We start from the raw sequence: 48,135 nt of genomic DNA, 5'->3' as shown, positions 1-48,135 counted from the left end.
TCCCCGCCGGCTGGATCCTCGTGACGGCCGGAACCCTGCTCGCGGTACACACCTGGGCCGCGGTGGCGGGAATGCTGGTGATCGGGTTCCTGCTCCCGTTCGCGGCGGTGGCCGGCCCACGGCTGGCCGGGGCCGCACCCGGCCTGCAACTGCTGTACATCCTGCCGTGCTTCCCCCCGTACACACCCCAAACACTCGGAGAACGGACGGAGGCGGGGACGGAGGCGCTCAGCCCCGAATGACACGCAGGCAACAGACCCCGCGGCCGGACACAGCGGGCAAGCGCAGCGGGCAGGGGCGGGCACAGCGGGCGAGCGGACGCGCATGCGGCGGGCGGGCGCGGTCTGTGGAGCCGGGTGCCCGGGCCGTCAAGGACGGTCCGGGCCCGCACAGGCACATCGCCGCATTTGCGGGTGCCTTCGGCCACCAGAAGAGACCAGACCGCTTCCCGGCACGACGATGACCCCGGCCCCGGAGCGAGCCCGGCACGCTCACCAAAACAGTCGACACCCGGTACCGCACCGCCCGTGCCGGATGCCCAGGAACAGACCACCAGGGCCGGTGACGCAGGTTTCGCCCCACCGCCAAAGCGCCGCAGGAAAGGGACCGCAGGTCCAGGCCCTTTGCCGCCGGGGCAATCCCCTGCGCCGGGCCCGGCTGCCCTGCTCCCGATACGCAAGGGACTGCGCGGTCTTGGCCGTAAGCGCGTCCCCTGCGGCCGCCCGGCCGCCGCCGGAACGACCCGGCCACAACAACCCGGCGCCTCGGCCCGCGGGCCCTGGAACAAAGTTCGCGGGACCGTGGCCGACCGGGCCCGCCCAGCGCGACACGCGGGGGACACGGCAAACACTTAGTATGGCGTAGCAGGTGTTATGGGGCACCGGGCGTGGGCCTCACACGTGGTGCGGCCGCCCGGGACCGGGCACCCGCCGCGATGTGCCCCCCTATGCCGGAAACCCCGGCCCGATTCCGACGGGCCGGGATTTCCATGCGACAGGCGGCCCTATTACCACCTGTCCCGGTAGTTGTCGACGACCCGGAAGCTACCCACGACACCGTGCTTGACCCACACGCCCCCGCGGACGAAGCGGGTGAAGACACCGTTACTGGTGCTCCAGGGACCGACCGTCGCGACCGGGGACCCGTCGTCGCAGGTGACCCCGCTGAAGACCTCCACGGTCTTCCGGCTGTCGTTACGGACGTTGAAACTCCGCGAGCCCAGACCGCTCACCACCGTGATACAGCCATCCGTGTGAGCGGAGTACGTCCGCTCGTTGAACTGGATCCGCCCCTCCCTGTCGCCATAGTCATCGTCGTAGCCACCATCACGACCATCGCCACGACCGAAGCCACCGCCGTCACCGCGACCATTGCCACCGCCGTAGCCACCGCCGTCACCGCGACCGTTGTCACCGCCGTTGCCACGACCGTTGCCACGGCCCTCGTTCCCCCTGTCATTCCCACCGCCCACATCACCAAAGACAACCGCGCCAGGAGCGGCCTGCTGAACGAACGGGGCAGCCTGGACGGACCCGGCTGCCGAGGCATAGGTGATACCGGTGGTGGCCAGGACCGCTGCGCCTACTGCGGCAGCGGCCACGGCCACGGTACGCGTGGTCATATCACTACTTCCTGTCTCAGAGACACCGTCGGCCGGACAGCCGAACTGAGACGAACGTACTGACAACCCCAATAGCTGTCATATCGGAAATACCGAACGTGTGCCCCCAGGAGGCCGACCGGGTGTACACGCAACACCCACCACAACCCCACCACCATCTGACAGACCACCAAAAAATAGGCCAGTAACCACGCCTGGCACATCATTAGACCCTCCGAGCGACACACTGACACCCGCTCACCCCGCCGAGGGCATCCCACCCAACCCAACACACCAAAACCACAACCACGCCCCACCCTGAACAACCATCACCAAGCACCCAAAAGACCCACCCTGAACGACCATCACCGAAGAACTGGTGCCCGCTCCGGTTCGAAAGCCCCCACCACCAGTAACCGACCCCACCCCGAAAAACCCCACCACCGGGACCAGGCCTGAATCCCCATCACCGGCTGGCCATGCACCGTCCTGGCCGCTACGACCGCCAGCCGCAGCCGCGCGAAGCACCAAAGCACCAAAGCACCACCGACATGCCGGACACCACCCACCCGAACCGTTCCTAACCAGTACGCATGAGTGAGTCCTGGACCCACTGCTGCGTACTGGGCGCATCCCGAACGCTCCGAGGTCGCCGCGCTGCACACCGAGCATCAAAATGCCAGGACGCGGCCGACGGCGATGGCTGATGCCACGGTGCCGCCGGTGACGACTGCCCAGGCCGCGACGATCGGGATGCGGGTACTCCAGGTGCGTAGCACAGGCGAGGTCGAAGCTCGAGCGAGGAACGCGTCGCGACCGCGCAGTACCGCAAGGCCGACGCCGGTCAGGGTCAGTGCCATTCCGGCACCGAACGCCGCCACCAACGCGATCGCCGCGCCGACCTGGCCGCTCAGCAGCCCGGTGAGGAGGACGAGGAACGCCGACGGGGAGGGGAGCAGGCCGCCGGATGTGCCGAGCAGCAGGATGCCGCGCCAGGTGAGCAGGGACTTGGACGTCGGGACGTGGTGGCTGTGGCCGTGGTGGTGATCGTGGCCATGGCTGTGATCGTGGCCATGGCCATGGCTGTGATCGTGCTTCCGGTTGGTCAGATGGCGCCGGAGCAGGCCGACGCCCACGGCGACCACGACCAGGGCTGCGATCAGCTGCAGCCAGTTCGTCACCGCTGCGACGTCCGGTGCGTGCTGGGCGGCGAGCCACCAGCCCACGGCGAGTACGGCGACCGATGCGGTGTGCATGACGGCCACGACGGCGCCGAGCCACACGGCGTCCCGTGCCCTGCCGTGGCCGCCCACGAGGTACCCGGCGGCGAGCGACTTCCCGTGACCGGGGGCGCATGCATGGAAGGCGCCCACCGCTGCCGAGACGAGAAGGGCAAGGGGCAGTACGACGCCGTGGTCCAGCAGCGCCGCAAGGTCTGTGGTCCACACGGTCGTCGACCCCGTGGATGCGGTGGCGGCGGAGCTGCCGGCTCCGTCGAGGGCGAGAGTAAGGGTGGGCTCGCTCGCCGTGTGCAGGCCGCCGCCACCCTTCTTGGTCACGGAGATCGTGCGATAGGCCGGGTCGACTTCGATCAGCGCGGTGATGGTCAAGGCGACCGTGTCCACGGGTTCGGGGCAGGTGTAGTGGATCACGGCGCCCTTGCTCGCGAGCCGCGCAGTGTCCACCGCCCCGAGCCGGCATGCGCGCCCGTCCTGGTGGATGGTGATGTGCGAGCCGAGGTAGGCCGCCTCGTCTCCCCTGGCAGCCTGGTGCATGACGTCCAGGTCGTTGCGCTGGGCCGACCAGGTGACCTCGACGGTGCGGCCTTCGGCCCTGACCTGGGCGACCGGCGGTGTGCCGAAGGGGTGCGCCTCGGCCGTGCCTGCGGCGCCGAGGAGCGCCCATACGGCTGCCAGGCCGATCAGCACGAGACGTGTGGCGTGGGTGCGGGTGGTCCGGAGGGTGTGCACAGTGGTGGTCCCGTCGGGAGTGGAGCGCCGCGAGTTGCCTCCCCTGCGGGGGAGGCAACTCGCGGACGGTGAGTCAGCTGCCGTTGCCGCGCGGGTGGCGGGCGGCCAGTGCGTGGAGCGTGCCGTCGTCGGTGAGGGCGATCACCCAGTCACCGCTGACGGAGAGCGCCGAGGTCACACTGGCGCCGAGGTTGTACTCGGTCAGCCGTTTGCCGGTGACACGGTCCAGGACGACCAGGCGGCCGTCCCGGGTGCCCGCATACACCAGGTCCTTGGTGGCCAGGGCGTGCATCGCGGGCGAACCGGGACCCTCGGTGCACCCCTGGGCGACCCGCCACTTGTCGTCCATCGGGCTCCTGCCGGGCAGGTAGCCGACCTTGGTCTCCCAGAGCGGCTTGGACGGGTCGGCCGCGCTGGTGTCGTAGGCGCGGATGACGCCGTCGCGGCCCGCTATGTAGGCGATGTCGCCCCAGATGGCGGGGCTCGTCAGCGGAGCCTTGCCGGGCTCGCAGGTCCACGGGTCGTTCGCCGCGGACTGCCACAGGACGTTGCCGGTCTTGAGGTCGTGCCCGCGGGCACCGCTCGTCGTCACGGTCACCAGCTGGGGGTCCCCCTGGGCCGGATCGGTGAGGGTCGGGGAGGAGTGGCTGTCGATGCCGCCGTCGGTGCCCTTCGCCCACAGCTGGCGGCAGCCGACGAGGTCCATGGCGACCACGGTGCTGCTGGAGTCGGTGTGCAGGTAGGCGATGTCGGAGCCGGGCCGGCGGACAGCCGTGCTGTGGAACTGACCCCAGTTCGTCGCGCCGTTGAAGCCGCCGAGCAGGTCGCCGGTCTTGGCGTCACGGCACTGGATCTTGTTCCAGTCCTGGTAGACGGCGACCGTGCGCTGCGCGTCCTTCAAGTCGAAGACGGTGACCGGACCACCGGCGCGCCCATAGCGGCGGACGGTGTTGCCGTGCTGCTCCTCCTTCTCCACCGCCTGCCAGACGACGTGGCCGTCCTCGGCGTCCAGCGCGTAGATCCGGCCGACCGCGGTGGTTATGTAGACCTTGCCGTCGTGGTAGGTCGGTGCCGACTCGGCGTCACCGTCCAAGTAGGTACGCCAGATCTCGCGGCCGGACTTGATGTCGTAGGCCAGCATCATATGGTTCGGCGAGTCGAACGCCCTGGAGGAGACGATCACCTTGCCGTCCACCACGACCGACCCGTTGAGGTTGAACTGCTCGCCGGTGTTGGCCGCCCACTGCAGGTCGAGCTCGGTGCCCGGGTTGTCGCCGCTGGCGGAGCGACCCGCCTCGTCGCCGCCCTGGCGCAGCCAGTCCTGACCGGTCTTCGGGGTGGCCAGCTTGGATTCGGGCACCACCGTGAAGGTGTTGGTGATGGTGCGCCACGCCTTGCCGCGGGTGTCGACCGCGGTCATTTCGGCCGTGTAGGTGTCCGGCCGGAGGCCAGGGAGGTGGTCGCCGACCCGGGTCCAGGAGGTCCGGGTCTCCGGGCAGGGCTCGGGGGTGCCGCCCGGAGGCGTGTAGCAGTTCTCGATGCCGGTCTTACGAACTCCGCTGCCGAACTTCATACGCTCCTCGTGCCAGGCGATGTGGCCGCGCGAGTCGCGAAGGGTCAGCGAAGCCGTGGCCGGGGTGCGCCCGGCGTCCTCCGCGTACAGCTGGATCGGTATCCCGGCGCTGTTGCCGTACACACTGCCCTGGGCGGGACTGACCAGCGCGACAGCGTTGCGGACGTCGAACTGGCGGTGGGTGCCCATGACGTAGCCGGTGTCCTCGTTGCGCTTTGTGTCCGGGTCGTCGTAGATGCCCTTGAAGTCGAGGATCTTGTAGTCCGGGTGGGAACCGTCGATGCCGTACTTGCCCTGGTTGTTGATCTCGACCGAGCGGTCGAAGGCGCCACGCCGGTACTCGGCCTGCTGGTTGTGGCCCGCGGCGAACATGCGCACGTCGTACTTGGACAGCTCGTCGATGGTCGGCTGCATGCCGGCCCCCGGACCCCACTGGGTGAACAGCGACCGGTGTGCGAAGACCAGCACCTGCTTGCCGACCGCGTGGCGCTTGAGGTCCTCACGCAGCCACTCCAGCTGCGGCTTCAGGCCGCTGGAGTCGTAGTTGTCCTCAAGGACGACGATGTGCCGCCCGTTGCGATCGAAGCTGTACCACTCCGGGCCCATGTTGCGGCGGAAGTACTCCAGGCTGCCCGCATAGCCCTGCGAGGTGGCGGTGCCGCCTATGTCGTGGTTGCCGACCACGGGGTAGAAGGGCATGCCGAGCTTGCCGTCGACCAGGCCCTTGTGCAAGAGGTCGTAGCCAACCTGTCGGCGGGGCTCCGAGGCGTAGTCGGTGACCGTCAGGTCGCCGGTCGCGATCACCATCGACGCGCCGTCGAGTTGGGACATCGCCTCGACCTGGCCGGTCCACTCCGGCAGCGTGCTGCGCGCGGCTCCGTCCGAGGTGTTGGACACCTCACCGTCGGAGTCCATCAGCCACTTCTCGGTGGGGTTGGCGGCGTTCTTGTCCGGCACCAGGGCGAAGTCGATGCCGGTGCTCGGACCGCCCTCGGGCACCTTGTGGAAGTACTCCGGGACGTAGTCGTCGCGCAGTGCGGGGGTGTAGCCGTTCGGGGAGACGATGCTGACGAGGTCGGTCTCCCGGCGGGTCGGGTCCATCTGCAGGGTGTAAGAGCCGTCGGGGCCGGTCGTCATCCAGACGGCGCCGTCCGTGACATCGACCCCGGGCATCGCAGCCTCGCCCGCGTCGCGCTTGCCGTTGCCGTTGGCGTCCTCGAAGACCGTGCCCGTGACAGCGACTGTGTTCGCGGTCGCCGCTGCCCCCTCGGCGAGCGGCGCCGCCGAGGCCACTTGGGGAGCCAGGCAGGACAGCGTCACCGCGCCGACAGCGGCCAGCTTGATCCGCCCGCGGCCGGCGCGCACCCTGGCTACCGGCTGGGCGAACTGGAGGCGCCCGGTGCGGATCCGCCACACCACGAGCAGCAGCGCCGCGGCCGCCGCGATGCCGAGCGCCACCGCTGCCCACGGGAAGGTGGGAAGCGCGTGGGCACCCGATGCGTCGACGACGGGGGTCTGGGCGTTGGCATTGACCGTGGTTCCGTCGAACTCGGTGACGACCTGGGTCAGTCCGCCCTGCTGCAGCATTGCGCTCAGGTCGAGCTTGTCGACGTGGCAGCTCCATGCGAGTTCGACCACCACACCGCCGGGAACGCCACCGCCGTCCCCGGCGACGCCGGAGCCGGTGGCAGGGCAGCTCGCGCTCAGCAGGTGCGACGCCCAGGCACCTGCCTTCTGCGGTGACACCACGTCATGGTGGACGATCAGCCGCCCACTGGTGACGTCGTCCTTGGTCGAAATGACGAGTTCGGCGTGCTCCGGTGACACATGCGCCGCAGCGGGCTGCGCACAGAAGCCCAGGATGAAGAGGAGCAGCGTAAGGCCTAGACCTGCTGCTCTGCGAAGGAATCTCATGGGCAAGGAAGCTAGCTTGACTGGACAACTTCCCGGCCTTGAAAGCGATAGTCTTCATCGAACGGTCCGCCGGAATTCATGCGAGGGCGCGCGAGGTCTCCCATGGCGGCGCCGCTGCTCGGTTGCGGAAGACCTTGAAGGACACGCGATACTGCCCAGGGACGGGACAGAACAGCGGCGCGCATCGTGCCAACCCGGGTTGCTGCACACACGCGGAAGCGAACGCCGTCGCCACCGTCGGCAGCAGCTGGACCAACCCGCCGAACAGGCCCCGCCCCTCCACTCCTTGCAGCAATCAACCGCATTGCTCGGAAAGCTCCACCTCTGCCTTCAATTCAACCGATCCACGAACCGAGCAGCTCGGCGGAGACTCGCGCATACGGCGATGCAGTGGGAGTTCACAGCGTGGCCGGTGCGGGTCGAACGGCAGGCCGCCGTTCCGCAGGTCATTCCCGACCCCCGGTCCTCGACTGGCTCACCACCGCAATCCTGGCCGAACCCCCCTCACCCCGCACCCGACCAGGGACGCCCACCCGCAGGCATGGAAGCGAGAAACGATGTACCGGAGAGTGTTCGTGACGATGCCTCAGGCGAGGCTCGAGCTTCCGGTGACTCACCTGCGACAACGCCCGACGCCGACACAGCGCGCTCTCCCACCTCTCCCCCATGGAGTTCGAACAGCACAACCACAGGAGAGACAAGCTCTCACCCGCAGCATGAACCCCCGTGTCCACACACCGGGGGTCACCTCGCAGCAGACTCACCCGCCTCGGCCACCAACTCGCAGCCCGAGCCCCGAATGAGGCAGCAGAGTCCTCTGCAGAGGCAAAGACGTCAGATCAGTGGCGTGTGGCACCTCGTCAGGGCAGGCGGGACCATCCCGTCGGCCCGGCAGTGGGGCGGTGCGCGGCTCTGGTGGCCGAGGCAGGTCAGAGCGGTCGGGTCGTGGCGACCAGGCGTCCCGCATGGTCCAGCACGGAGATGAATCGGATGTCGGGAAGATGCACGGCGCTCGCCCCCGTCACGGCGGCGGTGCCGTTGGGGGTGATCGCCCAGGTCGCCGCCTGCTCCTTGCGGCCGTCCACCGAGGAGACCTGGAGGACGAAGGGTCCTGATGCTCCTGCGGGCAGGTCGGCCAGGGTGACGCTCACCGCGGTGCCCCAGGGCTTGGCTGTGAGCGTGGCACGGCCGGACACGGAGTACCCGGCGGCCGCCGTGAAGGCCGTGGCCGGGCCGGTCGAGTGCCGGAACGGCAGCATCAACCCCAGTCCGAGCCCGGCAACCACGATCAGGGCCGCAGCCATTGCCAGCCACTGCCGACGAGCCCGGCGCCTGCGTGCGACATCGGCGGCGCGGACCTGCTCCAGCAGGCGGTCGACCCCGCCCGACGAAGCCGGGGACGCCGCATCGGTGTCGGCCTCGCGCGTGGCCTGCGGAGGGGCCGCGGGCATACCCGGGGCACGGCGCAGCAGTCCCGCCAGCGGGGCCGAGCGCGCGAGCTCGTCACGGCATTCCTGGCACATGGGCAGGTGGGACTCCAGAACGCGGCGGTCGCTCTCGCTGAGGCCGCCCAGCACATACGCGCCGATCAGCATGCGCACGTCATCGTGGTCGGTGCTCACCGTAGAACTCCCATTTCTTCAAAGGCTGCGCGCAGGTTGCGTACGGCGTAGTAAGCGCGGGACTTGACCGTTCCCTCCGGGATCGTGAGCCGTGACGCGGACTCGGCGACGGTCAACCCCTCGAAGTAGAGCGCCTGGATCACATCACGATGCTCGCTGGACAAGCGTTCCAACGCTGCGGTAACCAGGTGCCCCTCCAGCGCCGACTCCACATCATCGGCAGAAGGTACAGCCGCGAGCGCCTCGTTGTCGTAGAGCGGTTCCGGACGCCGCTGCTCGGCGCGCCAGCCGTCGGTGAGCACGTTGCGGGCGATCGTGAAGAGATAGGAGCGGACGGTGGCGTGGCGTGGCTCGAGCTTGTCGATGCGGCGCCACGCCCGCAGCAGCGTCTCCTGCACGACGTCCTCCGCCTGCTCAGGACTGCGCACGTACCTGCGCACGAAGGAGAGCAGCACATCGTGGTGCTCGGTGTACAACGCAGTCATCAACTGCTCGTCCGGCGTCACGCTCGATGGCCTCGTCTCGCAGGTTAGGGTCGCTTGGAGCATCGTCGGGCCCGGGCTGCAGGCGGTGGACAGTCCGCGCCCCGGGGAGGCGCGGAACCGGATCCGATCCATCCGACTCACTTCCATACATGACCGCACCGGCCGCACCGTCTTCGAGGACGGCTGCGACCTGCGGTTTCTTGTGTCCTGAGGCACTTGTCGCGTGCCCTTGCGACTGCGTATACGACGAGCTGGGGGTTCAAGTTCACCCGCACACAGCGGACGAAGTCAGAATTTCGCTGTTTGTTGGAGCGAAGGCCTGTCAGCGCCCTTTGTAGCAGGGGCGTGCACGGGACCGCTGACACGGGGTCGGCGTCGAGAAGAACGGGCGCGCTGGACGACATCCTCGTCCCGCAAGCTTGATGGACGCCGGACGATCCAACCCTGTGCTGTTGGATCCGGCAATCTTGGCAGGTTGTGGCCGGTCGGCGCAGGGTGGCGAGCCCGGGCTTCAAACGTGATTGACGGGGCTGCTTCCTCGTTGTCACCGCGGAACTAGAGCGTGTTTCATGAGCGGCGCTGTGCGAATCAGACCTCGGGAAGGGACGGATCGGGTGTCCAGGGCTGTGGTGCGGTGATGGCCCAGCGTTCGTGGTCCCGCCATCCCCCGTCGATGTAGAGGTAGGAGGGCGAAACCCCTTCGTAGCGGAAGCCCAGCCGCTGGACCAAGGCCAGGGATGCTTTGTTCGCCGGCTGAATGTTGGCCTCCAGCCGGTGGAGCCGCAGGTCGGTGAAGGCGTGCTGCAGGGTGACGGCGAGCCCTTCGGTCATGTATCCGTACCCGGCGGACGGGGCGAAGGCCGCATAGCCGAGAGACGCGCCCTGGTAGCGGCCCCGGATAATCGAGTTGATGTTGACCATGCCGGCGGCTGTGCCGGTCTCCCGGACACGGACCAGAAAGCCCTGGTTGGTGCCGTCGTCAAAGCGGCGCATCCAGACCTGGAACTCCTCCGCGGTCGCGGGTAGCTGCATCCATGGCAAGTGCAGATCGGAGCTGGCCTGCACGAGCGTGCAGAACTCGTCCTGGTCGGAGAGGGTGAGCGGGTGTAGTTCGACCCGTGACGGCATCTTGAGCATGGACCAACGTTAGGGCCTGTGAGCAGTGGGGTACCCGCGTAATCCACTACTGAGATGATCTCGGCGCGTGGTTCGTGGTGATTTGACCGGTGCGCAGTGGGCAGTGCTGGAGCCGTTGCTGCCGGTGGGGAAGAAGCGGGGTCGGCCACGAAGTGGACGAAACGGTGTACGGGTTGTTCCGCCACCGGCAACGCGACGGAACCTGGGCGCGGATCGTGACCGATCTGCAGGCCCGGGCCGACACCGAGGGCCTGATCACCTGGGATGTCTCGGTCGAATCGGCCATCTCCCGCGCACACCAGCACGCCGCCGGTGCGGGGAAAAAGGCGGCGCATACAAGAACGTGCAGGCCCTGGAAGCCGATATCCGATCACGGGTCAAGAGCTGGAACGAAGACCTCAAGCCGTTCATCTGGACCAAGACAGCCGAGGAAACCTCGATTCCCTCGCCCACTTCTGCCGACAAATCTCCGGCGCAGAACACTCGTCGGCCTGCGGGTTGAACCGGGTGCCACAGGTGGTCGTACACATGACCGCAAGCCTCCCAACACTCAGGAGAACAAGTCATGAGGAAGAAGAAGCTCGGCTGGTCCCTCGGCGCGGGTGCGGCCGTGATCCTCGGCCTGGGCACCGCCGCCTCCGGGCTGTCCAGCGCGAACGCCTCGAGCCTGGACACGTCCGACTCCACCGCAGAGCACCCGGTCGAGGTGAAGGTCTTGGCGCCCAAGCCCGGGGACAACACGGGCGTGGAGGGCAAGGGCTGGTTCGTGGACCTGAAGCTCTCCTTCCGGGGCAAGACCCTGGCCCAGACCGGCTTCAACGGGCTCCAGCTCACCGGCCCGGCCGCACACAACAACATCGCCCCCTTCCCCGGCACGTTCTCCACCGGCCAGGACGACAAGATCCCTGGACTGGTCGTGCTGGACTCCACCACCAACAGCACCCTTCCCGGCTTCTCCGGGCCCGGCACCAACCTGGCCAACCTGTTCAACCTCTCCGGCGTCACCAACCGCACCCCGAACAAGACCGAACTGTGGGACACCTGGATCGTCGGCGCCCCCATCGTGGGGCAGAACGTCGACACCTCCCTGAGCGTCGCCGTCGTCGACGACCTCAACCACGACGGCATCTACAACGACGCACCCAGCGTCGTGAAGGACCTCAACGGCGACGGGAAGATCGACGCCAAGGACCTGAAGCTGATGGGCGTCGCCTCCAACATCGTCACCGTCCCCTTCCACATCAACGCCGACCCCGCCTGACCCCGCCAGGTCAGAAGGCCGCCGCCGCTGGACCTGTGAACGCCTGCGCGTGTGCCGCAGTGCGCGCCGGTGCCGATGAGACGGAGCGACGCCGATGCCGTCTCGGCTGTCTTCCCTTGCCGCGTACGTGGGCCCCTGCGGACACCCGTTGCTCGGCTGCAGACATGCCTGGGCACTGCCCGGACTCGCCACCCCCTGCCCGTAGCGGCACCCCTAGTGCCCCTGCCGGCAAGCTTTGCCCCGTCGCGCCGCCCAGCACACCCGCTCGCCGCGTCGGCCAAAAGCCCTGGTAGCTCCAGTACGAGGACTTCCGGCCGCCTTGCGATCGCACGCATGCGATCGCACGCACTGGACGACGCTCCTCATGGGGCAAACATTGCCGGTCACGGCACCAGCCGCGGGCAGGACGTCCGGTCCGACACGGCACCGGACTCCGCAGGTTCCCGGAGACAAGGCCCCACGGCCTCAGTCCGGGAACCTGCTGCGGCCAGCGCAAGGTCCTCAATTCTCCACGTCCCGTCGCACATGACTGCCGGACAGACGTGCCAACACCTGGCCCCACCCACCATGAGGAGCTACTCCCTTGAACTCCCCGAAGACCCGTGCGGCCCTGGTGGCCTCCACGGCACTGCTGGTCGCCTCCGGCGCAGCGCCGAACGTCGCCGCAGCCCCTGTGCCCGGGCACGACCGCACCTCCGTGGCACTCGCGTGGTACGACACCACAAGCGACGCAATCGCGACGGCTGGCTCATCACTCCCCCAGATTTCCAACAGCCGTACTTGGGCGATCAGTTGGATCGCGGCGGCGCGGGCCCTGCAACACGTGCCGTCTGAGGTCGACCGCAAGGACTACCAGGACGCGGCGCTGGCTGCCGCGGTGCACCGCGCCCTGGTCGAGCTGGTGCCCGCCCGTGCCCCGGAAGTGGATGCCGCCCTGGAGCGGACCCTGGATCGGATCCCCGACGGCCCGGCCGAATCCTTGGGCGTCGCAGCCGGCGAACACCAGGCGCTGGAGGTCCTGCACGACCGCGAGGGAGACGGCCTCGATGCGGCCTCGGTGAACGCCCCCTTCACCGTGCCGCCGGCCGCGCCAGGCGTCTGGCAGCCCACCCCGCCCGCGTTCGCCCCCGCCATCCAGAACGGCAGCCGGTTCGCCCGGCCGTTCCTGCTGAAAAGCGGCAGCCAGTTCCGGCTGCCCGCGCCTCCCGCACTGACGTCCAAGCGGTACCAGGCCGACCTGAAGGAGGTGCGAGACTTCGGCGAGCTGAACAGCACCGTGCGCACCGCGCAGCAGACCGACACAGCCAACTTCTGGTTCGACTCCTCGCTGGCCCTGTGGACCAAGCCGATTCGCGTCGCGCTCGCCGCCACCTCCCACCAGCCGCTGCTCAAGCAGGCCGAACTCGTCGCCCTGGCCAACGCCGCGCTGGTGGACACCCAGATCGCCACCTCCGACAGCAAGTACACCTACCCGCTGTGGCGGCCCGTCACCGCGATCCGAACCGGCGTCGGCGAGACCCCCGCCGACCCGTCATGGACCCCACTGCACTCCACCCCGGCCCACCCGGACTACCCCAGCGGCCACAACACTTACGCAGGCGCGACGGAAGCCGTGCTCACCGGCCTCGTAGGACCGCGCGCGGCCCCGTTCACCCTGACCAGCGTCACCGCACCAGGCGTCGTCCGCACCTACACCGCATGGCACCAGCTCACGCTGGAGAACACGGACGCACGGGTCTGGCTGGGCATCCACACCCGACTCGCGGACGAGGCCGGGGTCAAACTGGGTACCGATGTCGCCAGGTACGTCCTGAACCACGCCCAGTCGCTGTTCCAGGAGCACTGAATCGGCCAGGCGAACACCGCCTCGACTGTGCGCACGCCTCTGCTCCGCTGCCAGTCGCCCGTGGACCCCGCCCGGCCAGAGGCTGGGCGGGATCCGCCGTCAACCGCTCCTGGCCGGCCGCCCTGGCGCTCCCCCTGCGCCCGGGCGGCCACCCCAGTGCGTCCAGAACCTGCGACATGTACCAGGCGCCGTAGTTCGCGGGCCAGTTCGGGTGCTCGGTGAAAGCCTCGGGCGCCACGATCCACGAGATCCCGGGCAGTTTGCCGGCCTTCACGTCGGCACGGAGGCTGTCGAAGTCAGCTCTCGCACAACTCGATAGGCGCTGCACATCTCGGAGGAGGCCCGGAGCACGGCACTCCGAGTTCGTGAGCACCCTTCAGGAGGCCGTGTGTGGGCTGGAGTTCCGTCTCCCCACCGGCGGACTGGTTGGTTGTCGGTTGCGCTCGCCGGTGTCTCCTCCAGGAAGTGCCGGCGCGCGAATCCGGCAGCGCGGGGGCGTGTCCGGCGTCGCAGCGCGGACGGGACGTCACGGCAACGCCTGGCCCAGGAGGTCGAGATCCGGTGCGGCTCCGGTCCGGCGGCCACCGTCTGCCTTCGTCGGACTCACGTCGCGCCCGGGCCTGTCTGACGGGCCAGTGGGTTGTTGCCTATCGAGTTGTGGACGCTGAAGCTCACCGCGTCGGAGCGGTACCGGTCGTCGGACCACTCGACCGGGCGGCCCTCGCGGGTGGTTGTGACCCGGCGCACCCGCAGCAGCGGACTCGTGCGGCGCACACCCAGCAGTTCGGCGTCCTGCGCGCCCGCCGCGACCGCGTCGATCAGATGCTCGCCGTACGCGAAGACCAGCCCTGTGTCCGCGAACAGCCGTTGCGTCACTGACGGACAGTCAGCCTCGATGCGCTCGACAGCCGGAGCGATCCAGTCCGCGTACACCGTCCGTTCCAGGAGAACCGGTTCCCCGTCCAGGCCGCGCAGCCGCAGGACGTGGAGCACCGGAACGCCGGCCGGCGCCTGGAGGCGCACCGAGTCCTGGGCGGTCGCGGGGCGGTACTCCGAGGACACCACCCGGCCCGTCGCCGTACGGCCCATCGCACGCGCCCATTGGGCGAAGCTGCGCAGCTCGGCGAAGCTCTGATTGCGGCGGCTGGCGAGCACCACGCGTCGCGCGCCCTGCCGGGACCCGATCAGCCCCTCCGACGTCAGTGCGGCGATGGCCTGGCGGACGGTGCCGCGCGAGACGCCGTAGCGGGCGGCGAGTTCCGTCTCCGGGAGCAGCCTGCTGCCCACCGCGTATTCCTCGCGATCGATCGCCCGGCGCAACTCCTCGGCAATCTCCTCGTGTCGGGCTGTCATGGTCCCCTCTCGTGCTGTGCGCAGTGTGCAGATGAACCAGCCTAGACGAGACGGGAAGGGGACCGCTCCCCCGGAAGGCCTCCGGCGAGTGTCCAGAAGAACGGGGGTCGGATTTGCCTCCCTGTTCACCGAGACGACATGGAGTGCGTGCCTACTGAGGTCAACTTGTTCAGACAAGTCCTCTGTCGAGCCCCCGCGGGAACCGCCGTCCGGGGCGCCACCCCAGGAGAGATCGTGACCGTGTCCCTGTCCAGGATCGCCGTCCTCACCGGCGGCCTCGCCGTCGCCGCACTCAGCCTCAGCGCCTGTGGCGCAGCCACCAGCCAGTCCGCTGCGACCCCCGACGGCAGGACGGCCGCCACCGCAACCTCCGCGGCGGACTTCGGCGGCATGGACAACCTCGTCGCCGCGGCGAAGAAGGAGGGCACGCTGCACGCCATGGCTCTGCCCCGTGACTGGGCCAACTATGGCGCGCTGATCGACGGCTTCACCAAGAAGTACGGCATCAAGATCGAGGTCGAGAACCCCGACGGCAGCAGCCAGGACGAGATCAACGCGGTCACCTCGCGCAAGGGCCAGGACCGTGCCCCCGACGTGCTGGACCTGGGCAGCTCGTTCGCGCTGAGCGGAGCCCAGCAGGGGCTGTTCGCCCCGTACAAGGTCGCCTCGTACGACGACATCCCGGCCGCGCAGAAGGACCCGCAGGCGCGCTGGTACAACGACTACGGCGGCTACGTCTCCATCGGCTGCGACGCCAAACGCGTCAAGCACTGCCCCACCACCTTCAAGGAGCTCCTGGGGCCCGAGTACAAGGGCCAGGTCGCACTCAACGGCAACCCGACCAAGTCCGGCTCCGCATTCGGCGGCGTCTACGCGGCGGCCCTGGCGAACGGCGGTTCCCTCGACGAAATCCAGCCGGGACTGGACTTCTTCGCCGAGCTGAAGAAGAACGGCAACTACACGCCGGTCGAGTCGACTCCGGCAACCGTCGAGAAGGGCGAGACGCCCATCAGCATCGACTGGGACTACCTCAACGCCGGCTACGCGGACGAGTTCAAGGGCAAGGGGGTCGACTGGAAGGTCGCCGTCCCGTCAGACGGCCAGTACGCGCAGTACTACTCGCAGGCCATTACCAAGGACGCGCCGCACCCCGCCGCCGCCCGCCTCTGGCAGGAGTACCTGTACAGCGTCGAGGGGCAGAACCTCTGGCTCAAGGGCTACGCCCGCCCGGCGCTGATGTCCGCCATGGAGAAGGCCGGGACGCTCGACAAGGACGCCGCCGCCAAGCTCCCCATGGTCTCCGGCTCGGTCGCGTTCCCGACCGAGGCCCAGCAGAACAAGGCCAAGGGCATCATCGCCCAGGGCTGGGGCAAGGCCGTCTCGGGATGACCTCCGGCATGACTGTCACTTCTGTGCCTGCCCGCGTCGACGCCGCACCCTCCGGTCGGCGGCGCCGGCGTGCCGGATGGCTCGCCGTCGTTCCGTTGCTCGTCTTCGTGGCGATCGCCTTCGGAATCCCGGCCCTGGCCATGCTGAACGGCGCCTTCACCGTCAAGGACCCGGCCACCGGCGCCACGTCCTACACCACCGCAAATCTGACCGGGTCGCTGCACGGTGCCTATCTGACGGCGCTCCTGGGCAGCGTCAAGCTGTCCGCCGTGTCGGCGGCCATCGGTATGCTCCTCGGGCTGCTGCTCGCCCAGGCCGTGGTGGTCTCCCGCTTCCGCGCACTGCGCGAAGCCGTACTCACCGCCTCCGGGGTGCTCGCGAACTTCGGCGGCGTCCCGCTCGCCTTCGCCTTCGTCGCGACGCTCGGCAACTCCGGCGTCCTGACGAGCCACCTGGGTCTCGCCGACACGGGCTGGACCCTGTACAGCTTCTGGGGCCTGACTCTCACGTACCTCTATTTCCTGATCCCGCTGATGGTCCTCACCATCACGCCCGCCCTCGAGGGGCTGCGCTCCCAGTGGCGCGAAGCCGCGCAGAACAACGGCGCCACAGCTGCGCAGTACTGGCGGCACGTCGCCCTGCCGGTGCTCACGCCGTCGCTGCTCGGCGGCCTGGTGCTGCTGTTCGGCAGCGCGTTCGCCGCCTACGCCACCGCCGCCGCGATGGTCGGCAGCTCGGTCCCGCTGGTCACGCTGCAGATCGCCGATGCCATCTCCGGCAACGTGCTGGTGGGCCAGGAGAACGTGGCGCTGGCACTCAGCCTCGACATGGTCCTCGTCGCGGGCCTTGTGATGGCCGTGTACCTGCCCCTGCAACGACGGAGCGCACGATGGCTCGCCTGAACACCACCTTGCGCCCCTGGCGGGTCGCGGTCCTCGCCGTCGCCGCACTGTACTTCCTGGTGCCGCTGGCAGCGTCCGTCATCTTCACGGTCGACGTGCCGGGTCAGGGCCTGAACGTCGACGCGTATGCGCGGATCCTCGGCACCGACGGCTTCCTGCCCAGCCTGGTGCTCTCCCTCGAACTGGCCGCCGCCACGATCGCGGTCGTTCTGCTGCTGATGGTGCCCGCCATGGTCGCGCTGCGGCTCGGCGCGCCCCGGCTGCGGCCTGTCGTCGAGGTCGTCTGCTCGCTGCCGCTGATCGTCCCGCCGATCGCGTTCGTCGCCGGGATCGGAACGGTCCTCAAGTGGGGTCCCGAGTACCTCTCGGCGACGCCGCTCTTCCAGACGTTCGTCACGCTCCAGAACCCGGACTTCCCGGTTGTGCTCGTCCTCGCCTACGTCGTGATGGCTCTGCCGTTCGTCCACCGTGCCCTTGACGCGGGGCTGCGCGCGGTCGACGTGCGCACGCTCGTCGAGGCCGCCCGCAGCTGCGGCGCGGGCTGGCCGCAGGCCCTCGTCCGCGCGGTGCTGCCGAATCTCCGCGGTGCGCTGCTGAACGCTGCGTTCCTCACGCTGGCGCTCGTGCTGGGCGAGTTCACGGTCGCCCAGCTCCTCGGCTTCCAGCCATTCGCCGTCTGGATCTACAGCATCGGCGGCTCGCAGGCCCAGATGTCCGTCGCCGTGTCCGTGCTCAGCCTGTTCATGACCTGGGCACTCCTCCTGGCCGTCGCCACCCTCGGCGGCCGCCGCACCCCCTCCCGTACCGCCTCCCAGGGATGACCCCCACCATGACGATCACCACGCCGGAGAAGGCTGCCACGACCGGCGCCGCAACCGTCGAATTCCGCGGTATGCGCCGGAGGTTCGGCGCGACCGTCGCCCTCGACGGCCTCGACCTGACCGCGCGGCCCGGTGAACTCCTCGCCCTGCTCGGCCCGTCCGGCTGCGGCAAGACCACCGCACTGCGCCTGCTCGCCGGGTTCGAACACCCGGACTCCGGCGAGGTCCTCGTCGACGGCGAGGACGTGACCCGGGTGCCGGCCCACCGTCGCGATGCCGGGATGGTCTTCCAGTCGTACAGCCTCTTCCCGCACCTCAGCGTGCTCGACAACATCGCGTTCGGGATGCGCATGCGCAGGATTCGAGGAGTCGAGCGGCGCGCTCGTGCCGGCGAGTTGCTGGAGCTGGTCGGCCTCGGGGACATGGGCGAACGCTTCCCGCACCAGCTCTCCGGCGGGCAACAGCAGCGCGTCGCGCTCGCCCGCGCGCTCGCGCTGCGCCCGCGAGTCCTGCTGCTCGACGAACCGCTGTCCGCGCTCGACGCCAAGGTCCGGCTGACACTCCGCGAGGAGATCCGCCGCCTTCAGCAGGAACTCGCCATCACCACACTTTTGGTGACGCATGATCAGGAAGAGGCGCTGTCGATGGCCGACCGGGTAGCCGTGATGCGCGCGGGGCGGCTCGAGCAGTGCGCGACCCCCGCCGAACTGTACGCGCGACCCGCCACTGCCTTCGTCGCTGAGTTCGTCGGCACCATGAGCCGGATCCCAGGCATCCTCGACGCCGGACGCACGACGGTGGCGGTCCTGGGACGACGGCTGCCCGTGGACAGCGAGCCGGGCGGGAGCACCGACGTACACGTTCTCGTACGACCCGAGGCCGTCCAGCTCACCGCAGACGACACCGGAGATGCCCAGGTCGTCGCCACCGCCTTCCTCGGCGCCGTCACTCGCGTCACCGTCCGCCTCGCCGACGGCACCGAGATCAAGGCCGACCTGCAGACCCACGAGGCAGCGGCACTCGCCCCGGGCGCCGCCGTGACCGTGGCCCTCCCGGACCGGCCGGTGCTGGTCGCGGCGCGGCGCGGCTGAGACCCGACGCCCGCCGCATCCGGAATGCCCGCCGGACGGCTGAGGGCTGTCCTGCCATACGCCAGCACCCGCACTACGCCGAACCTCTGAAAGAGACCTCCGTGAAGCACTCCCGCGCCACCCCCGTCCAGTCACCCGCGCTGGGAGCCGTGCTCTTCGACATGGACGGCACCCTCGTGGACACCGAGCAGCTGTGGTGGGGGGCCGTCGACGAGGTGGCCGCCGGGCTGGGGTACGCGCTCTCGGCAGTCGACCAGCCGGATGTGCTGGGCCGCCCCGTGGAGCACACAGCGATGGTGCTGGGCCGGGCCGCCGGCGCGCCGGTCGGCGCGGTCGCCGCTGAGCTCCACCGGAAGTTCGCGGCCCGGGTGCGTGCCGACGTCGTGCCGCGCCCCGGCGCAGTCGAACTGCTCGTGGCACTGCGCGGCGAGGGCGTTCCCACCGCCCTTGTCACGGCCTCGCCGCGGCACGTCGCCGACACTGTCGTCAAGGCCCTGGAGTCGCTGGGCGCAGGCCGGTTCACCACCACGGTCACCGCCGACGACACGCTCCGCACGAAACCCGACCCCGAGCCGTACCTCGCTGCCTGCCAAGCCCTGGGTGTGGTCCCGGCCGCCTGTGTAGCCGTGGAGGACACTCCCACGGGCGTCGCTTCGGCGGAGGCGGCGGGCTGCCACGTCCTCGCGGTCCCGTCCGTTGCACCGATCGAGCCGACGGCCCGGCGCACGGTTCTCGGGAGCCTCAAAGAGGCGTCCCCGGGTCTGCTGAGTGCGCTGGTGCGGGCCGGGGTGCCGGGGCCGCGTGCACTCAGCGAACCGACGTCGGCTCAGGGGACGCATGTCCCGGGCGGGCCCGACGACGGATCCGCTCCTGCCCCTACCACAAGGCGCCGCCAGGCCCCGCCCTCGCACCCTCGGCCGCGAGTGTGACCCGGTCTTCGAGGCCGCCCTCCCCCCGGTGCCCGCGCTTCCTCGACGACGAGCTCACCACCCGCCGGCATGGCGCACTGCCCGAGCAGCGGAGCCAGCGGGCCCAGAACCCTTTCCCCCGGAAGGCCCTCGGTGGACAACTCCACCGTGCCCGACGCATCCGCGTCCGACGGACGGGAATGAACGCGGGCCTCAGGCGACCGGCCGCCAATCGGTGGTGACGGTAACGACGTTCATCATGGCTTTCGCCCGGCACGATGCCCTTCGAAGCGCTGTTCCAGCCCTGCGATGATGACCTCCGACCCGGTGCCGTAGGAGTCGAGGTGGTGCAGCCGGGCGAGCTGATCGTGCCGGTGCGGGGCGGCCCGCTCGGCCGAGGCGACGGTCGGCCGGTTCCGGACGGCTATGACGAGGAATCCGGACGCGTAGGCGTCGATCACGCTCAGCGCGGTCAGGGCGTCCCCTTCGGTCAGCCCCGCCGTGACGAGCAGGTCGACCAGCCGCTCCATGTGCGGGGCGACCGGCCACTGGTCGGCGTCGGCCAGGGCCAGCAGCTCGAACGAGCGGGGGAACGATGCGGCCAGGTCCGCGTAGGTGCTCAGCATCCGGCGCGTCGCGTCCTGCCAGGATTCCCCTTCGTGCGGGCGCAGGTCCAAGCGGTCGATGAGCTGCCCGACCACGACACCGCGCAGGTCGTCGGCATCGGTCACGTGGGAGTAGAGGCTCATCACCCCGCAGGAGAGCTCACCCGCGACTCGGCGCATGGTCAGGGAGTCAAGTCCGTCGCGCTCGATCACGCGCAGCGCCGCGGCGCCGATGCTTTGCCGGGACAGCGATCCGCGAGGTCGCCGCTGGGTCTCTTGACTTGTGGTCACCCGGTCAGCATACTCCGTACACCTTACCGTACTAAGTACGTTTCCAGTGTCTCTCAGGAGCCGCTCATGGCTGTACCAATCTCGGAGGACCGTCCCGTTCCCGACGCTCCCGTCGGACGGCTCGCCGGCGGGAAGCTCCGCACCTTCGACATCGTGTTCTTCGTCGTCGGCGCCGCCGCGCCGCTGACCGTGGTCGCCGGCAGTGCACCCCTGGCGTTCCGGCTGGGCGGCATCAGCGCGCCCGCGGCCTACCTGTTCGCCGGCGTCGTCTACATCGTGTTGGCGGTCGGATTCACCGCCATGTCCGAGCACATGGCGAACGCCGGAGCGTTCTACGCCTACATCTCCCGCGGCCTGGCCAAGCCCGCCGGCGTCGGGGCAGCGCTGGTCGCACTGCTCTCGTACTGCGCGATCTGCACCGGGTTCTACGGGGCGTTCGGCTTCTTCGCGCGGAACACCCTGGCCGACCTCACCGGTGTGACAGTTCCCTGGCCGCTGTGGGCGCTGGCCGCGGTGGCCGTCGTCGGATGCCTTGGCTACCGCCAGATCGACGTGGGCGCCCGAGTGCTCGGGGTGTTCATGGCGGCCGAGGTCCTCATCCTGATCGTCGTGGCGGTGGCCGTGCTGGTGACCGGAGGCCCGGAGGGCATGTCAGCCCGCTCCTTCCAGCCCGACCAGGTGTTCGGCGCCGGCGCCGGCGGGATGTTCGTGCTCGTCCTCGGCGCATTCATCGGCTTCGAGGGCACCGCGATCTACTCGGAGGAGGCGCGGGAGCCGAAGCGGACGATCCCTCGCGCGACCTACCTGGCCGTTGCCTTCCTAGCCATGTTCTACACGTTCGCCACCTGGGCCGCGACTGTCGGTTTCGGAGCCGACGGCGTCGTGAGCCTGGCCCAGTCCGACGACTTCGGGAACATGTACTTCGACCTCGCCGACAAGTTCGTCGGACACACGGCGAAGTCCGTGATGGAAGTGCTCATCGTCACGAGCATCTTCGCGGCGCTCATCGCGTTCCACAATGCCAGCACCCGCTACCTGTTCGCCCTGGGCCGGGAGCGGCTCCTGCCCCGCAGGCTCGCCCGCACCCACACCAAGCACAGCTCGCCGCACGTGGCCAGCGTCGTCATGACTGCGGTCTCGGCGGTCGTCGTGGTGTTCGCAGCGCTCGTCCACGCCGACCCGTACATGCAGCTGCTGCTGTGGACGAACGGCGTCGGGATCATCGGGATCGTCGCCCTCCAGGTGCTGTGCGCACTCGCGGTCATCCGGTTCTTCTGGAAGGACGACCGCGGGCACCACTTCGCACGGGTCAAGGCCGCTCCGGCGCTCGCCGCGGTCGGCCTCACCGCCGGCCTGTACCTGATGCTCACCAATTTCGAACTGCTCACCGGCCGCACCGGCTGGATCAACGGCGCGCTGCTCAGCCCGGTGGTCCTGCTCGGCCTCGGCGGGGCCGGGTACGCGCTCCGCCTCCGGGCCCGCCGGCCCGACCTCTACGCCCTGCTCGCCAGCACGGATGCGACACAGAACACGAAGGAAGCTTCATGACAGATCTGCACTACCTCAGCGCGCACGAACTGCTGGAGGCCTACCGGACCATGGCGCTGTCACCCGTCGAGGTCCTTGACGCGGTCGAGGCCCGGGCGGACGCCGTCGAGCCGGCCGTCAACGCCCTGAGCGACCGGCTCCAGGAGCGTGCCCGCGCCGCCGCGGTCGAGGCCGAGGCCCGCTACGCCGGCCGGGGCGGCGGCGAGCCGCGCCCGCTGGAGGGGATCCCCGTCGCAGTCAAGGAGGAGCAGCCCATCGCCGGGCTTCCGCTCCGCCTCGGATCCCTGCTCACGGACGACACTCCCTCGCCGATCACCCACCCGGTGGTGGAGCGCGTCCTTGCGGCCGGCGGCGTGGTCCACGCCCGGGCGACGACACCGGAGTACTCGTGTGCGGCGTTCACCCAGTCCGCGCTGTGGGGAGTCACGCGGAACCCGTGGAACCTCGGCTACGGGCCGGGCGGTTCGTCCGGCGGCTCCGGCGCCGCGCTCGCCGCGGGCACCACGATCCTGGCCACCGGATCCGACATCGGCGGCTCCATCCGGCTGCCCGCCTCGCTGTGCGGAGTGGTGGGGTTCAAACCCCCATACGCCCGGGTTCCGGGTATGCCCCCGTTCAACCTGGACACCTACTGCCACGACGGACCGATGGCCCGCACCGTCGCCGATACCGCGCTGCTGCAGAACCTGATCGCCGGCGCGCACCCGGTGGATCCCGTGTCACTCCCGGCGACCCGGCCGGTGGTCCCCGACGCGGCGAAGGCCCGCGACTTGAAGGTCGCCTTCGCGGTCACCATCGGCGACTTCCCCATCGATCCGGACGTCGCCGCGAACACCCGCGCCCTGGCCGACTCCCTGCGGGACGCCGGGATCAAGGTCGAGGAAGTCGCGATACCCATCACTCAGGAGACCGTGTTCACCGCGGCCCTGATCCACTACGGCGCCATCTTCGGGCCGATGATCACCGAGCTCGGCGACGACGACCGGCTGAGCCGCTACGCCCGCCGCTTCGCCGACCGGGCCGGACAAGCCCTCGCCGCCCACGGCTTCTTCAAGGGCCTGAGCATGGAGGCCGACGTCCAGCAGGCTCTGGCCGACGTGTTCGCGGACTACGACGCCATCATCTGCCCCACCCTTGGCAGCGCCGGCTTCCTCGCCGACGACGACTACGTCGACCACGGCGTCACCGTCGATGGAACCTACCTCGACTTCTACCTCGGCGCCGCTCTCACGCCGGTCTTCAACGTCGCAAGCCGCCACCCCGTCCTGAACATCCCCACCGGCCGCGCCGCCAACGGCGTCCCCACCGGCGCGCAGATCGTCGGCCGCGCCTACGACGACGCCACTCCCTTCCACATCGGCGCCACCGCGGAAGAGATCCACCGCTGGTGGGCCGATCCCGTCTGGCGTCCGGATCTGACCGGGGAGGGTATCTGATCACGCGAAGAGGGACCTGACCATCGTCGGCTCAGGTCCCTCACATACGTCTGCGCAATTCAACCGACGCGGCTCCGGGTTACGAGCGCTGCTCGATCCACCAGAGGACGAGGCCGACGGCGCCGGTGCCGGCGCCGCAGCAGGGGCCGCGCAGGAGGTGGGTGGTCATGATGTGGCGGTGGTGCCTGATCCCTTGCCGGGCGCGGCCTGATCGCCTGTTCCGCCGCGGATCCTGGTCGTTGGGCTCGCCCTTCAAGGGAGATGTTCCCTGTCTCGTCCGGTTCGGGCGGGTTTGAAGTGCCGCGGAGGAAGCCCCCGTTATCTTTTTCGCGGTCCTGCAAGAGGGCCGCTGGCCTCCGGGCCCGGCATGACTGTCAATCAGACCGGGCCAAGACCGATGCCCGCGACGCCGCGGTGATCGCGGACGCCATCCGCAGCATGCCCCACACCCTGCGCTCGCTGGAGCTCGGCGACGAGATCACCGCCGAGCTGACCGTCCTCGTCGGCTTCGACCAGGACCTCGCAGCCGAGGCCGCCCGCATCAGCATCCACATCCGCAACCGCAACCGCAACCGCAACCGCATCCGCATCCGCGGGATTGCCCCCGCATCACCGAGCCCCTCTCCGAGGAGCCCACGCGTCCCTCAGCACATGGCGACACCGCACACCCCCCCGACCCGCATCTATGGCTGTCCGCCCCATGGGGGTGGTCTCCCGCACCGCCCTACTGTGGCGGACCTGGACCACCGAGCCCGCCCCTGACGGGAGAGCCGCGATGCGCAGAGTAACGAGCACCCTGCTCGGCCTGCTTCTCACACTGCTGAGCCTCGGAGCAGCCACCACACCGGCCCACGCCGCCCCACCCACCTACCTCACCCTCGAAGCCACCTACACCACCGTTGCCAACGGCTGGGAACGCGTCGACCGCTACCTCGACACCACCAGCGGTTTTCATTCCGAGCAGTACCCCCCGGACGGCCGAGGCGACCAGGACGGCCAGCGACGCACCTTCTTCAACGGCGTCAAGCAGCCCTACTCCGGCCGTTTTCTCCTCTACTCCGCCCCCGGCTGGAACAGAGGCAGTCACCCGACCCCTGTCCTCCTCGTCCACGGCGCCAACGACAACGCCGACCGCGCCTGGGCCAACCCCGGCGAAGCCGGTGGCTACGGCTGCGGCAGCATCTCCTGCCCCAGCACCGGACTCATGCAGTACCTCGCCGACCGCGGCTACCGCGTCTTCGCGATCAACTTCGCCCACAAGCAGGGCGACAACCTGATGCAGGCACAGCAGGTCGGCGACGCCATAGACGTCATCAAGGACCGGCTCGGCGTCAGCCAGGTGGACCTCGTCGGCTGGAGCAAGGGGGAGATGTCGACCCGAGCCTACGTCTCCTCACTGCGCCCCACTTGGGGACGTCCCTACGCCGGAGACGTACGCCGCCTCATCACTCTCGGCGGCCCCAACGGCGGGTACGACTACCCCTACGCCCACGGCTGGGCCCACGACTTCAGCGTCTGGCCCCAATGCGGCGGCAGCGTCAACGCCCCCTCGCCCCACCTCTACATGACCTGCTACGGCACCTACACCGCGCACCCCGAATTCGCCTTCACTCCCACCAACGGCTACGACGCCTATCCCGGACAGCGCCAGATGCTCGCCCGCTGGGACACCGCCTACGGCATCGACATGACCCAACAAGACTGGTACACCACCTACCACGGTGGCCAGGGCTTCTACACCTCCGGCAGTGGCATCCAGACCGCCATCGACGCCGGCTCCCTGATCACCCCCCTCCACAAGGCAGGCATCCCCGGCACCGTCGCCACCTATCTCCTCGCCGGCGGATCCCCCAACGTCCTCGGCATATACAACGAGAACCGCGGCCCCAGCGACGGCGTGGTCTTCATCAACAGTGCCCTCGACCGCACCGGCATCGCCAACGTTGCCGGCACATCCCTCATCACCACCGCCAACCACCTCCAACTCGGCTGGCACTCCTCCGCCCGCGCCCAGATCGCCGCCTGGCTCGGCTGACCTGCCACTCCTCAAGGACGGACCATGACCGCGCCCGCACTCCTCCCCGGCATCCACGCTCGACTCATCACCACCCCCCGGCTCACCCTCAACCTCCTCGAACTCCCCGACCGGACCGGCGAACCGGTCCTCTTCGTCCACGGCAACGTCTCCGCCGCCACCTTCTGGCAGCAGGCCATGCTCGACCTGCCCCACGCCTACCGTCCCCTCGCCGTCGACCTCCGCGGCTTCGGCGGCACCGACCCCCTTCCCGTCGACGCCACCCATGGCCTCCGGGACTACAGCGACGACCTCACCGCCCTACGCGACACCCTCGCCCTCGACCGCATCCACCTCGTCGGCTGGAGCATGGGCGGCGGCATCGCCCTCCAGCACCTCCGCGATCACCCCACTGCCGTCCGCAGCCTCACCCTCGTCAACCCCGTCTCCCCGTACGGCTTCGGCGGTACCCACGGCCCCGACGGCCGACTCAACCACCGCGACGGCGCCGGCTCCGGAGCAGGCACCGTCAACCCGGAATTCGTCCGGCGCCTCACCGAAGGCGACCGCAGCGAGGACTCACAACTCTCCCCCCGCGCTGTCCTTGCCTCCAGCTACGTAAAGCCGCCGCTCCGCCCCGCACTCGAGGACGCCTTCGTCGACGCCATGCTCTCCACCCGCACCGGTGACGACCACTACCCCGGCGACACCCGTCCCAGCGACCACTGGCCCGGCACCGCCCCTGGCCCCCGAGGTGTCCTCAACGCCATGGCCCCCACCCACTTCCGTATTGACGACCTGCACCGGATTGACCCCAAACCGCCCATCGGCTGGATCCGCGGCACCGACGATCTCATCGTCTCCGACACCTCACTCTTCGACCTCGCCCACCTCGGTGCACTCGGCGCCGTACCCGGCTGGCCCGGCGCCTACCACTGCCCTGCCCAACCCATGCTCGCCCAGACCCGCCACGCACTCGACCACTACGCCGCCGCAGGCGGCCACGTCCGCGAAACCGCCATCCCTGACGCCGGCCACGCCGTACACATCGACAAACCCAAGGAGTTCACCGCCGCCCTTCTGGACACCCTCACCGCGGGCCGGTGAAGCGGCCTGGCCGCCCAGGTCGACGTACTGGCGTGTGTACCTCGACGAGCTTGGGACGTTCGGCTTTTCGCAGCGAGGCCGGAGGGCCGTAGCGTTCCGGCATCCAGGTCACGGCCTGATGGTCCGGGCGACGTCGGCGATGACCGCGGGCTCACCGGGCTGTTCTGGTCTGCATCAGCCGGTACTGCACCTTCCGCCTCGGCATGGACCGGCGGCTGGACGAGCGCTGTGACAACCCTGCGACACGAGCGGCACACGTTTCGCACACAACTCCCGCGCATCTGTATATGGTTAACCGAGTTCACATCGCAATGCGCTTGTTAACGGTTAACAAATAGGGGGTCAGGTGTCCCATCACCTGCGCACAACCAGCCGCACCCGGCGAACCCGCTCTACCGCCACCGCCGCAGCCATCGCCGCCGTCCTTGCTGCGGGGCTGACAACTGCACTGCCAACCACGGCTCACGCGGCTGAAGCGATCGAGCTCCTCATACCCGCGCCCGATGCCTACAGCAACGGGACCGAGACGTTGCTGGCCACCGGCAGCCAGGGCATATTGCACCGCGAGGGCGGCGGTTACCTCTGGACAACGACGTACAACCGCACAACCAAGCCTGTACCGGCCCTCGACGGCGTTCCGCAGGACGCCATCGTGCCCACCCACGACGAGTTCGACCGCGTCATCTACACCAAGCCGCGCGAGGACGGCGGCACGGACGTCGTGCGGGTCGGTATCGAGGATCCCGGCTTCACCAACACCATCAGCCTGCCCGCCGGATACCTCAACCCGCGCGTCGCCAACGGCTGGGTGCTGGCCACCGTCGACCAGGGCGACGGCACGTACCAGCTGCGCGTGGCACGCGGCGGGAACCCGGCGAACGACCCTGTCGTGCAGCTGCCCGCCGGAGCCACCTCCGGCGCCGAGCCCGTGCTGCTCGGCGCCTACTCCAACCAGCTCGTCATCGGCTACCGCACCGCCGACGGCACCCCCGGCTACGGCATCCTCACCGCGTACAACGGCAGGGTCGCCCCGCTGGCCGTGACCGGAGAGGCGAGCAGCTTCCGGATCACGCAGAACACTGTCAGCTGGTTCTCCCGCAGCGGGGAGCCAGGCGTGCGGGTCATGCCGCTGGGCAGCACAGCCGCCCCGCGTATCGTGCCGCTCGCCACGCAGTCCCCCGACAGCAAGGTCACCTCCTTCGTGGTGGGCGACAACGTGCTCTGGTACGAGGGCGACGGCGGCCGGCTGCGCCTCACACCCTTTGCCGGGGCGGAGACCGAGCGGACTCTGCTGAGCGACGTCGAGCAGGCGTTCCTGCGCTCCGAGGGCTCCGGCTCGCTGGTTGTGGTCGGCAAGGACACCGACGGGAAGCGCGCCGTGCATCTGTTCAGCGTGGATGGCCTGGGGCTCGTCGCCGATCTGCCGTTGCGGGAGGTGCCGCGGGTCAAGGCGGCGGACGGCGCGATCGAGGCGCTGAGCCTCGATCGCGGGAGGCTTCGGTACGTCAACTCCCTCGCCGGTACGGAGACGTTGCACGGCAAGGACGTCGGCAGCGGGCTCGACCCGGCGGACGGCGCGGAGCTTGCCGACTTCCCTGGCATCGCGGCGGGCCGCTTTGCCGACGGCACCGACGAAGGGCTGGCCAGACTGGTCGCCGACCCGGACACGGGTGCCGACGTGCTGGTGACCGGTGACGACCCGGAGCACCCGGCGGACAGCTTCCCGCTGCCCGGCACAAACGGCAGGATCCTCGATACGGAACCGGAGTTCGTGCTGTACGAGGCGGGCGGACACCAATATGTCGTGGACACTGCTCGCGATCTCATCGTCCGCGAGCAGCCGGCGCAGGCCGCCGTACTGGAGCAGAAGAGGCTGTTCAAGCCGGCGCTGAACAAGCCCGGCACCGTGAAGATGATCAACCTGCGCTCCGGCAAGCTGACCGGGACCATTGATCTCGGCTCCGCCTGCATCCCCAACGAACTGCAGTACAGCGGATCCCTGCTGTACTGGAGCTGCGCGTCGCAGGAGGCGGCCGGCGTACGCGACCTGGCGACCGGGCACACCTACCCCGCCCCGGCGTCCGGCGTCCTGCTGGGCGACCGCTTCCTGGCCCACCGCGACGCGTCCGGCGATCTAAGCCTCACGGCCCTGCAGACAGACGGCAGTACGGCCGACCTGGGCACCGTCACGGGCCTGAAGAAGCCTGCGGATGGCGACGGTCGCGGCACCACCTGGACCCTCGACGCGGGCCTCGGCAAGCTCGTCTGGGTCGGCGCAGACGACACCGTTCACGTCACCGCGCCGCAGCACGCGGTTTCTCCGCTGCGCGTCGCCCGCACCGCCGCACCCGGAACGACGGCCGGTGGGTGGGCTGCCGCGTGGTGGCTCTCCAAGCCCGCAGCGTCCTGGCAGGTGACGCTCACCCACCGCGCGACTGGCGAGATCGTCCGCACCTGGACGGGTAAGGACGCTCTCAGCGCAGTACGGGTCACCTGGGATGGTACGTCCGAGTCGGGCACCCCGGTGGCGACTGGCGGCTACACCTGGCAGCTGACCGCCACCCCGGCGGACGGCACGGGCCCGGACGCAACGGCCTCGGGCGTCGTGAAGGTCACTGGCTGAGCACAGCGCCGCATGGAAGCCGGCTCCTTCCCCGAGGCCGCCCCGGGGAAGGAGCCGGAGCCCGGTACACCGTCACCCTCCACGCCGACGGGTTGCGCAGACTCCAGCGCTGCCCGCCGTCGCCGCTACGGCCAGGTGGTCGTGTCAGTCCCGGACAGCCGCAGCAGATCGAAGGCGAGGAGCCGTCGTGACTGCGGCCCCAACCGCTACCGGGACACACACAGGGGGTTCTTCAGCTGAATCACCTGCCACCGGCTCTGAGCAGTGAGGGCAGGCGATCCGCTGCCCGCCCGGTCGGTCACCGGTCTCAAGTGCGTGCGCCGTGCGGACTCCACTACGCGGTGCATCACCAAGAGCTGCGCCTCATCGGTGTCGGGGGTGGATCGGACTACCGCTCCTCACCTGGCCGCTCCTGGGTGAACGTCAGCAGCGCCTCGACGAACGCCTGCGGGTTCTCCTCCGCGATCCAGTGGGCGGTACCGGGCACGATGGCTCCGGTCACGTCTTCGGCCACCTCGCGCATCATTTCCTCGACGAGCGCCCCGGTCGTGCTCATGACGCCACCGACCGCGAGCACCGGCACGGTCAGCCTGCCGTCCCGCTTCAGCGCCGCGCGGTTGTCCGCAGCGTCCTGATCGAAGGCCCGGTACAGCTCGAAGCCCGCGCGCATCGCTCCCGGCGCGGAATAAGCGGCGACGAAGACGTCGAAGTCGTGTGTGCCGATCGCCGACGGATCGGAGTTGCGTACGGCGAAGAAGGCCTGGAGATACTCCCGTTCACGCCCGGCGACCAGCATCTCGGCCACGTCGCGTGCGCCGTGGAACGCAAAGTGCCAGACGCGCGGATCAGTACGTACCCGGTCGAACACTTCGGTGCCCGGCAGCGGCGCGTCCATCACCACCAAGTGGGACACGTCGTCGCGGAACTGACGTGCGTAGGCATGCGCGACCATCAGCCCGATGTCGTGGCCGACGAGGACGAAGGGGTCGTGGACTCCGAGGTGCTCGTGGAGCAGCCGGTGGAGGTCGCGCGCCATGGTCTGCTTGTCGTAGCCGTCGGCGGGGCGCGAGGAATGGCCGGCGCCCCGGTAGTCGGGGGCGATGATCCGGTATCCGTTCTTTACCAGGGGCCCGATCACACGGTGCCACTCCCACCAGGTCTGGGGAAAGCCGTGCAGGAGCACGGCATTGCGCTCGCCCTGCCCGGCGGTCACGTAGTGCAGGCGGAGCCCTGGCTCGATGTCGGCCATTGCGTGTGTGACGAGGGGGCTCTGTGGGTCCTGGGGGTCGTGGTCGAAGGGCACGATCGGTTCTCCGTGTTCTGGGCCGGGCGGGCGGTCGGGGTGGTCTGTGGCGGTGCGGGTGGGAGGGTGCCGTTCGACTCGTACCGTGCTTGGTGTTGCGCCTCGGCTAAGCGGCCACCCCCTTGGGGGACGACTCTGCTCGGCAGGTCCTCCCCTCCAGAGGCTCGGCGCCCGGGCGCCGAGCCTTGCCTCGTTCCTCAACGGTGCGTCAGAAGACGCAACAGGACAAGTGAAATGATCTACAGCGGTTGTTAACCTCTCCTGCATGCTTGATGTGAGGCGGATGCAAGTCCTGCGTGCGGTCGTCACCAGTGGATCGGTCACCGCGGCGGCGGCGAATCTTGGCTATACCCCGTCCGCCATCAGCCAGCAGGTCGCCGCACTGGAGAAAGAGGCGGGGACGGCGTTGCTCGAACGGGTCGGGCGAGGTGTCCGGCCCACCGAGGCCGGCCGCCTGCTGACCGGGTACGCCGCCACCATCAGCAAGGTCGTCGCCGAGGCCGAGACATCGCTGGCCGATCTGCGCGAGGGACGCACCGGACGCCTGGCGGTGCGCTACTTCGGCACGGCCGGCGCTGCCCTGGTGGCCCCCGCACTGGCCCGGCTGCGGGTCACGCACCCGGGCATCCGGATCGACCTCGCCGTGACCGACCGGAACGACCCTCTGCCCGAGGTCAAGGAGGGCGGCGTCGATCTCGCCGTCGTCGTGCGGCCACCGGACCGGGTCCCGTCCGGTATCCGGCTCGACCACTTGCTCGACGATCCGTACCGCATCGTGCTGCCCCGGGGACACCGGCTCGCCGAGCAGGACGTGATCGACCTCGGCGATCTCTCGGACGAGGCCTGGGTCGGCAGTGAGCGGGCGTCGGACCCTTGCCTCGGCATCGTCCTCGACGCCTGTGCGGCGGCTGGTTTCAGCCCTGGATTCGTGGTCGAGAGCGGTGACTACGCCACGGCGCTGGGCTTCGTCGCGGCCCGTCTCGGTGTCGCCCTCGTTCCACGGATGGGGCTGGGCGGCGGTCACCCGGACGTCGTGGTGTGCAAGGTCCGGGGGCCCGAACCGGCCCGGGCCATCTGCGCTGCGGTCCGCGAGACGACGCGGGACCAGCCCGCCTTGCGCGGCCTGCTCGACGCGCTCGCCGCGGCCTCCACCCCCGCCCCGGCCTGAGCTGGCCGGCGCGACGCTGGAGCCACGCGCGGTGCCACGGGCGAAGCGCTTGACCCTCACGCGGCGTCATGCCGCATTATCGAGCGCGTGGAAGAGCACCTGACCGTGGGACGTGTGGCCGAGCTGGCCGGCGTGAGCGTCCGCACGCTGCATCACTATGACGGGATCGGCCTCGTGCAGCCGTCCGCGCGGACCGCGGCCGGGTACCGGGCCTACTCGGCGGGCGACGTGGAGCGACTGCGGGAGGTGCTCGCCTACCGGCGGCTGGGCTTCGGATTGCGCGAGATCGCGGATCTGGTTGACGACCCGACCACCGACGCGGTCGCGCACCTGCACCGGCTGCGTGGCCTGCTGCTGGAACAACGCGACCGCGCTGCTGCCATGGTGACGGCCATAGACAGGGAATTGGAGGCACGGGCAATGGGGATCAGAACGACGCCGGAGGAACAACTTAAAGTGTTCGGCGCGCAGTTGTACGAAGCCATCGGGTTCGCTTACCCAGCGACGCGGCGCACCGAGCCGCGGATCGCCGCGAGGATCTGGGATGCGCTCGGGGACGCACGGACGGTACTGAACGTCGGGGCCGGCACCGGCTCCTACGAGCCCCCCGACCGCGACGTGACCGCGGTGGAACCGTCGGCGGTCATGCGGGCACAGCGTCCCGCGGGCGCGGCGCCGTGCGTGGCCGCCAGTGCGGAGAGCCTCCCGTTCGAGGACCAGTCCTTCGACGCCGCGATGGCGGTCAGCACCGTTCATCACTGGCCGGACCCGGTCGCCGGGCTGCGTGAGATGCGGCGCGTGGCCCGCCGGGTGGTGGTGTTCACGTACGACGCGAGTACCACCGGCTGGCGTGAGCGGTTCTGGCTCACCCGCGACTACCTGCCTGAATTCGCTGACCTTCTCGTCGGCTGGCCTTCACTGGCCGACCTGACCTGCGCGATCGGGGGCCGCGCGGAGCCGGTGCTCATCCCGTGGGACTGCGCTGACGGCTTCTTCGAGGCCCACTGGCGCCGGCCCGAGGCTTACCTGGACGAACATGTGCGCCGCGCGGTATCGGTATGGACCAGAGTCGGGCGGGAGGCAGAGGAGCGGGCGGTAAACAGACTCCACGACGACCTTTCCTCAGGCCGGTGGGCCGAGCGCAACCGCGACCTCGTCGCCCTCGACGCGGCAGAGCTCGGCCTCCGCCTGCTCGTAGCCTGAACCATCGTGCGCGAGAACGCCGCAAAGGCGCCGACCCGCCGTAATCAGTAGACGTTGCCGCGGCGACACCTGGCCTCGAAGGCGGGCTCGACCCGGAGGTCCTTGCCGTACAGGTAGAGCATGGACCGGTCGGTCCAGCCCATCAATCGCATCAGGGCACCCTCGGAGCGCACTACGTCCACCTCGGTACGGCTATTGCTGCCGCGCTGGACATCTGGCTCCGCACCTGATCGACCGGACAGCTCCTGGTGCGTGACCGGCAATGTTCGCGACGAGGCAAAACTTGCCGGGAGGGGCACTGGAACCGCAGATCGACCATGGACGAAGCAAGTGACACCCACCAGGCGTGAATTCGGCGCACTGGCCTTGGCGCCGCCACGGCCATCCCGTCCGGATCCGGCCCGGTCACAGCAGATGATTTCGGCGCCGGGATGCTCGCGCAGCCAGCCCGCCAGGGTGGCGGGCGTCCCGGCCGGGCAGCAGTCGAGAAGCTGGCTCGTTGTGCGGTCGATGGGGGCATTCCCGTCATGTTGTCCGCGGCGGTTGGTGGCCTTAGCTTCGCGTTGATCGCGTCCACGAAGACGACCGGATGGACGCGGTCGAGTGCGTAGAGCTCCCCCCACGGGCGAGTGGCACGGAGTGTGTGCCACTCGCCCGCCTCCACTGCCTCGCTGCCGCATCTCACTTTCTGGCACAGGTCTGTGACCGTGCGCATGCGATCACCCCAGGATTTGAAGAGCAAGCGCAAAATTGACGTATGCGCGGATTTCAAATCCGACCCAGTTCTTCCCCGGACGCTCGGTTCATGGGTGGTGTCGCCGGCAGCCGGCGAAGGGGGCCGTCTTCGGTGCTGAGTGTCCGTAGCGTCGTCGGCCAGATGTTCGTCCTGCAAGTGGTGGTCGTGGTACTGCTCGCCGTCGGGGCCGTCGTGATGCTGGCGCTGACGTCCCAGCAGGAGAGCACCCGCGCGGCCGACAAACAATCACTCGCTGTCGCGCAGGGCTTTGCCAGCTCTCCGGGACTCGTGGGAACCCTGAGGTCACCCCACCCCACCGCAGTGCTGCAGCCGCGGGTCGAGGAGGCCCGGAATGGCTCCGGCGTGGACTTCCTGGGCGTTCTGAACCGGGACGGAATCTACTACGCCCTTTCTGCCGGTGCGGGTCGCCCCGGCAGCCACACCACTACGGACATGGCTCCTTTGTTGGCCGGCCAAACCGTACGGGAGGAAGGTGTCGGCTCTCTCGGCCCTCAGATCCGGGCCTATGTCCCCATCAAGGGACCGACTGGGTCGGTAGTCGGCGCGGTCGGAGCCGGGATTACGGTTGAGCACGTCAGCGCCATGGTCACAGCGCAGCTGGCAGCCGTGGTGGGCGCTGCGGCCGGCGCGGTGGCCATCACCACGGGCGGAGCGGCGGTGCTCAGTCGACGGTTGCTGCGCCAGACCCGCGGCCTCGGCCCGGCCGAGATCACGCGCATGTACGAGCACAACGACGCGGTACTGCACTCGGTACGGGAGGGCGTGCTGATCATCGGTGGTGACGGGCAGCTGCTGCTGGCCAACGACGAGGCACGACGACTGCTCGACCTGCCTGCGGACGCGGAACGCCGCCATGTCACAGCTCTCGGCCTGGAGCTGCGCCTGGCCGAATTGTTGATCTCCGGGCGAGGGGCGACCGATGAGGTGCATCTGGCGGGCGACCGTCTGCTGGCGGTGAATGTGCGGCCGACCGCCCCCTACGGAGGGGGTGCCGGGAGCGCGGTGACGCTGCGAGACACCACCGAGCTGCGGGCGCTTGCAGGCCGGGCGGAGGCGGCCCGGGAGCGTTTGAAACTGCTCTACGACGCGGGGGTGCGGATAGGCACCACACTGGATGTGGCGCGCACCGCCCAGGAGCTCGCCGAGGTGGCGGTCCCGCGCTTCGCTGACGTCGTCACCGTCGAGCTGCTGGAGCCGGTCCTGCGGGGCGAGGAGCCCCCCGAGGGGAGCACCGCAATGCGGCGCGCGGCCGTCAGCGGCGTCGGGCAGGACTCGCCGTTCCGCCCGGTGGGTGAGCTCATCACACTCGCGCTCATCGCTCCGACGGTGTCGGACGTGGCGAGCGGCCAGGCGGTCCTCGAGGTCGACTTGCGCACGGCGTACAGCTGGCGGGCCCAGCATCCCGAGCGGGCCCGGCAGATCCTGGACTACGGCGTGCACTCGCTGATCAGAGTGCCGCTGCGGGCCCGCGGCGTGGTGCTGGGACTGGCCGACTTCTGGCGCGCCGAGACCCTCGAGGCCTTCGGGGAGGAGGATCGGTCCTTTGCCGAGGAGCTGGCCGCCCGGGCGGCGGTGGCCATCGACAACGCCCGTCGCTACACCCACGAGCGCACCATGGCCGTCGCCCTGCAGCGCAGCCTGCTGCCGCGGGGGCTGCCCGACGTGAGCGCCCTGGAAGTCTCCCACCGCTATCTGCCCGCGCAGGCGGGGGTGGGCGGGGATTGGTTCGACGTGATCCCGCTGCCCGGCGCCCGGGTGGCCCTGGTCGTCGGGGACGTCGTAGGTCACGGGGTGCACGCGGTGGCCACCATGGGCCGCCTGCGCACCGCCGTGCACAACTTCTCCGCCCTGGACATGGCCCCTGACGAGCTGCTGGCCCACCTGGACGAACTGGTCACCCGAATCGACGCCGACGAGGCCGCCGAGGAGGAGGGCCAGCAGATCACCGGCGCCACCTGCCTGTACGCGATCTACGACCCGGTCTCGGGTGTATGCACCCTCGCACGCGCCGGCCACTTCGGTCCCGCCGTGGTCCAGCCCAACGGCACTGTCGCGTTCCCCGACACCCCCGTCTCGCCGCCCCTCGGCCTCGGTGGCACTCTCCCGTTCGAAACCGCCGCGCTACGGCTGCCCGAGGGCAGCCGGCTGGCCCTGTTCACCGACGGGCTGCTCGAGGACCACAACCGGGATCTCGACACCAGCCTGGGCCTCCTGCGGGACGCCCTGTCCCACCGCGACCGCACCCCGGACCAGACCTGCCAGGCAGTCATCGACGCCCTACTGCCCGAACGCCCCCGCGACGACGTCGTCCTGCTCATCGCCCGTACCCGGCTGCTGAACCCCGACCAGGTCGCCGACTGGGACATACCCTCCGATCCGAAGGCCGTCTCCCGCGTCCGGGCCGGCGTCACCCATCGGCTGGAGACCTGGGGCCTGGACCAGCTGACCTTCACCGCCGAACTGATCGTCAGCGAGCTGGTCACCAACGCCATCCGGTACGGCATCCAGCCCATACGACTGCGCCTGCTGTACGACAGCAGCAATCTGATCTGCGAGGTCGCCGACGACTCCAGCACCTCGCCGCATCTGCGTCGAGCGACGGCCACCGACGAGGGCGGCCGGGGGCTGTTCCTGATCGCCCAGTTCGCTCGGCGCTGGGGTACCCGGTACACCACCCACGGTAAGATCATCTGGGCGGAGCAGGCCTTGCACGACGGGGCCGGAGAACCCGGCACCGACCTGGTCGACCTCTTCCTCGACCAATGGGACGAATGAGCAGGCCCAGTCGCACAGGCGGCAGCGGTCGCCTCGTGAAGCGGCCCATCGCAGTAGCAGCGCCCGCCCGCGTCCTGCTTTGTTCGCCAGAACCCAGGGTGCGGCTATGCGTGCGCCTCATCCGGTTCTCCGCTGGGTCCCGCAACTGCAGCTCCTTGTCGAGATCGGGTTCGCGCGCCCCAGCGTTCAAGCGATGGGCCGACGGCGCCCACAGCGGCGAAGAATGCGCCGAGGAGCAGCCAGCCGGCCGTGCCCAGTCCGAGCACGACGGTGGTGAGGATGGCGGGGGCGAGCGCCTGGCCTGCGCTGAAGCCAAGCCCGAGAAGCCCTTGGTACTGGCCTTGGGCATGGTCTGGTGCCAGGCCGAAGCCAAGGGCGAAGCCAGCCGAGGACTCCCATATCTCCCCGAGGCTGTGGACGAAGATCGCTGCGACCACGAGGCCGGCGGCCGCCCACACGGGAGCGTACGCGGTCAGGGCCATCATCGGACAGCTGAGGAGGAAGAGCAGTCCTGCCGTGCGGAACGCTTTGCCGCCATCGCGAGGGGTTTCGATGCGGGATCCGATTCTGGTCTGCAAGAGGACGCAGACTCCGGAATTGATCGCGGATACCGCGGCCACGGTCCAGCGCGGCGCGTTTGTGTGCTCTGAGATCCATATCGGCAGAAGCAGGGACACCGCCGGGTATTGCAGCCCCATCGCACCATAGAGGGCTGTGAAGGTCACGAACGGACGGTCGGTGAGAGCGATCCAGCGGCGCTGCTGCGACGGTGGCGCCAGTGCCCTGTAGTTGGGGAGCAAGAACAGAAGGAGGGCGCACAGTGCAAAGCTGGCCGCGTTGCCGAAAATCAGCACGTTGTAGGCAGTACGAGTATTCGCTGCAACCGCAAATCCGGCACCCACGGTTCCCAGGACGACGCCCAAATTGACGTAAGTACGGAGCTTTGCCCTGAACAGTGCTGGGCGGTCAGTGCCGACCCGGACCACGAGGGCTCCCCAGGCTGCGCCGCCGGCGGCTGCGGCAAGCTGGCCAACGGTAGCGATGACCGTGAGGGCAGCCCAGCTCTCGACAAACACGAGAGCGGTCATCGCCACTGCTTGAACCGTCAGAGCGAGCATCATGATCGTGCGCGGCCCACGTCGATCGGCCAGGTGACCTCCCGGTATCCCCGCGAGTAGGCCGATCAAGCCGGCGACCGTGAGGGCGGCACCCACCTGCACTGCCGGTAGATCCACGACCAGCGTGAAGTAGAGCGCCGACGCCGTGTTGAAGAGCCCATTACCGACTCGGTTCACGAAGCTGGCCAGGATCAATACACGCTCTGACCTGTTGCCCCCCGCTATGTGAGCAATTCGGCCGGGCGATCTTCCCTTGATCATGGGCGCAGGCTAGCAGCGGTCGCACACACCGTCAGAGGTGCGAAGTTTCCGGCCGTCCACGACACCACCTCCGCGCCCTTCAAGATCCAGGATGGAGCACTTCGTTGCTCGGCATCCAGGTGATCCATTTGCTCGGCCAGCGATCCGAGGAAGGCAGTGAAGCTCCTCCGGTGAGCCCCGGGCGCCGAATACCGCAACTCTGCGGTGTCGACGCTTCACCAGTGGCATGCGGACACCGTCGATGCCACGAAAACTCCGTGCCGCGCCCGTCCGCGCAGGTGCAGAATCGCCCCATGGCTGACATACGAACGTTCCGGGACGCGGTCACCAGCTGGGCGGCGGGCAGCCCCGGCGGGCCGGCGAGTGAGCTGGCCGTACGACTGCGCGTGCGGACTGTGGTGCTGCTGGAAGGGCCGAGCGACCTCGCGGCCGTTGAGACGCTGGCCGCGCGCTACGGCCGGGACCTGCCCGCCGAGGGGGTGTGCGTCATGCCCATGGGCGGAGCGATGAGCGTCGGCCGCTACGCCGGCCTCCTCGGGCCGCCGGGGTTGGGTCTGCGGCTCACCGGACTGTGCGATGAGGGCGAGCAGCGCTTCTACGACCGCGGTCTTGAGCGGGCCCGTGCGCCGCGCCAAGGGTTCTTCGTGTGTGTGACGGACCTGGAGGACGAACTCATCCGCGCGCTGGGCGTGGCACAGGTTGAGGAGATCGTCCAGGCTGAGGGCGAACTCCAAGCCTGGCAGACGTTCGTACGCCAACCTGCACAGCAGGGCCGGCCCCCGCACCAACAGATGCGGCGCTTCCTCGGCACGAAGAAGGGCCGCAAGATCCGCTACGGTCGCCTCCTGGTCGAGGCTCTCGACTCCGAGCGGGTACCTGCTCCCCTCGACAATCTGCTCGCGATCCTGTGACCGAAGCACGGATCGAGGTCAGCAGCAGCGGCAGGTCCGGCGCCAAGAACGCAAGCTCCACACCAACGCCCGTTCGGCATTCGTCATGAAGGCCAACGACCGGCCCGACGAACTGACAAGCCATGTCCCAAGCCGGCCGCCCTCGATCCGCGCCCCGAGCTCCTCTAAGGACCTCAAGCGCCGCCCCGGACGACACCGCCAACCCCTGTCACTTCAGGCCCGTATGCGCGAGTCCCTCCACGAACTGGCGCTGGGCGAAGACGAACACCGCGAGTACCGGCAGTGCGGTGAGGGAGGCGGCGGCCAGTTGGACGTTCCACATGGGGCCTCCGTAGGCGTCGACGTACTGGGTGAGGGCCTGCGGCAGGGTGAACATCTCCGGGGTGGAGAGGAAGACGATCGGCTCCAGGTAGAGGTTCCAGCTGTGCAGGAAGGTGAAGATGGCGACCGCCGACAGGGCGGGGCGGGCCAGTGGCAGGGCGATCCGCCAGTAGATGGCGAAGCGGCCCAGGCCGTCCATCCGCGCGGCCTCCTCCAGTTCGTGGGGCAGCGCGATGAAGAACTGCCGCATGATGAACGTCGCCAGCACGGTCGGCGCGCCGAGGACCGGCACCAGGATCAGCGGCCAGTGGGTGTCGATCATCCCCCAGTCGTGGAACATCTGGAACAGCGGGACGATGGTGACCTCGCTGGGGATCAGCAGACCGGTGAGGACCACGAGGAACAGGGCGTTCTGCCCGGGGAAGCGGATGCGGGCGAAGGCGTATCCGGCCAGCGAGGAGACCGCGAGCGTGCCCAGGGTCACCATGATCGCGATGTACATGCTGTTGAAGTACTGCTGGCCGAACGGCTGGAGTTCGAAGACCTTGCGGTAGGCGTCGAGTTCCGGATCGTCGGGGAACAGCTTCGGAGGGAAGGCAAAGATGTCACCGGCCGACTTCAGCGAGGACGTCGCCATCCACCAGGTGGGGAAGACGAACGGAACGCACAGCACGCTCAGGACGCCGTAGAGCAGCAGCTTGGCGCGAGTGGACAGCTTACGACTCATGGAACACCCACTTCTTGCGCATCTGCCACTGGATGACGGTCAGCACGAGCACGATCACGAACAGCAGGACCGAGAGTGTCGCCCCGTAGCCGAAGTGGTGGAAGTTGAACGCCTGTTGGTACAGGTAGTAGACGAGCACGGTGGTGGAGCCGGACGGGCCGCCCTGGGTGAGGACAGCGATCTGCGCAAAGACCTGAAGCGAGCCGACGACCGTGATGATCGAGGTGAGCAGGATGGTGGGGCTGATCAGCGGCACCGTGATGCGCCAGAACTGCCGCCATCGCCCTGCGCCGTCCACGGTTGCCGCCTCGTACAGCTCGCGAGGCACTCCCTGCAGGGCGGCCAGGAAGAGCACCATGTTCAGGCCGACGTTCTTGAAGCACTGCACGACGATGGCCGACAGCATCGAAGTTCCCTCACTGCGCAACCAGTTGGGCCCATTGACGCCGATCAGGTCCAGGCCGGCGTTGATGCCGCCGTTCTTCTGGAGCAGGAAGCCCCACACGATGGTCCAGGCGACGAGCGAGACGACGACCGGTGAGAAGAACAGGGTGCGGAAGACGACGCTGCCGCGCAGCTTCTGGTTGAGCAGCACGGCCAGCGCCAGCGCGAGGGAGAGGTTGAGGACCACCAGGCCGACGGAGAAGTAGGCGGTGGCCCGCAGTACGCCCGGCAGCTTCGGGTCGTCGAACAGCTTCCGGTAGTTGTCCGTTCCCACCGAGTGGAAGGTGCCGGCCAGCACGTTCCACTCGTGGAAGCTGTACCGGACGACCAGGACCAGCGGGATCAGCACGAAGACGACGGTGCCGATCAGCTGCGGGGCGATGAACAGGTAGCCGGCCAACTGGTCCCGGCGCCGGGAGGTCCAGAAAGGCTTCCCGGCGCGGGTGCCGCCGCCCGGCGGACCGGCGGCCGTGGTACGGGGGCGTTCGAGGGTCTTCATGACGCCGTCACTGCTCCAGCTGCGGCTTGATGGAGCTGCAGACCCCCGTCAGGACCTTCTGCACGTCGGCTTGCGGCTTCCACAGCGCGTCGAGGCCGGAGCGTACGGCCGAGTAGATCTCGGCCTGGCCGATGTGGACGGGCTTGACCTTGCCGTTCTTGATTCCGTCGATGACGACGCTGGACAGTTGCTCCTCACTGAGCTTGGCGTTGCTCTTGGCGAGGGTGGCGGCGTTCAGCTGGGAGGTGCGGGCCTGCGGGAAGTAGGCGCCGAGCTTCGCAGAGTTCTCCTTGTTGGTCATGAAGGCCTGGAAGTCGGCGGCAGCGGCGTGCGCGCTCTTGGCGAGCACCGCGATCCCGGCCTGGCCGATCACGGCGTACTTGCCCTTGGGCCCTTCGGGCAGCGGGACGAAGTCCCATTTGAACTTGTCCGTGAGAAGGGAGGCGCGGCTCATCTGGGTGACGGTCATGGCGGCCTCGCCGGCAAAGAAGTCAGCGGCGGTGCCGGGGGCGAGCATCGCCTCGTCGTCGAAGATCGCCTTGTGCAGGCTGGTCATCGCCTCGACCATCTCCGGCTTGTCGAAGCCGCAGGTCTTGCCGTCGGCGGACCAGGCCTCGGCGCCCCAGCCGTCCCAGTAGGTGGCGAGGTTGTCCCAGGCCTTGTAGTCGAAGTCGCGGATGACCATGCCGGTCTTACCTGTCCTGGCATGGACCGCGGCGCCCGCCCTGGTGACCTCGTCCCAGTTCCACTTGCCCTGCTTGATCAGCTCGGCGGGGCTCGGCCCGCCGGCCTTCTTCAGCATGTCGAGATTGACGAAGACGCCGAAGGGTGAGGTGGAGAAGGGGTAGGCGTAGAGCTTGCCGTCCTGCTGCCAGATCTTCTTGGCGGCGGGCAGCACGTCGGGGTCGTCCTTGACCTCCTTCAGGGCGCCGGAGGAGACGAAGTCAAGGGAGGAGTTCTCGAATATCCACGCCAGGTCCGGCGCCTTGCCGCCGGCCATCTGGGTGGTGAGAGTCTCGGTGTAGTTCTCGACCGGGAGGACATCGAACTTGATCGACTTCACCTCGGGGTGGGACTTGCGGTACGCGTCGGCGATGCCGTTGAGCAGCTTCAGATGCTCCGGGGCGCCGGACCAGACCGTCATACGTAGGCTCACGGGCCCGTCGTCGGAGCCACCGCTGTCACCGCCGCTGCCGCAGGCGGTCAGGGCGAGGAGTCCGGTGGCGGCCAGGGCGGCGAGCTTGGTCGTGCGCTGCTGTCGGTGGGAGTTCATGCGGATGCCTCTCCTGGTCAGTAGCCACTGATGTCGGGCCAGCGCAGCTCGACGCCGTGGGCGCGGAGCAGGTGCTGGAAGGTCTCGAGCCGGTCAGGGGTGTTGCGTACGCCGCGGGGGGTGACCTTGTGTTCGATGCAATGGGCCGCGAGCAGCCCGGCGACCTCGCCGGTGTTCCACTCGACGGGGTGCAGGCGGTAGCAGCCGTTGGTGATGTGGGTGGTGCCGAGGTTCTTGCCGGCGGGCAGCAGGTTCTCCATCCGGGTCGGTATCAGCGCGCCGAGCGGTATCTCGAACGGGCTGGAGGGGACGTCGATGTAGGTGTCGCCGCCGGTGGAGGGGTGCAGGTCGAGGCGGTACATGCCGATGCCGACCGAGTCGCGGTAGTTCACGGCGCCCTTGCCGCCGCGCGCATCGAGGGAGAGATCCTGCTCGACGACGGTGTACTCGGCGCGGATGCGGCGGGACTCACGGATGTAGGGCGCCTGGGCGAGGCCGTCCGCGCCGCCGGTGACGTCGCCGCGCAGCCGCAGCCCGGGGAAGCCGGTGCCGCCGTCGGCGCGGGGGGCCTCGGTCTGCATCCAGTACAGCAGGGAGTACGACAGCTCCTTCGCGGCGGCCAGATGCGCCTCGGCGTCGGGGACGTCGATGACCGGGCCCTCCCAGTAGTCGATCATCGGCCAGTTGACCAGGGTGATGTCGCTGGCGTACGCGCCGGGGACGAAGTTGTCGCGGGCGGCGATGCGGCGGAAGGTCCACAGATTCATGTCGCCCCCGCTGACCCGCTGGTCGGCGACGACCTCGGCGGGGTCGTCGCCGGGGTTGGGGGTGAAGCCGCGTTCGACGACTTCAAGGGTGCGCGGGTGCGGGGCGGACCAGGACAGCAGCGGGGCGCCCCAGAAGGACGGCCGGTAGGAGCGCCAGAAGTCGTAGGAGGCGGGGCGGTCGATGGTGTGGTCGCCGTCGACGTGGTCGAGGGCGAAACAGTAGGAGACGGCCTGCATGTTCAGCGGCTGGGCGGCTTCCGGGGCGGAGGGCTCGCCGGTGTCGCTCTGCGCCTCGAAGCCGGTGACGTACTCGGTGCCGGTCAGCGGCAGCAGCTCGCCGGTCTCGGTGGCGTCCAGCACATAGGCGGCGGTGGCGGTGACCTGCTCGCCGCTGTCACGGTGGGCGAGGGTCACGGCGGCCACCCGGTCGCCGTCGGTGGCTGCCGCCACGGGGCGGTAGGGCTGCAGGACGGTGAGCCGGCCACTGCCGCGGTACGGGGCGAGCATCGCGTCGATCACGGCGACGCCCACTCGCGGTTCGTGGCACAAGCGGCTCACCCAGCCCGCGCCGGGGTTGATGTCACGGCGGGCGCGGGCCAGGGCCGTCAGAGGGTAGTGGCGCCGGTAGTAGTCGCGGATGCCGTCGCGCAGCGCCCGGTAGGAGGCGGTGGCGCCGAACTGCTCGATCCAGGTGTGCTCGTCCGGCGGCACGGCCTGGCTGGTGAGCTGACCGCCCAGCCAGTCGTACTCCTCCGTGAGGATCACACTTCGGCCGGCGCGCAGCGCGCCGAGCGCTGCCGCGACACCGCCGGTGCCGCCACCGACCACGAGAACGTCCGCGTGCATGGGTCTCCTTGCTCAAAGGGGCGTTCGGTTGTTACGGATGTTTCGGAACGGAGCGGCTCTCCACGCGTGCTCTATCGCCCGCCGGGGCGTCAGGACGCCGGCGGGCCGAGGGTCTCCCCGTGCGTCAGCTCGCAACCGAGCAGCCGCTGGGTGACGGACGTCTGTCCGTGCAACACGTCGACCAGCAGCTCCACCGCCTGCTGCCCCATCTGCGGCCGGGGGATGTGGAATCCGGTGAAGTCCAGGGACGAGTCGACCGGGATGGTCGGGTCGCCCAGGGTGACCATCGACAGGTCGCGCGGCACCGACAGGCCCTGTGCCGCCGCGGCCGCCGCCAGGGCCACCGCCTCGGCCTCCACCTCCACGAACACGGCGGTGACACCCGCCTCCAGCAGCCGGGCCAGCCGCTCGGCCGGGTCCGGCGTCTCGACTGAGAGGAATGGCGCCTCGGTCCCGACCGCCCGGCGGAAACCCGCGAGCCGGTCCGCGGAGGACTCCGCCCCTGTGCCGGGTCCCACGAAGGCGAAGCGCCGATGGCCGCAGGCACGGGCCCGGTCGACGAGCTGCACGGTCGCGTTCACGTAGTCGGCGCCCACGTACGGCACCGGCCGGCCGTGGGCGTCGTCTCGGCGGCCCACGCAGACGAACGGATAGCCTTCCGCCACCAGCCGGCTGAGCTCGGCCGACGGGATCTCACGTCCCAGCAGGACGCAACCGTCCGCGACCCGCAGCCGGTTGTTCTCGTGGAAGATCCGCCGCTGCCCGTCGCGCACCGGTGCCGAGGTGAACAGCAGCAGATCGCAGCCGCTGCGCTCCGCGCTCTCCTCGATGCCCCGTAGGAACGGGTGGTAGAAGTCGGCGCTGGTGCTGGGGAAGACCGGTTCGTAGGTGAACACGCCCAGGATCTGGTTGAGTTGCTTGAGCATCCGGCGGGCCAGCGGATCCGCCGCGTACCCGGTCTCCCGGATCACCTGCAGCACCCGGTCCCGTGTCTCGGGGGCGATCCGCGCACCGGCGTCCCCACGGTTGTTGAGCACCAGCGAGACCGTGGTCTGGCTGACGCCCGCAAGCCGGGCGATGTCACGTTGAGTGAGCCTTCCTGGAGCCTGGCCCATGAGTGATCGCCCCTTATCGATGGTGCTAATACGCATTGCTTGTCAGGTGAACGGACCGTAGAGCGCGTGCCGCAAGTCCGTCAAGAGGTTCGACCACGACAACAAATCCCTGAAGTAATTCGCATTAGCACCTTGACGGCGACTCCAGATGAGGCGACTGTGTCCGATCAACCGAGCGGTCACGCACCGTCGGCGATCATCACCGCCTTCACTGACCGCTCGTGACTCACCGCTTCATTCACCGCCCAGGAGCCGCCTTGTGAAGTACGGAACCTCCCTGTCGCGCCGCGCCCTGCTGACCGCCGCCGGGGCCGCGGGCCTCGCAGCCGCCCTGCCCGCGCCCGGTGCCGTGGCCGCGGGCAGCCTCCCGAACCTCGCACCTCTGCCCGCGGGCACACCGCACCGGCGCGCCTTCGCCGCCGAGGAACAACGCTTCGCCCCCTACCTGGTGAGCCTCGCCCAGATGGTCAACGACATCGAGGGCAACAACCCGTCGACCTTCGGTTTCATGGGCGGCGGATGGTGGCGCACGCCGGCGGCGCCGTACAACGCTCGGGTGCAGGAGCACGTGTACACGCTGGCCTGGTTCCTCACCAAGCCCCGCTCCTGGAACCCGTACGCGGGCGACGCGGCGCTCCTGGCGGGCCTGGACGCAGCGCTCGGCCACTACCTGAGCCTCCAGCACTCCGACGGCTCGTGGTCGGAGTACAGCGCCGGCGAGCACTCCCTGCCCGCCACCGGCTTCGCGCTCGGATACCTCAGCAAGACCCACGTCCTGCTGAAGGACGCGAACCTGCTGCCGGCCCGACGCACCCAGATCGCCCAGGCGCTGCACTCCGCGATGACCTGGCTTCTCAACCCATCCAACGGTGGCGTGTGGCAGACCCCCATCACCTTCGCGAACCAGGTCACCGCGGGCCTCGCGGGATCGGCCCTGGCGCTCAGGACCAACCCCGACGCGGGCCTGAGCGCGCAGCTGAACAGCGCCTTCGCCCGCCTGGCAGAGAACGGGCAGAGCCCGGCCGGCTTCTTCTACGAGAAGGGCGGCACGGACATGAACTACAACTTCGAGGTGATGCTGCCGGAAATGGCGGACGCATGGCGCCAGACGAACAACAGCAACCTCGTGACAATGGCCGAGAAGTACACGGACTGGCTCGGCTACAACCTGCTGCGCGAACCCGACGGCTCCGGCTGGTTCAGCAACATCGCGCCGTCCACACGAACCAGCACCCTCGCCTACGCCGATACCCGCCCCGACCCGGAACGCACCGCTCTCAACGCCCAGTTCGTCCCCGCGGTGCCGGCACTGGGAGCGTTCATGTCCGCACGCGAGGACCTCGCCGCCGCCCGCGGAGCCTGGGCCGCGGACACCTCGCCGGTGCCGGACCTGGTCAAGCAGGACACCTCCCCGCGGATCCTCAGCCACGCGATCTACGGCGAGCGCCACCCGACCAGGCAGGCGAAGAACGCAGCCATCGCAGCCGTGCCCTACATAGCCTCGAAGAACTTCACCGAGCACCGCACCGACCGCGGCCAGGACTTCCTCTACATCCGCCGCCCCAACGTCTACCTGGGCGCCTACCTCGGCACCAGACCAACCACGTTCGCACGCACCGGCCTGACGTTCCTCTGGCACCCGGTAGCAGGCACGCTCATCCAATCCCTGAACGACAACAACTACGGCCTGTGGTCCACCGTGCTGCCCGGCCAGGTCCCGGACTCCAACGGCCCGCAGGCCGGCCAGTTCTTCGGCGGCAAGCCCTACGCCTTCCGCTTCTCCACCCCCAGCGGATCGGTCGTCACCGACGTGAAGGTCGGCAACGGCCTGGTGGAGCGCTCGGTGCGGACCACCTCATCCGCGACGGAGACGATGCCGCTGATCCTCAAGGAGTCCGACCGGGTGGTCTTCTCCAACGGCACCACCGTGCCGTGGGGCGGCTCGGCCTCCGCCACCGCAACCGGCATCGACCTGCACCGCGGCCCCGGCGTCGTACACATCCGCTGGGGCGAGCCCCACGCTGCCACCATCGCGGCGGCCTCGATCACATACCTGGGCGACACCCGGAGGATGCACATCCTCAAGGTCCCCCACGCCGGCACGATCGACGTGACCATCAGACTCGCCTACTGACAACCGACCGCTCTGCACTCCGCGACTTGGAGGGCTTTTGGTGTAGGCGGAATGAAGTCCGTGACGGACAGGTCGCGGTCCTGGAAGGCAGCGCGGCCGGCCTGCCACTGTGCGGCCAAGCGGACAAACGGTCGCTGGGGAGAGCCCGGCGCAGCTGCCCAGGAACTGCTCCGGTGCGGGCACGAAGTCGCCCGTGGACAGGTGAGCATTGCTCTTCCGACGGCCATCACCAGGCTCTCCGTCGCTGTGGTCACGAAGAGCCTCCTGGAATCACGCCCAGCTGTCGCATCTGCGAGAAGACATCGACGACCCCCCAGATCTCAGCGATTCGACCGCCGGCAAAGCGGAAAATGAAGATCTCGTTGTACCTGACGGACTTGCCGGTTGGCGGGAGATCCCTGTACTCGCCCAGGTGAGTCCCGGTAACCGTGTTCCTCAAGACGACCCTGTCCCCCTTGGCAATCACATCCTCGACCGCAACATGAAGGTCGGGGAACGCGCGAAGGAGCACCGCCCACACTTGCTTGAGTGCCTGCGCCCCTGTCGCACCAGTCGGTACTGGCGCGTGGAACAGCACGTCCGGCGCGACGATCTCGTCGACAGTCTTCGAGATGACCTCTGCATCGCCGGTGTTCACGGCGTCATGCAAGCGGCTGAGCGTCGTGCTACTGCTTGTTTCCTGAGCTGTTGACATGCGGCTCCTCCTCGGGGTGACTTGAACATTCAGACGGTTGTCGCTGCTGAGATCGTGGGCTGGGGGACCCTCTGCCGTTGTCGGTGGTTACACAGCTATGACGGAACGGCTCACCACGATGTGACATGAACGAATGTGACGTGCGCCTCGCTTGCCTCGCGTCATAGGAGGGACCCGTACTCCGCCGTCGGACCACGGTGCGGTCGTGGGGGTTGGGGGGGGGGGGGGCCCCCCCCCCCCCCCCCCCCCCCCCCCCCCCCCCCGGGGGGGGGGGGGGGCGCCGGCGGGGGGGGGGCCCCCCGCAGGGGAGACGCGGGGGGGAA

Annotated in this window: 33 protein-coding genes and 4 pseudogenes; 19 read left to right on the top strand and 18 right to left on the bottom strand. The window is 69.1% G+C overall.

Going from position 1 to position 48,135, the window contains the following annotated elements:
- Positions 1 to 242, top strand: a pseudogene (locus tag ACFU8W_RS42685) (FUSC family protein); the annotation flags it as partial.
- A 764-nt stretch (positions 243 to 1,006) separates the two neighbouring features.
- Here the strand turns inward: ACFU8W_RS42685 and ACFU8W_RS42680 are convergent.
- The 6 genes from ACFU8W_RS42680 to ACFU8W_RS42655 form a co-directional block, all read right to left on the bottom strand.
- Positions 1,007 to 1,621: a hypothetical protein gene (locus tag ACFU8W_RS42680; protein ID WP_384049863.1), complete on the bottom strand. Its 615-nt coding sequence runs from the start codon at positions 1,619 to 1,621 to the stop codon at positions 1,007 to 1,009.
- Between the two features lie 650 nt (positions 1,622 to 2,271).
- Positions 2,272 to 3,570, bottom strand: a complete 1,299-nt coding sequence (locus ACFU8W_RS42675; protein WP_384049860.1) for a hypothetical protein — start codon at positions 3,568 to 3,570, stop codon at positions 2,272 to 2,274.
- Positions 3,571 to 3,643: 73 nt separating this feature from the next.
- On the bottom strand, positions 3,644 to 7,057 hold the full coding sequence (locus ACFU8W_RS42670; RefSeq protein ID WP_384049857.1) for a PQQ-binding-like beta-propeller repeat protein: 3,414 nt from the start codon (positions 7,055 to 7,057) through the stop codon (positions 3,644 to 3,646).
- 929 nt (positions 7,058 to 7,986) lie between these two features.
- Positions 7,987 to 8,679, bottom strand: a complete 693-nt coding sequence (locus ACFU8W_RS42665; RefSeq protein ID WP_384049854.1) for an anti-sigma factor family protein — start codon at positions 8,677 to 8,679, stop codon at positions 7,987 to 7,989.
- Positions 8,676 to 9,164 carry a sigma-70 family RNA polymerase sigma factor gene (locus tag ACFU8W_RS42660; RefSeq protein ID WP_384049851.1) on the bottom strand — a complete coding sequence of 163 codons (489 nt, stop codon included), beginning with the start codon at positions 9,162 to 9,164 and terminating at the stop codon, positions 8,676 to 8,678. The genes ACFU8W_RS42665 and ACFU8W_RS42660 overlap by 4 nt, the downstream gene beginning before the upstream one ends.
- A 588-nt stretch (positions 9,165 to 9,752) precedes the next feature.
- The gene (locus tag ACFU8W_RS42655) at positions 9,753 to 10,301 is read right to left on the bottom strand and encodes a GNAT family N-acetyltransferase (protein ID WP_384049849.1); all 549 of its coding nucleotides are present in this window, start codon (positions 10,299 to 10,301) and stop codon (positions 9,753 to 9,755) included.
- A gap of 565 nt (positions 10,302 to 10,866) precedes the next feature.
- On the opposite strand from ACFU8W_RS42655, the gene ACFU8W_RS42650 reads away from it, so the two are divergent.
- Positions 10,867 to 11,562, top strand: a complete 696-nt coding sequence (locus tag ACFU8W_RS42650; RefSeq protein WP_384049846.1) for a hypothetical protein — start codon at positions 10,867 to 10,869, stop codon at positions 11,560 to 11,562.
- A gap of 583 nt (positions 11,563 to 12,145) precedes the next feature.
- A complete protein-coding gene (locus ACFU8W_RS42645; protein WP_384049843.1) occupies positions 12,146 to 13,408 on the top strand; it encodes a vanadium-dependent haloperoxidase in 1,263 nt (420 codons plus the stop codon).
- 142 nt (positions 13,409 to 13,550) lie between these two features.
- Here the strand turns inward: ACFU8W_RS42645 and ACFU8W_RS42640 are convergent.
- Both ACFU8W_RS42640 and ACFU8W_RS42635 read right to left on the bottom strand, forming a co-directional pair.
- A pseudogene (locus ACFU8W_RS42640) lies at positions 13,551 to 13,766 on the bottom strand (alkaline phosphatase family protein); the annotation flags it as partial.
- 245 nt (positions 13,767 to 14,011) lie between these two features.
- Entirely contained in the window at positions 14,012 to 14,761 is a 750-nt protein-coding gene (locus ACFU8W_RS42635; protein WP_384049840.1) for a GntR family transcriptional regulator, read from the bottom strand.
- Positions 14,762 to 14,995: 234 nt separating this feature from the next.
- Between ACFU8W_RS42635 and ACFU8W_RS42630 the strand changes: the two genes are divergently transcribed.
- From ACFU8W_RS42630 to ACFU8W_RS42610, 5 genes and pseudogenes are all read left to right on the top strand, one after another.
- A complete protein-coding gene (locus ACFU8W_RS42630; protein ID WP_384049837.1) occupies positions 14,996 to 16,150 on the top strand; it encodes an ABC transporter substrate-binding protein in 1,155 nt (384 codons plus the stop codon).
- An 8-nt stretch (positions 16,151 to 16,158) separates the two neighbouring features.
- Entirely contained in the window at positions 16,159 to 17,052 is an 894-nt protein-coding gene (locus ACFU8W_RS42625; RefSeq protein ID WP_384049834.1) for an ABC transporter permease, read from the top strand.
- A complete protein-coding gene (locus ACFU8W_RS42620; protein WP_384049831.1) occupies positions 17,040 to 17,873 on the top strand; it encodes an ABC transporter permease in 834 nt (277 codons plus the stop codon). The genes ACFU8W_RS42625 and ACFU8W_RS42620 overlap by 13 nt, the downstream gene beginning before the upstream one ends.
- 8 nt (positions 17,874 to 17,881) lie before the next feature.
- Entirely contained in the window at positions 17,882 to 18,964 is a 1,083-nt protein-coding gene (locus ACFU8W_RS42615) for an ABC transporter ATP-binding protein (protein WP_384049824.1), read from the top strand.
- Between the two features lie 86 nt (positions 18,965 to 19,050).
- A pseudogene (locus tag ACFU8W_RS42610) lies at positions 19,051 to 19,743 on the top strand (HAD family hydrolase); the annotation flags it as partial.
- 386 nt (positions 19,744 to 20,129) lie between these two features.
- On the opposite strand, the gene ACFU8W_RS42605 reads toward ACFU8W_RS42610, so the two are convergent.
- Complete coding sequence (locus ACFU8W_RS42605) at positions 20,130 to 20,768, bottom strand: TetR/AcrR family transcriptional regulator (RefSeq protein ID WP_384049821.1); 639 nt, start codon at positions 20,766 to 20,768, stop codon at positions 20,130 to 20,132.
- 66 nt (positions 20,769 to 20,834) lie between these two features.
- Here ACFU8W_RS42605 and ACFU8W_RS42600 point away from each other — a divergent pair, with 66 nt between their 5' ends.
- The 6 genes and pseudogenes from ACFU8W_RS42600 (at position 20,835) to ACFU8W_RS42575 (ending at position 29,496) form a co-directional block, all read left to right on the top strand.
- Positions 20,835 to 22,316, top strand: a complete 1,482-nt coding sequence (locus tag ACFU8W_RS42600; protein WP_384049818.1) for an APC family permease — start codon at positions 20,835 to 20,837, stop codon at positions 22,314 to 22,316.
- On the top strand, positions 22,313 to 23,752 hold the full coding sequence (locus ACFU8W_RS42595) for an amidase (protein ID WP_384049815.1): 1,440 nt from the start codon (positions 22,313 to 22,315) through the stop codon (positions 23,750 to 23,752). Before ACFU8W_RS42600 ends, ACFU8W_RS42595 begins: the two co-directional genes overlap by 4 nt.
- A 354-nt stretch (positions 23,753 to 24,106) precedes the next feature.
- Positions 24,107 to 24,310, top strand: a pseudogene (locus ACFU8W_RS42590) (transposase); the annotation flags it as partial.
- Between the two features lie 217 nt (positions 24,311 to 24,527).
- Positions 24,528 to 25,787 (top strand): esterase/lipase family protein, encoded by a 1,260-nt coding sequence (locus ACFU8W_RS42585; protein WP_384049812.1) that lies wholly within the window; start codon positions 24,528 to 24,530, stop codon positions 25,785 to 25,787.
- A gap of 24 nt (positions 25,788 to 25,811) precedes the next feature.
- Entirely contained in the window at positions 25,812 to 26,873 is a 1,062-nt protein-coding gene (locus ACFU8W_RS42580; protein WP_384049809.1) for an alpha/beta fold hydrolase, read from the top strand.
- Between the two features lie 346 nt (positions 26,874 to 27,219).
- Positions 27,220 to 29,496, top strand: a complete 2,277-nt coding sequence (locus ACFU8W_RS42575; RefSeq protein WP_384049806.1) for a FlgD immunoglobulin-like domain containing protein — start codon at positions 27,220 to 27,222, stop codon at positions 29,494 to 29,496.
- A 388-nt stretch (positions 29,497 to 29,884) separates the two neighbouring features.
- Here ACFU8W_RS42575 and ACFU8W_RS42570 read toward each other — a convergent pair whose 3' ends face one another.
- Positions 29,885 to 30,799 (bottom strand): alpha/beta fold hydrolase, encoded by a 915-nt coding sequence (locus ACFU8W_RS42570; protein WP_384049803.1) that lies wholly within the window; start codon positions 30,797 to 30,799, stop codon positions 29,885 to 29,887.
- Positions 30,800 to 31,064: 265 nt separating this feature from the next.
- Here ACFU8W_RS42570 and ACFU8W_RS42565 point away from each other — a divergent pair, with 265 nt between their 5' ends.
- Together ACFU8W_RS42565 and ACFU8W_RS42560 are read left to right on the top strand one after the other, a co-directional pair.
- Entirely contained in the window at positions 31,065 to 31,967 is a 903-nt protein-coding gene (locus tag ACFU8W_RS42565; protein ID WP_384049800.1) for a LysR family transcriptional regulator, read from the top strand.
- 114 nt (positions 31,968 to 32,081) lie between these two features.
- Positions 32,082 to 33,170, top strand: a complete 1,089-nt coding sequence (locus ACFU8W_RS42560; protein ID WP_384049866.1) for a methyltransferase domain-containing protein — start codon at positions 32,082 to 32,084, stop codon at positions 33,168 to 33,170.
- A gap of 44 nt (positions 33,171 to 33,214) precedes the next feature.
- Here the strand turns inward: ACFU8W_RS42560 and ACFU8W_RS42555 are convergent, their stop codons facing one another.
- Complete coding sequence (locus tag ACFU8W_RS42555) at positions 33,215 to 33,343, bottom strand: hypothetical protein (protein ID WP_384049798.1); 129 nt, start codon at positions 33,341 to 33,343, stop codon at positions 33,215 to 33,217.
- 632 nt (positions 33,344 to 33,975) lie between these two features.
- Here ACFU8W_RS42555 and ACFU8W_RS42550 point away from each other — a divergent pair.
- Positions 33,976 to 36,702 (top strand): SpoIIE family protein phosphatase, encoded by a 2,727-nt coding sequence (locus ACFU8W_RS42550; RefSeq protein WP_384049795.1) that lies wholly within the window; start codon positions 33,976 to 33,978, stop codon positions 36,700 to 36,702.
- A gap of 104 nt (positions 36,703 to 36,806) precedes the next feature.
- Here ACFU8W_RS42550 and ACFU8W_RS42545 read toward each other — a convergent pair whose 3' ends face one another.
- On the bottom strand, positions 36,807 to 38,081 hold the full coding sequence (locus tag ACFU8W_RS42545; protein ID WP_384049793.1) for an MFS transporter: 1,275 nt from the start codon (positions 38,079 to 38,081) through the stop codon (positions 36,807 to 36,809).
- Positions 38,082 to 38,374: 293 nt separating this feature from the next.
- On the opposite strand from ACFU8W_RS42545, the gene ACFU8W_RS42540 reads away from it, so the two are divergent.
- Positions 38,375 to 38,992 (top strand): TOPRIM nucleotidyl transferase/hydrolase domain-containing protein, encoded by a 618-nt coding sequence (locus tag ACFU8W_RS42540; protein WP_384049790.1) that lies wholly within the window; start codon positions 38,375 to 38,377, stop codon positions 38,990 to 38,992.
- A 208-nt stretch (positions 38,993 to 39,200) separates the two neighbouring features.
- Here ACFU8W_RS42540 and ACFU8W_RS42535 read toward each other — a convergent pair whose 3' ends face one another.
- From ACFU8W_RS42535 to ACFU8W_RS42515, 5 genes are all read right to left on the bottom strand, one after another.
- Positions 39,201 to 40,040 carry a carbohydrate ABC transporter permease gene (locus ACFU8W_RS42535; RefSeq protein WP_384049787.1) on the bottom strand — a complete coding sequence of 280 codons (840 nt, stop codon included), beginning with the start codon at positions 40,038 to 40,040 and terminating at the stop codon, positions 39,201 to 39,203.
- Positions 40,030 to 40,983, bottom strand: coding sequence for a carbohydrate ABC transporter permease (locus ACFU8W_RS42530; protein WP_384049784.1), 954 nt, complete (start codon positions 40,981 to 40,983; stop codon positions 40,030 to 40,032). Before ACFU8W_RS42530 ends, ACFU8W_RS42535 begins: the two co-directional genes overlap by 11 nt.
- Positions 40,984 to 40,990: 7 nt before the next feature.
- Complete coding sequence (locus ACFU8W_RS42525; RefSeq protein ID WP_384049781.1) at positions 40,991 to 42,256, bottom strand: sugar ABC transporter substrate-binding protein; 1,266 nt, start codon at positions 42,254 to 42,256, stop codon at positions 40,991 to 40,993.
- Positions 42,257 to 42,273: 17 nt separating this feature from the next.
- Complete coding sequence (locus ACFU8W_RS42520) at positions 42,274 to 43,869, bottom strand: FAD-dependent oxidoreductase (RefSeq protein ID WP_384049778.1); 1,596 nt, start codon at positions 43,867 to 43,869, stop codon at positions 42,274 to 42,276.
- Between the two features lie 89 nt (positions 43,870 to 43,958).
- A complete protein-coding gene (locus ACFU8W_RS42515; RefSeq protein WP_345516860.1) occupies positions 43,959 to 44,984 on the bottom strand; it encodes a LacI family DNA-binding transcriptional regulator in 1,026 nt (341 codons plus the stop codon).
- 259 nt (positions 44,985 to 45,243) lie between these two features.
- Between ACFU8W_RS42515 and ACFU8W_RS42510 the strand changes: the two genes are divergently transcribed.
- Positions 45,244 to 47,118, top strand: a complete 1,875-nt coding sequence (locus ACFU8W_RS42510; protein ID WP_384049775.1) for a hypothetical protein — start codon at positions 45,244 to 45,246, stop codon at positions 47,116 to 47,118.
- Positions 47,119 to 47,368: 250 nt separating this feature from the next.
- Here ACFU8W_RS42510 and ACFU8W_RS42505 read toward each other — a convergent pair whose 3' ends face one another.
- A complete protein-coding gene (locus ACFU8W_RS42505; RefSeq protein ID WP_384049773.1) occupies positions 47,369 to 47,812 on the bottom strand; it encodes an ester cyclase in 444 nt (147 codons plus the stop codon).
- Positions 47,813 to 48,135: the final 323 nt, after the last annotated feature.

Source organism: Streptomyces sp. NPDC057565 (genome assembly GCF_042801455.1).
GTDB lineage: Bacteria > Actinomycetota > Actinomycetes > Streptomycetales > Streptomycetaceae > Streptomyces > Streptomyces yanii.
Note: the sequence above shows the minus strand (reverse complement) of the source record. Positions and strands in the feature narration are given on the sequence as shown.

Excerpts from the sequence above, each read along its gene's own strand:
- ACFU8W_RS42525 (WP_384049781.1), bottom strand. The coding sequence starts at position 42,256 with ATGAACTCCCACCGACAGCAGCGCACGACCAAGCTCGCCGCCCTGGCC.
- ACFU8W_RS42580 (WP_384049809.1), top strand. The coding sequence starts at position 25,812 with ATGACCGCGCCCGCACTCCTCCCCGGCATCCACGCTCGACTCATCACC.
- ACFU8W_RS42550 (WP_384049795.1), top strand. The coding sequence starts at position 33,976 with ATGGGTGGTGTCGCCGGCAGCCGGCGAAGGGGGCCGTCTTCGGTGCTG.
- ACFU8W_RS42635 (WP_384049840.1), bottom strand. The coding sequence starts at position 14,761 with ATGACAGCCCGACACGAGGAGATTGCCGAGGAGTTGCGCCGGGCGATC.
- ACFU8W_RS42585 (WP_384049812.1), top strand. The coding sequence starts at position 24,528 with ATGCGCAGAGTAACGAGCACCCTGCTCGGCCTGCTTCTCACACTGCTG.
- ACFU8W_RS42535 (WP_384049787.1), bottom strand. The coding sequence starts at position 40,040 with ATGAGTCGTAAGCTGTCCACTCGCGCCAAGCTGCTGCTCTACGGCGTC.
- ACFU8W_RS42515 (WP_345516860.1), bottom strand. The coding sequence starts at position 44,984 with ATGGGCCAGGCTCCAGGAAGGCTCACTCAACGTGACATCGCCCGGCTT.
- ACFU8W_RS42530 (WP_384049784.1), bottom strand. The coding sequence starts at position 40,983 with ATGAAGACCCTCGAACGCCCCCGTACCACGGCCGCCGGTCCGCCGGGC.
- ACFU8W_RS42520 (WP_384049778.1), bottom strand. The coding sequence starts at position 43,869 with ATGCACGCGGACGTTCTCGTGGTCGGTGGCGGCACCGGCGGTGTCGCG.
- ACFU8W_RS42670 (WP_384049857.1), bottom strand. The coding sequence starts at position 7,057 with ATGAGATTCCTTCGCAGAGCAGCAGGTCTAGGCCTTACGCTGCTCCTC.
- ACFU8W_RS42505 (WP_384049773.1), bottom strand. The coding sequence starts at position 47,812 with ATGTCAACAGCTCAGGAAACAAGCAGTAGCACGACGCTCAGCCGCTTG.
- ACFU8W_RS42620 (WP_384049831.1), top strand. The coding sequence starts at position 17,040 with ATGGCTCGCCTGAACACCACCTTGCGCCCCTGGCGGGTCGCGGTCCTC.
- ACFU8W_RS42540 (WP_384049790.1), top strand. The coding sequence starts at position 38,375 with ATGGCTGACATACGAACGTTCCGGGACGCGGTCACCAGCTGGGCGGCG.
- ACFU8W_RS42655 (WP_384049849.1), bottom strand. The coding sequence starts at position 10,301 with ATGCTCAAGATGCCGTCACGGGTCGAACTACACCCGCTCACCCTCTCC.
- ACFU8W_RS42600 (WP_384049818.1), top strand. The coding sequence starts at position 20,835 with ATGGCTGTACCAATCTCGGAGGACCGTCCCGTTCCCGACGCTCCCGTC.
- ACFU8W_RS42615 (WP_384049824.1), top strand. The coding sequence starts at position 17,882 with ATGACGATCACCACGCCGGAGAAGGCTGCCACGACCGGCGCCGCAACC.
- ACFU8W_RS42680 (WP_384049863.1), bottom strand. The coding sequence starts at position 1,621 with ATGACCACGCGTACCGTGGCCGTGGCCGCTGCCGCAGTAGGCGCAGCG.
- ACFU8W_RS42625 (WP_384049834.1), top strand. The coding sequence starts at position 16,159 with ATGACTGTCACTTCTGTGCCTGCCCGCGTCGACGCCGCACCCTCCGGT.
- ACFU8W_RS42545 (WP_384049793.1), bottom strand. The coding sequence starts at position 38,081 with ATGATCAAGGGAAGATCGCCCGGCCGAATTGCTCACATAGCGGGGGGC.
- ACFU8W_RS42565 (WP_384049800.1), top strand. The coding sequence starts at position 31,065 with ATGCTTGATGTGAGGCGGATGCAAGTCCTGCGTGCGGTCGTCACCAGT.
- ACFU8W_RS42650 (WP_384049846.1), top strand. The coding sequence starts at position 10,867 with ATGAGGAAGAAGAAGCTCGGCTGGTCCCTCGGCGCGGGTGCGGCCGTG.
- ACFU8W_RS42660 (WP_384049851.1), bottom strand. The coding sequence starts at position 9,164 with ATGACTGCGTTGTACACCGAGCACCACGATGTGCTGCTCTCCTTCGTG.
- ACFU8W_RS42595 (WP_384049815.1), top strand. The coding sequence starts at position 22,313 with ATGACAGATCTGCACTACCTCAGCGCGCACGAACTGCTGGAGGCCTAC.